The 44744-nt window shown below is 73.4% G+C and carries 40 protein-coding genes (1 of these 40 cut by a window edge); 30 read left to right on the forward strand and 10 right to left on the reverse strand.

What is annotated here, in order from left to right; all coding sequences use genetic code 11:
* On the reverse strand, positions 1 to 29 hold the 5' end (the start) of the coding sequence (locus ACFXGN_RS06005) for a sugar transferase (protein WP_384854008.1). Its footprint begins 460 nt before the window's first position; the window shows 29 of its 489 coding nt (coding positions 1-29); the start codon lies at positions 27 to 29; the stop codon falls past the left edge of the window.
* A gap of 455 nt (positions 30 to 484) precedes the next feature.
* Here ACFXGN_RS06005 and dnaK point away from each other — a divergent pair, with 455 nt between their 5' ends.
* The 4 genes from dnaK to ACFXGN_RS06025 all read left to right on the forward strand — a co-directional run bounded on the left by dnaK (position 485) and on the right by ACFXGN_RS06025 (position 4684).
* On the forward strand, positions 485 to 2323 hold the full coding sequence (gene dnaK, locus ACFXGN_RS06010; protein ID WP_384854010.1) for a molecular chaperone DnaK: 1839 nt from the start codon (positions 485 to 487) through the stop codon (positions 2321 to 2323).
* Positions 2323 to 2967 (forward strand): nucleotide exchange factor GrpE, encoded by a 645-nt coding sequence (grpE, locus tag ACFXGN_RS06015; RefSeq protein WP_384854011.1) that lies wholly within the window; start codon positions 2323 to 2325, stop codon positions 2965 to 2967. Before dnaK ends, grpE begins: the two co-directional genes overlap by 1 nt.
* Positions 2968 to 3057: 90 nt before the next feature.
* Positions 3058 to 4236, forward strand: a complete 1179-nt coding sequence (gene dnaJ, locus ACFXGN_RS06020) for a molecular chaperone DnaJ (RefSeq protein ID WP_384854014.1) — start codon at positions 3058 to 3060, stop codon at positions 4234 to 4236.
* 4 nt (positions 4237 to 4240) lie between these two features.
* On the forward strand, positions 4241 to 4684 hold the full coding sequence (locus ACFXGN_RS06025) for a heat shock protein transcriptional repressor HspR (protein WP_384854017.1): 444 nt from the start codon (positions 4241 to 4243) through the stop codon (positions 4682 to 4684).
* Positions 4685 to 4853: 169 nt separating this feature from the next.
* Here ACFXGN_RS06025 and ACFXGN_RS06030 read toward each other — a convergent pair whose 3' ends face one another.
* Complete coding sequence (locus ACFXGN_RS06030) at positions 4854 to 5324, reverse strand: hypothetical protein (protein ID WP_384854021.1); 471 nt, start codon at positions 5322 to 5324, stop codon at positions 4854 to 4856.
* Between the two features lie 120 nt (positions 5325 to 5444).
* Positions 5445 to 6428, reverse strand: coding sequence for a helix-turn-helix transcriptional regulator (locus tag ACFXGN_RS06035; RefSeq protein WP_384854023.1), 984 nt, complete (start codon positions 6426 to 6428; stop codon positions 5445 to 5447).
* Positions 6429 to 6556: 128 nt separating this feature from the next.
* On the opposite strand from ACFXGN_RS06035, the gene ACFXGN_RS06040 reads away from it, so the two are divergent.
* Both ACFXGN_RS06040 and ACFXGN_RS06045 read left to right on the forward strand, forming a co-directional pair.
* Entirely contained in the window at positions 6557 to 6829 is a 273-nt protein-coding gene (locus tag ACFXGN_RS06040; RefSeq protein WP_384854024.1) for a hypothetical protein, read from the forward strand.
* Positions 6826 to 7146, forward strand: coding sequence for a (2Fe-2S)-binding protein (locus tag ACFXGN_RS06045; protein ID WP_384854026.1), 321 nt, complete (start codon positions 6826 to 6828; stop codon positions 7144 to 7146). Before ACFXGN_RS06040 ends, ACFXGN_RS06045 begins: the two co-directional genes overlap by 4 nt.
* Before the next feature lie 255 nt (positions 7147 to 7401).
* Here the strand turns inward: ACFXGN_RS06045 and ACFXGN_RS06050 are convergent, their stop codons facing one another.
* A complete protein-coding gene (locus ACFXGN_RS06050; RefSeq protein WP_384854029.1) occupies positions 7402 to 7806 on the reverse strand; it encodes a pyridoxamine 5'-phosphate oxidase family protein in 405 nt (134 codons plus the stop codon).
* 120 nt (positions 7807 to 7926) lie between these two features.
* Between ACFXGN_RS06050 and clpB the strand changes: the two genes are divergently transcribed.
* Positions 7927 to 10518 carry an ATP-dependent chaperone ClpB gene (clpB, locus tag ACFXGN_RS06055; RefSeq protein WP_384854032.1) on the forward strand — a complete coding sequence of 864 codons (2592 nt, stop codon included), beginning with the start codon at positions 7927 to 7929 and terminating at the stop codon, positions 10516 to 10518.
* A gap of 165 nt (positions 10519 to 10683) precedes the next feature.
* The gene (locus tag ACFXGN_RS06060) at positions 10684 to 11214 is read left to right on the forward strand and encodes a YbjN domain-containing protein (protein WP_384854034.1); all 531 of its coding nucleotides are present in this window, start codon (positions 10684 to 10686) and stop codon (positions 11212 to 11214) included.
* Positions 11215 to 11436: 222 nt separating this feature from the next.
* Here ACFXGN_RS06060 and ACFXGN_RS06065 read toward each other — a convergent pair whose 3' ends face one another.
* Positions 11437 to 12618: a pyridoxal phosphate-dependent aminotransferase gene (locus tag ACFXGN_RS06065; RefSeq protein ID WP_384854037.1), complete on the reverse strand. Its 1182-nt coding sequence runs from the start codon at positions 12616 to 12618 to the stop codon at positions 11437 to 11439.
* A gap of 410 nt (positions 12619 to 13028) precedes the next feature.
* Here ACFXGN_RS06065 and ACFXGN_RS06070 point away from each other — a divergent pair, with 410 nt between their 5' ends.
* From ACFXGN_RS06070 to ACFXGN_RS06150, 17 genes are all read left to right on the forward strand, one after another.
* Positions 13029 to 13283 carry a hypothetical protein gene (locus ACFXGN_RS06070; RefSeq protein WP_384854039.1) on the forward strand — a complete coding sequence of 85 codons (255 nt, stop codon included), beginning with the start codon at positions 13029 to 13031 and terminating at the stop codon, positions 13281 to 13283.
* A gap of 265 nt (positions 13284 to 13548) precedes the next feature.
* Complete coding sequence (locus tag ACFXGN_RS06075; RefSeq protein ID WP_384854042.1) at positions 13549 to 14067, forward strand: DUF2617 family protein; 519 nt, start codon at positions 13549 to 13551, stop codon at positions 14065 to 14067.
* A 96-nt stretch (positions 14068 to 14163) separates the two neighbouring features.
* On the forward strand, positions 14164 to 15873 hold the full coding sequence (locus tag ACFXGN_RS06080) for a spermidine synthase (RefSeq protein ID WP_384854540.1): 1710 nt from the start codon (positions 14164 to 14166) through the stop codon (positions 15871 to 15873).
* Positions 15874 to 15963: 90 nt separating this feature from the next.
* On the forward strand, positions 15964 to 17229 hold the full coding sequence (locus tag ACFXGN_RS06085; protein WP_384854045.1) for an SRPBCC family protein: 1266 nt from the start codon (positions 15964 to 15966) through the stop codon (positions 17227 to 17229).
* A gap of 61 nt (positions 17230 to 17290) precedes the next feature.
* Positions 17291 to 18076, forward strand: coding sequence for an aldose 1-epimerase (locus ACFXGN_RS06090; RefSeq protein WP_384854543.1), 786 nt, complete (start codon positions 17291 to 17293; stop codon positions 18074 to 18076).
* A gap of 23 nt (positions 18077 to 18099) precedes the next feature.
* A complete protein-coding gene (gene pyrE / locus ACFXGN_RS06095; RefSeq protein ID WP_366441951.1) occupies positions 18100 to 18639 on the forward strand; it encodes an orotate phosphoribosyltransferase in 540 nt (179 codons plus the stop codon).
* 223 nt (positions 18640 to 18862) lie between these two features.
* Complete coding sequence (gene fbaA, locus ACFXGN_RS06100) at positions 18863 to 19885, forward strand: class II fructose-bisphosphate aldolase (protein WP_366441952.1); 1023 nt, start codon at positions 18863 to 18865, stop codon at positions 19883 to 19885.
* A 79-nt stretch (positions 19886 to 19964) separates the two neighbouring features.
* Positions 19965 to 21125 (forward strand): MalY/PatB family protein, encoded by a 1161-nt coding sequence (locus ACFXGN_RS06105; RefSeq protein ID WP_384854048.1) that lies wholly within the window; start codon positions 19965 to 19967, stop codon positions 21123 to 21125.
* A gap of 142 nt (positions 21126 to 21267) precedes the next feature.
* Positions 21268 to 22725, forward strand: a complete 1458-nt coding sequence (locus ACFXGN_RS06110) for an MFS transporter (protein ID WP_384854050.1) — start codon at positions 21268 to 21270, stop codon at positions 22723 to 22725.
* A gap of 504 nt (positions 22726 to 23229) precedes the next feature.
* The gene (locus ACFXGN_RS06115; protein WP_366441955.1) at positions 23230 to 23643 is read left to right on the forward strand and encodes a DUF3151 domain-containing protein; all 414 of its coding nucleotides are present in this window, start codon (positions 23230 to 23232) and stop codon (positions 23641 to 23643) included.
* 215 nt (positions 23644 to 23858) lie between these two features.
* Entirely contained in the window at positions 23859 to 24779 is a 921-nt protein-coding gene (locus tag ACFXGN_RS06120; RefSeq protein WP_384854052.1) for a DUF3152 domain-containing protein, read from the forward strand.
* A 125-nt stretch (positions 24780 to 24904) separates the two neighbouring features.
* The gene (locus tag ACFXGN_RS06125) at positions 24905 to 25753 is read left to right on the forward strand and encodes a tryptophan 2,3-dioxygenase family protein (protein WP_384854055.1); all 849 of its coding nucleotides are present in this window, start codon (positions 24905 to 24907) and stop codon (positions 25751 to 25753) included.
* The gene (kynU, locus tag ACFXGN_RS06130) at positions 25746 to 26948 is read left to right on the forward strand and encodes a kynureninase (protein WP_384854058.1); all 1203 of its coding nucleotides are present in this window, start codon (positions 25746 to 25748) and stop codon (positions 26946 to 26948) included. Before ACFXGN_RS06125 ends, kynU begins: the two co-directional genes overlap by 8 nt.
* Positions 26949 to 27293: 345 nt before the next feature.
* The gene (locus ACFXGN_RS06135) at positions 27294 to 28163 is read left to right on the forward strand and encodes an alpha/beta hydrolase (protein WP_384854061.1); all 870 of its coding nucleotides are present in this window, start codon (positions 27294 to 27296) and stop codon (positions 28161 to 28163) included.
* Positions 28164 to 28292: 129 nt separating this feature from the next.
* Entirely contained in the window at positions 28293 to 29615 is a 1323-nt protein-coding gene (locus tag ACFXGN_RS06140; RefSeq protein ID WP_384854063.1) for a sensor histidine kinase, read from the forward strand.
* Positions 29612 to 30274 (forward strand): response regulator, encoded by a 663-nt coding sequence (locus tag ACFXGN_RS06145; RefSeq protein ID WP_384854066.1) that lies wholly within the window; start codon positions 29612 to 29614, stop codon positions 30272 to 30274. The genes ACFXGN_RS06140 and ACFXGN_RS06145 overlap by 4 nt, the downstream gene beginning before the upstream one ends.
* Positions 30275 to 30411: 137 nt before the next feature.
* A complete protein-coding gene (locus ACFXGN_RS06150) occupies positions 30412 to 31638 on the forward strand; it encodes a cytochrome P450 (RefSeq protein ID WP_384854068.1) in 1227 nt (408 codons plus the stop codon).
* A gap of 193 nt (positions 31639 to 31831) precedes the next feature.
* Here the strand turns inward: ACFXGN_RS06150 and ACFXGN_RS06155 are convergent, their stop codons facing one another.
* Together ACFXGN_RS06155 and ACFXGN_RS06160 are read right to left on the reverse strand one after the other, a co-directional pair.
* Complete coding sequence (locus tag ACFXGN_RS06155) at positions 31832 to 33403, reverse strand: ABC transporter permease (protein WP_384854071.1); 1572 nt, start codon at positions 33401 to 33403, stop codon at positions 31832 to 31834.
* Positions 33400 to 34368: an ATP-binding cassette domain-containing protein gene (locus tag ACFXGN_RS06160; protein ID WP_384854074.1), complete on the reverse strand. Its 969-nt coding sequence runs from the start codon at positions 34366 to 34368 to the stop codon at positions 33400 to 33402. Before ACFXGN_RS06160 ends, ACFXGN_RS06155 begins: the two co-directional genes overlap by 4 nt.
* 84 nt (positions 34369 to 34452) lie before the next feature.
* On the opposite strand from ACFXGN_RS06160, the gene ACFXGN_RS06165 reads away from it, so the two are divergent.
* Entirely contained in the window at positions 34453 to 34998 is a 546-nt protein-coding gene (locus ACFXGN_RS06165) for a GbsR/MarR family transcriptional regulator (RefSeq protein ID WP_384854078.1), read from the forward strand.
* Positions 34999 to 35189: 191 nt separating this feature from the next.
* Here ACFXGN_RS06165 and ACFXGN_RS06170 read toward each other — a convergent pair whose 3' ends face one another.
* Complete coding sequence (locus tag ACFXGN_RS06170; protein ID WP_384854079.1) at positions 35190 to 35990, reverse strand: diacylglycerol kinase; 801 nt, start codon at positions 35988 to 35990, stop codon at positions 35190 to 35192.
* 143 nt (positions 35991 to 36133) lie between these two features.
* On the opposite strand from ACFXGN_RS06170, the gene ACFXGN_RS06175 reads away from it, so the two are divergent.
* Complete coding sequence (locus ACFXGN_RS06175) at positions 36134 to 37417, forward strand: adenylosuccinate synthase (RefSeq protein ID WP_351785676.1); 1284 nt, start codon at positions 36134 to 36136, stop codon at positions 37415 to 37417.
* Between the two features lie 93 nt (positions 37418 to 37510).
* Here the strand turns inward: ACFXGN_RS06175 and ACFXGN_RS06180 are convergent, their stop codons facing one another.
* Entirely contained in the window at positions 37511 to 39544 is a 2034-nt protein-coding gene (locus tag ACFXGN_RS06180; RefSeq protein ID WP_384854082.1) for a serine/threonine-protein kinase, read from the reverse strand.
* 26 nt (positions 39545 to 39570) lie between these two features.
* The gene (locus ACFXGN_RS06185; protein ID WP_384854085.1) at positions 39571 to 41106 is read right to left on the reverse strand and encodes a PstS family phosphate ABC transporter substrate-binding protein; all 1536 of its coding nucleotides are present in this window, start codon (positions 41104 to 41106) and stop codon (positions 39571 to 39573) included.
* A gap of 259 nt (positions 41107 to 41365) precedes the next feature.
* On the opposite strand from ACFXGN_RS06185, the gene ACFXGN_RS06190 reads away from it, so the two are divergent.
* From ACFXGN_RS06190 to ACFXGN_RS06200, 3 genes are all read left to right on the forward strand, one after another.
* Positions 41366 to 42307: an NADP-dependent oxidoreductase gene (locus ACFXGN_RS06190; protein WP_384854087.1), complete on the forward strand. Its 942-nt coding sequence runs from the start codon at positions 41366 to 41368 to the stop codon at positions 42305 to 42307.
* Between the two features lie 298 nt (positions 42308 to 42605).
* Positions 42606 to 43556 carry an FG-GAP repeat domain-containing protein gene (locus ACFXGN_RS06195; RefSeq protein WP_384854090.1) on the forward strand — a complete coding sequence of 317 codons (951 nt, stop codon included), beginning with the start codon at positions 42606 to 42608 and terminating at the stop codon, positions 43554 to 43556.
* A 182-nt stretch (positions 43557 to 43738) separates the two neighbouring features.
* Positions 43739 to 44599, forward strand: a complete 861-nt coding sequence (locus ACFXGN_RS06200) for a glycoside hydrolase family 19 protein (protein ID WP_384854545.1) — start codon at positions 43739 to 43741, stop codon at positions 44597 to 44599.
* Positions 44600 to 44744: the final 145 nt, after the last annotated feature.

Here is a 44744-nt window from a genome sequence, read left to right on the forward strand (position 1 = left end):
AGGACGTCGAACACGCGCTTGGCCGTCATTTCCCGCACCCTTCCGAGCGTCCGGCGAGCCCCGTCATTTCCCGCACCCCTCCGAGCGTCGAGCGAGCCCCGTCGTCCCCCGTGCCCGGACGGGCGCCGGTCCCGCGCCCGTCCGGGCGGCGGGCGGGGCGCGTCGTCCACCGCCCCCTTGCGGGCGGCGGGCGGAATCCCCGGGACGCGAGATCATGGGTTATTCGTGGGATATTCGTGGTATATGGCAGCTTTGCCCGTCATGGGGCAACCGGACTCTCTCATGCGCCACCCCGCCGGGTCCCGGAGCGACGCGCGCCGCTCCGGCGGGTCGGAATGGTGTGTTCCGTGCCCGCCCGGGGCCGCTGTGAGCGGATGGGCGGGCGAAGAGTTGAGTCGCCTGCGCTCAGGTCTGTTGACTCTGATCCGGGTCTCATGCATCCTTGAGTCAGTTCCACTCAAGTCAGTCAGCTGGAGGAATCGAAATGGCACGTGCGGTCGGCATCGACCTGGGCACGACTAACTCCGTCGTCAGCGTTCTCGAAGGCGGCGAGCCCACCGTCATCACCAACGCCGAGGGCGCCAGGACCACGCCGTCCGTCGTCGCCTTCGCGAAGAACGGCGAAGTGCTCGTCGGCGAGGTGGCCAAGCGTCAGGCCGTCACCAACGTCGACAGGACCATCCGGTCGGTCAAGCGCCACATGGGCACCGACTGGAAGATCGAGATCGACGGCAAGAACTTCAACCCGCAGCAGATGAGCGCCTTCATCCTGCAGAAGCTCAAGCGTGACGCCGAGGCGTACCTGGGCGAGAAGGTCGTCGACGCGGTCATCACCGTCCCGGCGTACTTCAACGACTCCGAGCGTCAGGCGACCAAGGAGGCCGGTGAGATCGCGGGCCTCAACGTCCTGCGCATCGTCAACGAGCCGACCGCCGCCGCCCTGGCGTACGGCCTCGACAAGGACGACCAGACGATCCTCGTCTTCGACCTCGGTGGCGGCACCTTCGACGTGTCCCTCCTGGAGATCGGCGACGGCGTCGTCGAGGTGAAGGCCACCAACGGTGACAACCACCTCGGTGGTGACGACTGGGACCAGCGCGTCGTCGACTACCTGGTGACGCAGTTCCAGAACGGCCACGGCGTGGACCTGGCCAAGGACAAGATGGCTCTCCAGCGTCTCCGCGAGGCCGCGGAGAAGGCGAAGATCGAGCTGTCGTCCTCGACCGAGACCTCGATCAACCTGCCCTACATCACGGCCTCCGCCGAGGGCCCGCTGCACCTGGACGAGAAGCTCACGCGCGCCCAGTTCCAGCAGCTCACGTCCGACCTGCTGGACCGGTGCAAGGTGCCGTTCCGCAACGTCATCAAGGACGCGGGCATCAACCTCTCCGAGATCGACCACGTCGTCCTCGTCGGCGGTTCGACCCGGATGCCGGCCGTCGCCGAGCTCGTCAGGGAACTGACCGGCGGCCAGGACGCCAACAAGGGCGTCAACCCGGACGAGGTCGTCGCCATCGGCGCCGCGCTCCAGGCCGGTGTCCTCAAGGGTGAGGTCAAGGACGTCCTGCTCCTCGACGTGACCCCGCTGTCCCTCGGCATCGAGACCAAGGGCGGCATCATGACCAAGCTCATCGAGCGCAACACCACGATCCCGACCAAGCGGTCCGAGATCTTCACGACGGCCGAGGACAACCAGCCGTCCGTGCAGATCCAGGTCTACCAGGGCGAGCGCGAGATCGCGGCGTACAACAAGAAGCTCGGCATGTTCGAGCTGACCGGCCTCCCGCCGGCCCCGCGCGGCGTCCCGCAGATCGAGGTCGCCTTCGACATCGACGCCAACGGCATCATGCACGTGACCGCGAAGGACCTGGGCACGGGCAAGGAGCAGAAGATGACCGTCACCGGCGGCTCCTCGCTGCCGAAGGACGAGGTCGACCGGATGCGCCAGGAGGCCGAGCAGTACGCGGACGAGGACCACCGTCGCCGCGAGGCCGCCGAGTCCCGCAACCAGGGCGAGCAGCTCGTCTACCAGACGGAGAAGTTCCTCAAGGACAACGAGGACAAGGTCCCCGGCGACGTCAAGACCGAGGTCGAGGCGTCCCTCGTCGAGCTGAAGGAGAAGCTCAAGGGCGAGGACAGCGCGGAGATCCGCACCGCCACCGAGAAGGTCGCGGCCGTCTCCCAGAAGCTCGGCCAGGCGCTGTACGCCGACGCCCAGGCCGCGCAGGCCGCGGGCGGCGACGCCGGTCAGGCCAAGGCCGACGACGACGTCGTCGACGCCGAGATCGTGGACGAGGACAAGCCGAAGGGCGGCGCTGCCTGATGTCGGAGGAGACCCCGGGCTTCGAGGAGAAGCCCGAAGTCCCCGCCGACGGCACGCCCGAGGAGACCGAGGCCGCCGCTCCCGCCGACAAGGCGGACGGGGCGGCCCCGGCCGGGGACGCTACGGACGTAGCCCTGCTGGCGCAGCTGGACCAGACCCGTACCGCGCTCGACGAGCGCACCGCGGACCTCCAGCGGCTCCAGGCCGAATACCAGAACTACCGCCGCCGCGTGGAGCGGGACCGGATCACGGTCAAGGAGATCGCCGTCGCGAACCTCCTGTCCGAGCTCCTTCCCGTGCTCGACGACGTCGGCCGGGCCCGGGACCACGGCGAGCTCGTGGGCGGGTTCAAGTCGGTCGCCGAATCGATGGAGACCGTCGTCGCCAAGATGGGTCTGCAGCAGTTCGGCAAGGAGGGCGAGCCCTTCGACCCGACGATCCACGAGGCCCTGATGCACTCGTACGCGCCGGACGTCACGGAGACGACGTGCGTGGCGATCCTGCAGCCGGGGTACCGGATCGGCGAGCGGACCATCCGGCCCGCCCGCGTGGCCGTCGCCGAGCCCCAGCCGGGCGCGGCACCGGCCAAGGACGACGCGAAGCCGTCCGCCGACGAGGAGAGCGGTGCCCCCGACGAGGGGTGACGCACCGCTCTCCACCACGGTGGTCACCGGAACCCCGGTGACCACCGGAGCAGGGACGAACACCGGAGCAGTCCGGAAGGAGGGACGTCGATGAGCACGAAGGACTTCGTCGAGAAGGACTACTACAAGGTCCTCGGCGTCCCCAAGGACGCCACCGAGGCCGAGATCAAGAAGGCGTACCGGAAGCTCGCCCGCGAGAACCACCCGGACGCCAACAAGGGCGACGCCAGGGCCGAGGAGCGCTTCAAGGAGATCTCCGAGGCGAACGACGTCATCGGCGACCCCAAGAAGCGCAAGGAGTACGACGAGGCCCGCGCCCTCTTCGGGAACGGCGGCCTGCGGGCCGGTGGCCCCGGGGGCGGCGGCTCGTTCAACTTCGACCTGGGCGACCTCTTCGGGGGCGCCCAGGGCGGGGCCGGTGGCTTCGGCGGCGGCGGTGGCGGGATCGGGGACGTCTTCGGCGGACTGTTCAACCGGGGCGGCGGAGCGGGTCCCCGCACCCAGCCCCGGCGGGGCCAGGACATCGAGTCCGAGGTGACGCTCAGCTTCACCGAGGCCATCGAGGGCGCCACCGTGCCGCTGCGGATGTCCAGCCAGCAGCCGTGCACCGCGTGCTCCGGCACCGGCGACAAGAACGGCACCCCCCGGGTCTGCCCGACCTGTGTCGGCACCGGGCAGGTCTCGCGCGGCAGCGGCGGCGGTTTCTCGCTGACCGACCCGTGCGTGGACTGCAAGGGCCGCGGTCTGATCGCGGAGAACCCCTGCGAGGTCTGCAAGGGCAGCGGGCGCGCCAAGTCCTCGCGGACCATGCAGGTCCGCATCCCGGCGGGCGTGAGCGACAACCAGAAGATCCGGTTGCGGGGCAAGGGAGCGCCGGGCGAGCGCGGCGGGCAGAACGGCGACCTGTACGTCGTCGTGCACGTCGACGCCCACCCGGTCTTCGGCCGCAAGGACGACAACCTCACCGTGACCGTGCCGGTCTCCTTCGCGGAGGCGGCGCTCGGCGGCGAGGTCAAGGTGCCGACGCTCGGCGGACCCCCGGTCACCCTCAAGCTGCCCGCGGGCACCCCGAACGGCCGGACCATGCGCGCCCGTGGCAAGGGCGCGGTCCGCAAGGACGGCACCCGGGGCGACCTCCTCGTGACGGTCGAGGTCGCGGTGCCGAGGGAACTGGACGACAAGGCACGTGAGGCCCTGGAGACCTACCGCGAGGCGACCGCCTCGGAGGACCCCCGGGCAGAGCTGTTCCAGGCCGCGAAGGGAGCGTGACCCGGTGGACGGACGCCGACGCAATCCGTACGAACTGACCGACGAGTCGCCGGTGTACGTCATCTCGGTGGCGGCCCAGCTCTCGGGTCTGCATCCGCAGACCCTGCGGCAGTACGACCGGCTCGGTCTGGTCTCCCCGGACCGTACGGCCGGCCGGGGCAGGCGCTACTCGGCCCGTGACATCGAGCTGCTCCGTCAGGTGCAGCAGCTGTCGCAGGACGAGGGCATCAACCTGGCCGGGATCAAGCGGATCATCGAACTGGAGCACCAGGTCGCGGCGTTGCAGAGCCGGATCGCGGAGCTGTCGGCGGCCGTCGACGGGGCCGCGGCGGCGATGCGGCAGCGCGAGGCCCAGGTGCACGCCTCGTACCGGCGCGACCTGGTGCCGTACCAGGACGTGCAGCAGACGAGCGCGCTGGTGGTCTGGCGTCCCAAGCGGAGCGAGTAGGACCGGGGGCGCGAGCCCCTTTCCGGATGCCGCGAGGCCCCTTCCCCACCCGGGGAGGGGCCTCGCGGCGTCTCCGGGCCCGGCGGGGCGGGGCGGGACCCCCACGTTGGCCCCTCCGGCGGCTCTGCGACGGCCCGACAAAGGCCCTGCGGCGACCCTGCGACGGCCCCTACGGGAGGAGGAGTTCGGCCGCGATGCCGCCGACCGTCTCCCACCACGGGGCCGCCCCCGTGCCGAACGCGACGGCCAGCGCGGTGCCGACGGCGCGGTCGCGGGGGGTGGGGGCGCCCTCCCAGCGGTCGATGACCAGGCCGCCGCCGGAGCGGATCAGGGTGCCCAGCCGCCGTCCGTCCCTGAGCAGCCGACTGGTGTCGCGCCCGCAGGGCACCAGCCGGTAGTGGACGCCGTCGGTGCGCGCGTCCACCCGGTAGGAGTGCCGGAGCAGCCGCCCGCGCGCGGGCCTGATCCCGGCCGGTTCCCCGTCGACGGTGAGCGTGAGCAGCGCGGGCCTGCGGGCGCCGATGGGGGTGTGGGCGTCGGGGCGGGTCCCGGGGGCCCGTACGAGCTCCACGGTGGGCAGCCCGTACCCGGAGACCCTCAGGGTCCCGGCGGGCCCGTCGAGGTCGATCTGTACGTACACGGTGGTCGGTGGTTCCGTTCGGCGCGGAGTGCGGAGTGCGGAGTGCGGGGTGAGGGGTACGGGCGGGGCCGGGCGGCCGGGGTTGGCGGGGTGCGCGGCCCCGGGGGACGGGCCGGTCCGTCAGGCGTCCTGGTCGAGGATGCCGGACTGGGCGATGAGGTAGCCGAGCTGGGCCCGGCTGCCGCTGCCGAGGGTGGCGGCGAGCTTGGCGATGTGGGCGCGGCAGGTGCGCACGTTCATGCCGAGGCGACGGGCGATGGCCTCGTCGACATGGCCCTCGACGAGGAGTTTGGCGATGGAGCGCTGGACCCCGCCGATGCCGTCCACGGAGGGGCTGTAGGGGATCACTTCCTCCCAGGGGACGCCGTGCAGCCAGAACTGGTCGAAGACGCCGACGAGGTACTGGACGAGGCCCTCGTGGCGCAGTTCGAGGGCGACCTGTCGGTCGCTGCGCGCGGGCACGAAGGCGACCTTGCGGTCGACGATGATCAGCCGGTCGACGATCTCTTCCAGGGTGCGCAGTTCGAGCCCGTAGGGGGCGACCCGCTCGACGTAGGCGAGGGTGGCCGGATGGTGGCGGGCCGTGTGCTGGTAGAGGGTCCGCATCCGGACACCCCGGTCGAGGAGGGGGGCGAGTCTGCGGAGGGCGGCTTCGAGGGTCTCGGGGCGGCGACCGCTGCCGGGCTGGATGGTGAGGAGCTCGGTGGTGCACTCGTCGATGACGCGGTCCAGCGTGGCGTTGATGACGCTGAGGCCTTCGAGGACGGTGATGGCCTGGGTGCCTGAGGGGTCCTGGGTGTGGATGGCCATGAACGGCTCGAAAGCGTCGGCCAGGGCTATCGCGTGCTGCCGCCGGACCTGTATCTCCCGTTCGATGGGGTGGACCAACTGGTTGAGGGCGATCGAGGGCGGCACCGGGTGCAGCCATTCGCCGTCGTCCGGGTCCGGGTGCAGGAGGGACAGTTCCTTCAGGCAGGGGGCCGCTTCGGCGTCGGCACGGGCTATCCGGCCGGTGCGCAGGGCGCTCGCGTAGAGCTCCTTGCCCAGGTCGCATAGTTCACCGTGACTGTGCTTATGGCCGGACTCGTTGCCTTCTCGCCTCATTTGCACCCCCCTCAGGGTCATGAATTACAGGAACATGATGCCCGGGTTGGCTGGTGAAAAGGGTCGTGAGTGAGCCATCGTCTTAGTCGCGGGGGGGAGGTAGTGATCAAAAGAGGTGGAGATCGGCCATGACCAGGATGGTTCGTGCACTTAGCGCCATAGCCGTTGCGGCGGCTGCTCTCGGCGCACTCGCCGTCGGCGAGCCCTCGTGGGAGAGCACCCCGGCGCATCACGTGGCGGGGCCGGACGAGCCCTCGTGGGAGAGCACCCCGGCACACGAGGTGTGGGCAGGGCCGGACGAGCCTTCGTGGGAGTCCGCCCCCCGGGAGCACGTCGTCGCCGGTGTTCCCGAGCCGTCCTGGGAGTTCGCGCCGAAGGCCCCCAAGGGTGCGGGCGCGTGAGCCTCCCGCAGGACGACCCCAGGTTCCGCCGGGAGATGGCCACGGCCTACCGGTCCGGTTGGCACTTCGTCGACCTCGCCACGGCCATCCCCCACCGTGGTGACGCGCTGAAGGTCACCCTGTTCGGAGAACCCGTCGTCGTGGCGCGGGGGCAGGACGAGGACGTCCGCGCCTACCGCTGTCTGCGCCGCCCCCGGGGCGCCCCACAGCCCATCCGCTGTGCCATCCGGTACGGCATGATCTTCGTCAACCTCGACCAGCGGGACCACCAGCTGATCGAACCCGAGACCATCACCGCCACCCCCCGCAGTGCCTGAGCGATTCCCCCGTCGTTGTAGATCGCTCAGGCACTTCCCCCACACAGCGGCGCCATCGCGGACCTGAAACGCGATGGCGCCGCTGTGCTGCGCCCGTACGGCTCCGGAGCCCGCACGGAGCGGCCTCCCGTACGGCTCCCGCCCCTGCGCGGGGCCGCCGGACAATCCCGTACAGCTCCCGCCCCTGCAGGCCGCCGGGCCTCCCGTACGGCTCCGGCGCCGGTGCCGTATCGAAGGGCCCCGTGGCCCCCGGTGTCAGGCGCGGCCCATCGCCCGGGTGAGGGCGATCTCGACGACGACCCGGTCCGGGTTGGGCGTCGGCACGCGCCCGTACCGCTCCGTGTAGCGGGCGACCGCGTCCGCGACCACCGCCGGGTCCGTCCGGAGGTGCGCGACGCCCTCCAGGGTGGCCCAGCGCGCCCGGTCCACCTGGCAGACCGCGACCCGTGCGCCGTCCGGGCCCGCCGCCAGGACGTTCGCCGCCTTCCGGCTCTTCCTGTTGGTGATGATCCGCGCGTACCCGTTCTCCGGGTCGTACGTGGCACCGACCGCCACGACGTGCGGGGTGCCGTCCGGGCGGGGGGTCGTCAGGGTGCAGATGTGGTTCTCGCGCCAGAAGCTGAGGTACGAGGCGGAGGGGTTCCTCGGGTCTGTGGACATGTCCGGAAAATACCGGGTGCGGAGCCCCCCTCTCCGCCTTGAGCGGACTTCACTCAACTTTGTGTACTCTGGAAGAGTCATCAAGGGAGGACCGCCGCACACCCAGGAGGAGCACCGCACGTGGACGCCGAACTGACCAACCGGAGCCGGGACGCGATCAACGCGGCCAGCAGCCGCGCCGTGTCCGAGGGGCACGCCGACCTGACCCCCGCCCACCTGCTGCTCGCGCTGCTGACGGGTCAGGACAACGAGAACGTCATCGACCTGCTCGCGGCGGTCGACGCCGACCAGGCGGCCGTCCGCTCCGGCGCCGAGCGGCTCATCGCCGCCCTGCCGAGCGTCACCGGCTCCACGGTGGCGCCCCCGCAGCCCAGCCGCGACTTCCTCGCCGTCCTCGCCGACGCCGACCGGCGGGCGAAGGAGCTCGGCGACGACTACCTGTCCACCGAGCACCTCCTCGTCGGGGTCGCCGCCAAGGGCGGCCGTGCCGGTGAGATCCTCGACGGCCAGGGCGCGAGCGCATCGAAGCTGCTCGACGCGTTCGAGAAGAGCAGGGGAGGACGCCGGGTGACCACACCCGACCCGGAGGGGCAGTACAAGGCGCTGGAGAAGTTCGGCACGGACTTCACGGCCGCCGCGCGCGAGGGCAAGCTCGACCCGGTCATCGGCCGCGACCACGAGATCCGGCGCGTCGTCCAGGTGCTGTCCCGCCGCACCAAGAACAACCCGGTCCTCATCGGTGAGCCCGGCGTCGGCAAGACCGCCGTCGTCGAGGGCCTCGCCCAGCGGATCGTGAAGGGCGACGTGCCCGAGTCGCTGCGGAACAAGCGGCTGGTCTCGCTCGACCTCGGCGCGATGGTCGCCGGAGCGAAGTACCGGGGCGAGTTCGAGGAGCGCCTCAAGACCGTCCTCTCCGAGATCAAGGCGAGCGACGGCCAGATCATCACCTTCATCGACGAGCTGCACACGGTCGTCGGCGCGGGCGCGGGCGGCGACTCCGCCATGGACGCGGGCAACATGCTCAAGCCCATGCTGGCCCGGGGCGAGCTGCGCATGGTCGGCGCGACCACCCTCGACGAGTACCGCGAGCGGATCGAGAAGGACCCCGCCCTGGAGCGCCGCTTCCAGCAGGTCCTGGTCGCCGAGCCGACCGTCGAGGACACCGTCGCCATCCTGCGCGGGCTCAAGGGCCGGTACGAGGCCCACCACAAGGTGCAGATCAACGACTCCGCCCTGGTGGCCGCCGCGACCCTGTCCGACCGGTACATCACCTCCCGCTTCCTCCCCGACAAGGCCATCGACCTCGTCGACGAGGCCGCCTCCCGGCTCCGCATGGAGATCGACTCGTCCCCGGTCGAGATCGACGAGCTCCAGCGCTCCGTGGACCGCCTCCGCATGGAGGAGCTGGCCCTCAAGAACGAGACCGACGCGGCGAGCAAGCAGCGCCTGGACAAGCTCCGGCGCGACCTCGCCGACCGAGAGGAGGAACTGCGGGGCCTCACCGCCCGCTGGGAGAAGGAGAAGCAGTCCCTCAACCGGGTCGGCGAGCTGAAGGAACGCCTCGACGAACTCCGGGGCCGCGCCGAACGCGCCCAGCGCGACGGCGACTTCGACACCGCCTCCCAGCTCCTCTACGGCGAGATCCCGACCCTGGAACGGGAGCTGGAGGAGGCCACCGAGGCCGAGGCACGTCAGGAATCGGCCAAGGACACCATGGTCAAGGAGGAGGTCGGCCCCGACGACATCGCGGACGTCGTCGGCGCCTGGACCGGCATCCCCGCCGGGCGCCTCCTGGAGGGCGAGACGCAGAAGCTGCTCCGGATGGAGGACGAGCTGGGCAGGCGGCTGATCGGCCAGTCCGAGGCCGTCCGGGCCGTCTCCGACGCCGTGCGCAGGACCCGCGCGGGCATCGCCGACCCCGACCGGCCGACCGGCTCGTTCCTCTTCCTCGGCCCCACCGGCGTCGGCAAGACCGAGCTGGCGAAGGCGCTCGCCGACTTCCTCTTCGACGACGAGCGGGCCATGGTCCGCGTCGACATGTCGGAGTACGGCGAGAAGCACAGCGTCGCCCGGCTGGTCGGCGCGCCCCCCGGCTACGTCGGCTACGAGGAGGGCGGCCAGCTCACGGAGGCGGTCCGCCGCCGCCCGTACAGCGTCGTCCTGCTCGACGAGGTGGAGAAGGCGCACCCGGAGGTCTTCGACGTCCTGCTCCAGGTCCTCGACGACGGCCGCCTCACCGACGGCCAGGGCCGTACGGTCGACTTCCGCAACACGATCCTGATCCTCACGTCCAACCTGGGCAGCCAGTTCCTGGTGGACCGGGCCACCCCGGAGGACGTGAAGAAGCAGCAGGTCCTGGACGTCGTCCGGGCGAGCTTCAAGCCCGAGTTCCTCAACCGGCTCGACGACCTGGTGGTCTTCTCCGCGCTCGACCGGGCCGAGCTGGGCCGGATCGCCCGGCTCCAGATCGACCGGCTCGCCCAGCGGCTGGCCGACCGGCACCTCGCCCTGGAGGTCACCCCGGAGGCCCTGGAGTGGCTCGCCGACGAGGGCAACGACCCGGCGTACGGGGCCCGGCCGCTGCGCCGCCTCATCCAGACGGCGATCGGCGACCGGCTCGCCCGGGAGATCCTCGCGGGCGAGGTGCGGGACGGCGACACGGTCCTGGTGGACCGCTCGGGGGACGGCCTGGTCGTGGGCCCGGCGCGGTAGCGGTCCGGGCCCGGGGACGGGTGCGGTGAACCGGTCGCGCGGGTGCGGGCGACCGGTTCACGTCGGCTTCTTGTCAGCCCGCAGCGGATCGCGGGGGGTGGGGCTTGCCACGGACCGCCCGGCATGGGGGAGGATGGCGAGCATCCGTACGAAGGGAAATACACGGTGAGCATCGACCCGTCCTCGATTCCGAATTTCGGGGGCCCCCAGCCTCAGGCCGCAGGACCGGCGGGCCCCGTCGTCCCCGACCAGGACCTCGTCAAGCAGCTCCTCGAGCAGATGGAGCTGAAGTACGTCATCGACGACGAGGGTGACCTCGCGGCGCCGTGGGAGGAATTCCGCACGTACTTCATGTTCCGCGGTGAGGACGAGCAGCAGGTCTTCTCGGTGCGGACGTTCTACGACCGTCCCCACTCGGCCGACGACCGCGTCAAGATCCTCGACGCGATCGACGACTGGAACCGCCGCACCCTGTGGCCGAAGGTCTACACCCACCTGCACGAGGAGGAGGACGGCTCCGCCACCCTCCGCCTGATCGGTGAGGCGCAGATGCTGATCGGCACCGGCGTCGCCCTGGAGCACTTCGTGTCCTCCACGGTCAGCTGGGTCCGCGCCTCCATCGAGTTCGACAAGTGGGTCGTCGAGCAGTTCGGTCTGGAGACCCCGGAGGAGAAGTCCTCCGACGACGAGGCCTGATCCCCCTCGCCCTCGGGCCCGCCGTCCGCGCGGTCCCGAGGACGCCGTCCGCCCCCGGGCGGACACCGAGCCCGGCCGGAGCCGCGCCCACCAGGGCACGACTCCGACCGGGCTTCCGTCGTACGAAGGGCAGCCCGCCCGCCCGGAGCGCCCCGCCCGGTCCAGCGCGCCCGCCCGGCCCGGGATGCCTGTCCGGCCGGGACCCCGGCCCCGGCGCGCCGCTCAGCCGGAGAGCCGCTTGAGCCGTGCGACGGCCTCCTCCAGGACCTCGGTCTTCTTGCAGAAGGCGAAGCGGACGAAGGGGGCGCCCGCCTCGCGGTCGTCGTAGAAGACGGCGTTGGGGATGGCGACGACCCCGGCGCGTTCGGGCAGTGCCCGGCAGAAGGCGAAGCCGTCGTCGGTGCCGAGCGGGCGGATGTCGGTGGTGACGAAGTAGGTGCCCTCCGGGCGGTAGACCTCGAAACCGGCGGCGGCCAGGCCCTCGCTCAGCAGGTCCCGCTTGGCGGCGAGGTCCGCGCGGAGCCCGTCGAAGTAGGCGGCCGGCAGCCGCAGGGCCTCGGCGATCGCGTACTGGAAGGGCCCGGAGGAGACGTACGTCAGGAACTGCTTGGCGGAGCGCACGGCGGCCACGAGTTCCCGGCCGCCGGTGGCCCAGCCGACCTTCCAGCCGGTGAACGAGAACGTCTTGCCCGCCGAGCCGATGGTGAGGGTCCGCTCCCGCATCCCCGGCAGGGTGGCGACCGGGATGTGGGTGGCGCCCTCGAAGACCAGGTGCTCGTAGACCTCGTCGGCGACGACGAGCAGGTCCCGCTCCACCGCGAGTTCGGCGAGGGCGGTCAGTTCGGCCCGGCCGAGGACGGTACCGGTCGGATTGTGCGGGGTGTTGAGCAGGATCAGCCGGGTCCGGTCGGTGACGGCGGCCCGCAGTTCGTCGAGGTCGAGGACGTAGGCGCCCTCGTGGGGGCGGAGGGTCACCGGGACCCTGGTCCCGCCCGCCATGGCGATGCAGGCGGCGTACGAGTCGTAGTACGGCTCCAGGGCGATCACTTCGTCGCCCGGCTCGACCAGGGCGAGGAGCGCCGCCGCGATGGCCTCGGTGGCGCCCGCCGTGACGAGCACCTCGGTGTCCGGGTCGTACGCGAGGCCGTACCGGTCCCGCTGGTGGTCGGCGACGGCCGCGCGCAGCTCGGGGACGCCGGGGCCGGGCGGGTACTGGTTGCCCCGGCCGTCCCGCAGCGCGCGGACCGCGGCCTCCCGGACCTCCTCCGGGCCGTCGGTGTCGGGAAAGCCCTGACCGAGGTTGATCGACCCGGTCCTGACGGCGAGCGCGGACATCTCGGCGAAGATCGTCGTCCCGAACTCGGCGAGGCGGCGGTTGAGCAGCGGTCGTGTCATGACGGACATCCTGGGGCCAGGCTCCGGGATCGCTCAAGTACGGCTCCGGCGGGGCGCCGGGGCGCGCCGGGACGGACCGCCCCGAGCCGGGCCGGGAGGGACCGCTCCGGCGCGGGCGTCCGGGCGGGTGCCTCCCCGGGTGCGGCGCGGGTGTCCGGGCGGTCCCTCCCCGCGCGCGCCGGTCCGTCCCTCCCCGGGTCCGGTGTGCCGGGTGCCGGGTGCCGGGTGCCGGGTGCCGGGTGCTGGGTGTCGGGTGTCGGCTCCGTGCCGGTTCCGTCCCGGTCCGTCCCTTCCCGGGTGTCGGGTCCGTCCCGTTCCGTCCCTCCCTGCGCTGCCGAAGCTCTGGACTCGCTCAAGTCGGCTTTGGCGCCGGGCCGTACGGGGCATCCCCCTCGCACAGAAGAACGGGGGTAGTACCGATGGGAATATTCATCGTCCTCATGGGGGTCCTGGTCCTCGCCGGTGTGGTCTCCACCGTCCGGGAGCGGCGGCGCAAGAGCGCCCTGCGGCGGTCGAAGCGGTACCGCGGGCGGTCGGGCCGCTCCAACTGGGCCGACGGCGGGGGCGGGAGCGGCAGCTCCTGCGGCGGCACGAGTTCGTGCGGCGGGGGCGGGAGCTCGTGCGGTTCCAGCGGTTCCAGCTGCGGCGGAGGGGGCTGCGGCGGCGGCAGTTGAGCGGTGCGCCGGGGAGCGGCTCCCGGGTCGGCCGCCGGTCCCTCCGGGTTGAACAATTGAACTGTGGGGTCCCCGAAGGGGTTGGAAAACACGGCAAGTTGGGTAAAAACGCTGCGAGTCGCCCGGCGTCCGTGGTTCTCTCGCTCCTGACAGAGACAGCCCTCGGACCGTGTGTGGACCCGAGCCGGCGATTCCCCACTCCCGTTGAATCCCTCACCGGGGCGCCCCCGGCCCACCCGTCAAACCGTGTTTGCGGAGCCGACCCATGCTCACCACCCTGAAGACCTCCTACACCGACACCCGCGCGGCCGACCTGGCCTGGGCCCTCGGGCGCGAGCCGCTGCCCGCCCTCGCCATGCTCGACCTCGAACTCACGGGCGCCAAACTCCAGTTGAGGCTGCTCGGCGCCTCCCATCAGGTCCTCCTGGAGGAGGACGGGCGCGACTGCTCGGAGACCGTCGCCTGTATGCCGGGCAGCAGCACCCCGCTGCCGCTCGGCGTCTCCAAGCGCGTCGGCGAATGGGAATACGAATTCGCCGCACGGGTGGAGACCCTCTCGCACGGCTCCTTCGCGGGCCGCGCGCAGGAGTTGCTCGCCCTCGTCGCCGACCATCCCCATGGACTCGCGGGGACCTTCCCCGGCTCCCCGCACGCCTTCACGGCGATGCTGGCGCAGCGTCACGAGGGACAGGTCCGCTGGCGGACCTGGCACGCCTACCCGCAGGAAGGGCAGTTGGTGGTGACCAGGACCCGGATCGGCGCACGTATGCCCGCCACGCTCTGATACGCCCTCCGGGAGCCCCAGATGCACTCGTGTGGGTGACAAGGGGTACCCGGGTCGTGACGTAGCGTTACGGTCATGATCGAGCCGACCGTGACCATGCCACCCGAGGGGGTGCGGCGGGCGCCCGCGCGGCGGCCCGAGCCGCCGCGCGGAGCGGTGCGGTTCCCGGTCCTCGCGGTCGTCTTCGTCTGCGCCGCCTGCGGTCTGGTCTACGAGCTGGAACTGGTCGCGCTCGCCTCCTACTTGATCGGCGACTCGGTCACGCAGGCGTCCGTCGTGCTCTCCGTGATGGTCTTCGCCATGGGCGTGGGCTCCCTGCTGGCCAAGCGCCTGCGCTGCCGTGCCGCCGTCGGCTTCGGGCTGGTCGAGGCCGCGCTCGCGCTGGTCGGCGGCTGCTCCGCGATGGTGCTGTACGCGGCCTTCGCCTGGCTCGGCGAATCGCGGTACGTGCTGGTCGCGTTCTCGCTGACCATCGGGGTGCTCATCGGTGCCGAGATCCCGCTCCTGATGTCGCTGATACAGCGGGCCGGGCACTCCGAGGAGCGGCCGGGCCGCGCCGGGCGGGCGGGCCGTACCGGGCGGGCGGGCCGTACCGGGCGCAAGGCCTCCGTGGGCGAGCAGGACGACGCCGCGGGGACGGTCGCCGACCTCTTCGCCGCCGACTACGTCGGCGCGCTGGTCGGCGGCCTCGCCTTCCCCTTCCTGCTGCTGCCCTGGCTCGGGCAGCTCACCGCCGCCCTCGTCACCGGCGCGGTCAACGCGGTCGCGGGCGGCGGTCTCGTCCTCTGGGTCTTCCGCCGGGACCTGACCAACCGTTCCCGGGCCCTCCTCGTCGTCGTGAACCTGTCCGTCCTCGCCGTCCTCGCCACCGCGACCGTCCTCGTCGACGACTTCGAGCAGGCCGCCCGCCGGGCCGTCTACGGCGAGCGGGTGCGGGTCGCCGTCCACACCGACCTCCAGGAAGTGGTGGTGACCGGCCCGCCCGACGGCCCGCCCGACCTCTTCCTCGACGGCCGGCTGCGGGTCGCGGGACAGGACGAGTACCGCTACCACGAGGCCCTCGTCCACCCCGCGATGAACGGCCCGCACGCCCAGGTGCTGATCGTCGGCGGCGGCGACGGGATGGCCGCCCGCGAAGTCCTGCGCTACCCCGACGTCCGGGCCGTCACCGTCGTCGAGCTCGACCCGGGGGTCGTCCGGCTCGCCCGTACGGACCCGGCGCTGTCCGCGCTCAACGCGCGGGCGTTCCGCGACCCTCGGGTCCGGGTGGTCTACGCGGACGCCTTCCACTGGCTCCGGTCCTCCGGGGGCCGGGTGCGAGAGCGGTACGACGTGGTGGTCTCCGACCTGCCGGACCCCGGCATCACCCCCAGCACCAAGCTGTACTCGGAGGAGTTCTACGGCCTGGTGGCCCAGCGGCTCACCCCGTCCGGGCGCTTCGTCGTGCACGCCGGGTCCGCCACCGACCGGCCCCGCACCTACTGGACCGTCGAGGCCACCCTGCGCGCCGCGGGCTTCGCCACCCGCCCCTACAGCGCCTCCGGCCGCACCCCCGGCTTCGCGGCGGGCCCCGACCGCGCCGAGCGGGTCAGCGGCACCGGCCGGGGGCCCGGCGACTGGGGCTTCCTGCTCGCCGTGCCCGCGCCCCCCGGCGCCCCACCGCCCCCGCTCGGGCTCGCCCTCGACGCGCCCCGGCTGCGTTCGCTCGGCCCCGGCGGTCTGGCCGCCGCCGCGCGCCGCGCCGAACGGGCCCGGGGCACCCCGCCGCCGCCCTCCACCCTGATCCACCCCCGGTACGGCGGCTGAGGCCCGGCGGACCACCCGTACGGGTCCCGGTGCCGTCCCGGACGGACGAACAGGCGACGCCGCGCCCCCGCCTGAGTAGGCTCGGCTCCCATGGAGCATGAGGTGTTCGTTCCGGTCCCGGCCGAGGTCCTGCGCGCGACGCTCACCGACCCGGACCGGGTGGTGCGCTGCGTCCCCGGTCTCCAGAGGGACGCCGACGCGGCGGCGGGCCCCCTCACGGGCCGTCTCAAGGTGCGGGTCGGCGGCAACACCATCACCTACCGGGGCGTCCTGCGGATCGTCGAACGCGACGGCGCCATCACCTACGAGGGCCGGGGCACCGAGGTCCGGGGCAAGGGCTCCGCGGAACTCTCGCTCACCGTCGTCCTCACCCCGGCGGCCGAGGGCACCGGGCTGAGCTTCACCGGGGCGCTGACGGCGACCGGACGCCTCGCCGACGCGGCGGCGGAGACCCGGTCCACGGCGGGCGCCCGGCTGCTCGACCGGTTCGTGCGAGCGGTCACGGACCTGGCGGGATCCGCCGCGACGGCGGGAACGGCGGGGACGCCCCTGGAACCGGGAGCACTCGCGGAGACCGGGGGCGCGGGCGATCCCGCCGCCGGGTCCGGCGACGCCGGTCGTCCGTCCGCCGCCGACGGGGAGGCCGCCCGAGGGGGCCGGGCCCGCGACGGCGGCGAGTCCGCCGGTGCGGAAGGTCGCGGGGCCGCCGGTCGTGACGGCGGGGACCGCGAGGGCGTCGGCCACGAGGGCGCCGACCGCGAGGGCGCCAGGTCCGACCGCGCCGACCGTGCGGGCGCCGATCGCCGGGACGCGGGTCGCGGGCGCGCCGGGGCCGACGGCTCGGACGGCGCGGCGACCGACGGCGAGGGCCCGGGCGACGACGGCGAGGCTCCCGGAGGCGAGGGCACCGACGACGAGGGCTTCGATGGCGGCACCGGCGAAGGCTTCGGCCGCGGCGAGGGCTTCGGTCGCGACGGCGGCGAGGCGGACATCGTCGACGGCGGCGGCGAGGCCGACATCGTCGACGACGGTGCCGAGGAGTCCGGACAGGACTCCGTCTTCGACGTGTCCGTCCCGCCCTCCTCCCTCGACCCCCTCCTCGGCGAGGACTTCGGCGGGGCGCCGCTGGACCTCCCCGCCCCGCAGCCCGCCGCCGAGGCGGCCCACGCCCGCCGCACGATGATCGGACGGAGCGCCGAGGAGGTCGACCACGCCCCGCCGCGCGGCCGGTACGCCCCCGTGCCCGCGCCGGAGGCGAACAGCGCCGGGGCCACCCTGCGCTGGATCGCACCCGCCGCCGTCCTCGCCCTGGCCTCCGCCGTCGTCGTCGGCCGGGCCCTGCGCCGACGCCGCTGAACGGCGCCCACGGCGAGTGGCCCCGCCCGGTGCCCGGCACGATTAGGGTCGTCGCGTGAGTATGCAGACGCGACTGACGGCGGGCGACGCCGAGCTGACCATCAACCCCGGGCACGGCGGCCGGATCGAGAGCCTGCGCATCGGCGGCACCGAAGTGCTGCGCCAGGGCGAGCGGTTCGGCAGCTTCCCGATGGCACCCTGGTGCGGGCGGACCGAGAACGGGCGCTTCCGCAACGGGGCGACCGTCCATCAGCTGCCGGTCGACGCGGCCCCGCACGCCATCCACGGCACCGTCCGCCACCTGCCCTGGAAGACCGTACGGAGCTCAGCGGACGAAGCCGTCCTCACCTGTGAACTCGGCGACCCCTGGCCGTACCGGGGCCGGGTCACCCAGATCTTCGAGCTGGCCGAGGACTCCCTCACCCTCACCTTCGGGATCGAGACCTACGAGGACTCCTTCCCGGCCCAGGCCGGCTGGCACCCCTGGTTCCTGCGCAACCTCGGGCAGGGCGGCCAGGACGTGCGCCTCGACTTCGCCCCCGCCTGGCAGGAGGAGCGCGGCGAGGACCACCTCCCCACCGGGCGCCGGATCGACCCCCGCCCCGGCCCCTGGGACGACTGCTTCGGGATGCCCGACGGCGTCGACGCCACCCTCACCTGGCCGGACGAACTGGAACTGAGGATCACCAGCCGCGCCCCCTGGGCCGTCGTCTACGACGAGCCCGAGGAGGCCGTCTGCGTCGAGCCGCAGTCCGGCCCCCCGAACGGCCTCAACACCCACCCGCGTCTGGTCACCCCGATCGACCCGCTGGAGGTCGGCAGCACCTGGCGCTGGCGCCGCCCCTGAACAGCGCCCTCTAAGCTCGGGGCATGACTGACGTACGCGCTGAGCTGCTCCAGCAGATCAAGGACAAGGCCGTGGTGCACGGCAAGGTGACCCTCTCCTCGGGTCTGGAAGCCGACTACTACATCGACCTGCGCCGGATCACGCTGGACGGCGAGGCCGCGCCGATGGTGGGTCAGGTCATGCTCGACCTCACCGCCGGTCTGGACTTCGACTGCGTCGGCGGTCTCACCCTGGGCGCCGACCCGGTCGCCACCTCGATGCTGCACGCCTCCGCCGCGCGCGGACAGCGCCTCGACGCCTTCGTCGTCCGCAAGGCGCAGAAGGCCCACGGGATGCAGCGCCGGATCGAGGGGACCGACGTCAAGGGGCGCCGCTGCCTGGTGGTCGAGGACACCTCGACCACCGGTGGTTCGCCGCTGACCGCCGTCGAGGCGGTCCGTGAGGCCGGGGGCGAGGTCGTGGCGGTGGCGACGATCGTGGACCGGGGCGCCGCCGGGGCCATCTCGGGCGCGGGCCTCACGTACCTCACGGGTTACCAGCTGGGCGACCTCGGACTGGGCTAACCGCCGAGAACTCGTGACTTAGGTCCCGGGCCCCCGTACAGAACGGCCCTGACCTGCATTTTTGTCCAAGGGTGGGGTGTTTCACGTGAAACACCCCACCCTTCGGTGTGCCGTGCCCGTGGGACCCCGTACAAGAGTCTGGAAAGATGGGGGTGACGATGACGTCGCCCCCAGGTCAGGGACAGCAGTAGCACACACCCCGCACATCACAAGGAGCGGACGAATGCCCATCGCAACCCCCGAGGTCTACAACGAGATGCTCGACCGGGCGAAGGCAGGCAAGTTCGCCTACCCGGCCATCAACGTGACCTCGTCCCAGACCCTGCACGCTGCTCTGCGCGGCTTCGCGGAGGCCGAGAGCGACGGCATCATCCAGATCTCGACCGGTGGAGCCGAGTTCCTGGGCGGTCAGTACAGCAAGGACATGGTCACGGGCGCCGTAGCCCTGGCCGAGTTCGCGCACATCGTCGCCGCGAAGTACGACATCACGGTCGCGCTGCACACCGACCACTGCCCCAAGGACAAGCTGGACACGTACGTCCGTCCGCTGATCGAGGTCTCCGCCGCGCGCGTCGCCCGTGGCGAGAACCCCCTGTTCCAGTCCCACATGTGGGACGGCTCCGCCGAGACCCTCGCGGACAACCTGGCCATCGGCCAGGAGCTGCTCGCGAAGGCCGCCGCCGCCAGGATCATCCTGGAGGTCGAGATCACCCCGACCGGCGGCGAGGAGGACGGCGTCAGCCACGAGATCAACGACGAGCTGTACACCACCGTCGACGACGCGCTGCGCACCGCCGAGGCCCTCGGCCTGGGCGAGAAGGGCCGCTACCTGCTGGCCGCGTCCTTCGGCAACGTCCACGGCGTCTACAAGCCGGGCAACGTCGTGCTCCGCCCCGAGCTCCTCAAGGACCTCCAGGCCGGTGTCGGCGAGAAGTACGGCAAGGCGTCCCCGTTCGACTTCGTCTTCCACGGCGGCTCGGGCTCCACGGCCGAGGAGATCGCCACCGCGCTGGAGAACGGCGTCGTGAAGATGAACCTGGACACCGACACCCAGTACGCCTTCACGCGTCCGGTGGTCAACCACATGTTCAAGAACTACGACGGCGTGCTGAAGGTCGACGGCGAGGTCGGCGTCAAGTCGACCTACGACCCGCGCACCTGGGGCAAGCTGGCCGAGGCGGGCATGGCCGCCCGGGTGACCGAGGCGTGCGGCGCGCTCCGCTCGACCGGCACCAAGATGAAGTGATGAAGTAAGAGCCTTGAGCGAAGGGCCCGGTACCTCCCCGAGGTGCCGGGCCCTTCGTGCGTCGACAGGGAGGGCCCGTATGTACGACTTCGACCGAATAGTGGACCGGCGCGGCACCTGGTCGGTCCAGTGGGACGGGATCGCGGACCGCTTCGGCGTCCCCGACCTGCTCCCCTTCACCATCTCCGACATGGACTTCGCCTCCCCGCCGGAGGTGCTCGCCGCCCTGCGCGAGCGGGTCGACCACGGGGTCTTCGGTTACACGGACTGGCGGCTCGGGGAGTTCCGGGAGGCGATACGCGACTGGTACGCGAACCGGTTCGACACCGTGATCGACACCGAGTCCCTGGTGTACGCGCCGTCCGTGCTCAACCAGCTCTCCCAGCTGCTCCAGATGTGGACGGAGCCCGGCCAGGGCGTGGTCGTGCACAGACCCACCTACGACGGCTTCCGCAAGGCCGTCACCGGGCTCGGACGGGAGCTGCGGGGCGTCCCGCTCGGTGACGAGGAGGCCCTGGAACGCGAACTGGCCCGCCCCGACAGCCGGATGCTGCTGCTCTGCTCCCCGCACAACCCGACCGGACGGGTGTGGACGGAGGAGGAACTCACCGGATTCGCCCGGCTGGCCGAACGGCACGGCGTCGCCGTCGTCAGCGACGAGATCCACGCGGACCTGACCACCGAGGGCCACCGGCACGTCCCCTGGGCCCGGATCGCCGAGCCCGGCAGGGGCCGCCGCTGGGCGCTGCTCACCTCGGGCACCAAGGCGTTCAACTTCCCCGCGCTCTCGGGCTCGTACGGGATCCTCGGCGACCCCGACGAGCGCACGGAGTTCGTCCGGCGGATGGAGACCGGACAGGGCCTCGCCTCGCCCGCGGTGCTCTCGCTGACCGCGCACATCGCCGCCTACCGGCACGGCGTGCCCTGGCTGGACGCCCTGCGCGGCTATGTGGCGGGCACGATGGACGGGCTCCGCAAGAGCCTGGCCGAGGGGCTTCCCGGGGTGGTCTGGGAGCCGCCGCAGGCCGGATACCTGGCCTGGATCGACCTGCGCCCGCTCGGCATCGAGGAGGCCCGGCTCCAGGAGGAGCTGGTGGCCGTGGAGAAGGTCGCGATCATGCCGGGCGGGGTCTACGGCACACCGGGCTTCGTCCGGCTGAACGTGGGCTGCCCCCGTGAGAAGGCCGAGCGGGGCACGGAGGCGCTGATCCGCGCGGCGAACCGGCTGCGGACGGGCTGACGGCCCTGCGGCCGGGCGGGTGGGCCGCCGGGGCGTCGGGACCGCCGGGCGCCCCACGGGGCTCCGCCCGGCAACCGGCCGGGTCGCGCCGGCGGTGTCGCGCCGATGGGCGAACGCGGGTGCTTCGCGGGACCATGCAGGCATGGGTGAGCGGGATGTGCGGATGGCCTCGGCGAAGGGGCGGTGGATCGTCTTCACCACCGTCCTCGGCTCCGGGATGGCCCTGCTCGACTCCACCGTCGTCAACGTGGCCCTGCCGCACATCGGGGACGACCTCGGCGCCGACCTCGCCGTCCTCCAGTGGACGGTCAACGCCTACATGCTCACCCTGGCCGGGCTGATCCTGCTCGGCGGCTCGCTCGGGGACCGCTTCGGACGGCGGCGGGTCTTCGTGATCGGCGTGGTGTGGTTCGCGCTGGCGTCGCTGCTGTGCGGGCTCGCCCCGAACGCCGGGATCCTCATCGGTGCCCGCGCCCTCCAGGGCATCGGCGGCGCGCTGCTCACCCCCGGCTCGCTCGCGCTGATCCAGGCGAGCTTCCACGAGGACGACCGGGCCAGGGCGGTCGGCCTGTGGTCCGGCTTCGGCGGCGTGGGGGCGGCGATCGGGCCGTTCGTGGGCGGCTGGCTGGTGGACGGGCCGGGCTGGCGCTGGGTGTTCCTGCTGAACGTGCCGCTCGCCGCCGTGTGCGTCCCGGTGGCGCTGCGGCACGTGCCGGAGTCGCGGGACAGGGTCGCGCACGGCCGGTTCGACGTGCTCGGCGCGTTCCTCGGCGCGATGGCGCTCGCCCTCGTGACGTACGCGCTGATCGGCGCCACCTGGTGGGCGGGGGCCGCCGGGGTGCTGGCCGGGGCCGGGTTCGTGGCGGTGGAGCGGCGGCGCGGCGAGGCGGCGATGGTGCCGCCGTCGATCTTCGCGTCCCGGACGTTCACGGCGGTGAACCTGGTGACGCTGTGCGTGTACGCGGCGTTCGGCGGGTTCTTCTTCCTGGCCGCGCTCCAGCTCCAGGTGGTCTCGGGCTATTCGGCGCTCGGAGCCGGTACGGCCCTGCTGCCGACGACCGTCCTGATGCTGCTGTTCTCCGCGCGGGCGGGGGAGCTGGGGGAGCGGATCGGGCCCCGCGTCCCGCTCACGGTCGGGCCGCTGCTGTGCGCGGCGGGGATGCTGCTGATGCTGCGGGTCGGTGAGCACGCCTCGTACGTACGGGACGTGCTGCCCGCGCTGCTGGTGCTCGGGCTCGGGATGACCGCGCTGGTGGCGCCGCTGACCGCGACCGTCCTGGCCTCGGTGGACGTGTCCCGGGCGGGGCTCGCGAGCGGCATCAACAACGCGGCGGCGCGGGCGGCGGGACTGCTCGCGGTGGCCGCGCTGCCGCTGCTGGCCGGGATGGGGCCGGAGGCGTACCGCTCGGCGGAGGAGTTCGGGTCGACGTTCCGGCGGGCGATGCCGATGTGCGCGGGCGTCCTGGTGGTGGGCGCGGTGCTGGCCTGGACGACCCTGCGGACCCGCCCCGCGCGGGCGGACTGCCACCCCGACTGCAAGGTCCACTGCGGGGTGACGTCCCCGCCCCTCGACCCGGGCGAGCGGGACGCCCCGGCCTGAGGCCCCCGCAGACCCCTCCGGGCCTCCACGGGGGTGGGGAGGCCAGGTCCCCTCCCCGGGGTGGGGAAGGCAGGCCCTGGGGCCCAGGAGGGCCCGCGTCCCGGCGCAGAGGCGGTCCTTGCCCGGCCTTGCCCGCCTGCCCGCCTGTCCTGCCCTGTCCGCCTGCCCGGCCCGGACTTGCCCTGCCTGCCTGCCTGGCCCGGCCCGCCTGTCCTGCCCGGACTTGCCCTGTCCTGCCCGCACGCCTGCCCGCCTGCCTTGCCTTGCCCGGTCCGCCCGGCCTTGCCGCCCTGCCTGCCCGCCCAGTCCTCACGGCCCGGCTGAGGCCCCGCTCCGGTCCCACTCGGGTCCCGCTTCCCGGTCCCGCTCCGGTCCCGTGGGTCCCGGCTCCGGCCCTCGTGGTCCGTGTCCGTGGGGCCGTCGCCGGTCCGATCCGCCGGGTGGGCGGAGCCCTCGGGGGACGTCCGGGTCCGGGTGGGCGGGGGTCTGGGGCAGACTGGGCCCATGGCCATCCACGAGAACCTTCTGGGGGGACCGGCCCCCACCCACCTGCCCGACGACCCGGGGCCGCGCGAGCTGCTCGCGAACGGTACGGCCCCGGCGGACGTCGCCGCGAAGTACCCGACGTCCTCGCTCGCCTGGGCCCGGCTCGCGGACGACGCGTACGAGCGCGGCTCGGTCGTCGAGTCGTACGCCTACGCCCGCACCGGCTACCACCGGGGCCTCGACGCGCTCCGCCGCAGCGGCTGGAAGGGCCACGGCCCGGTGCCGTGGGAGCACGAGCCGAACCGAGGCTTCCTGCGCGCCCTGCACGCCCTCGCCCGAGCGGCCGGGGACATCGGCGAGAAGGACGAGTACGAGCGCTGCTCGACCTTCCTGCGGGACTCCTCGGAGACCGCCGCGGAGACGCTCGGCTGAGTCCGCGTCCGGCCCGGCACCCTCCGTCCCGCCCGTCCTGACCCGATCTCCCCCTGTCCCGGAGGACAGGGGGAGATCAGGACACGCCACCTCGGCCCGTTCGAGACATGTTCGATACGGCCGGTACGATCCCCGGGACCGCAGGACCGAACCAGCCGGTACCGAGGCCCCTTTCCTCTCCCCCACTGCCGGCCGACGCAGGGGAGAAGTCTGCCGTGGGCAAGCGCGTGGTACCCGCAGGACGACGGCGACGAACGGGGACCCGGCGCGGAAGCGGGAACGGACGCGGTCCCGCGCCCCGGCTCGTCCTGCCGGCCCTGGCCCTGATCACCGTGGCGCTCGGCGCGGGCGCCGCCCTCGTCCACTACGACGGCCCGGCGAAGGACACCGCCGCCCCCGCACCGGGAGCGACGACGGCGACCCCCGCCCCGGCCCCCACCCCCCGGCCCACCACGGCGAAGCCGAAGCCGAAACCCGAGCCGAAACCGAAACCGAAGCCCAAGCCGACCTCGTCGAAGAAGGCGGAGAAGGCAGAGAAGGCGGAGAACGGCCAGGAACGGGTGGCCGTCCCGCGGTCCGGCACCGGCAGGTTCCTCACCGCGCGGGCGTCCGGCCCGCCCGTCGGCCACGGCGGGACGCTCCGCCGCTACCGGGTGCAGGTCGAGGAGGGCGTCGCGCTGTCGGCGACGGAGACCGCCGCCGAGATCCAGCGCGTCCTGGCCCATCCGCGCGGCTGGGCGGCGCACGGCAGGGGCCGGTTCCAGCTCGTCTCGGAGAACGCCGACTTCGTCATCAGGATCGCCACCCCGGACACCGCGGACGCGCTCTGCCGCGAGCAGGGCCTGGACACCCGGGGCGAGCTGAACTGCGAGACCACCGACGGGGTGGTGGTCAACCTGAAGCGCTGGATGCTGGGCTCGCCGACCTTCGCGGGGGCGCCCGCCGCATACCGGCACCTGATCATCAACCACGAGGTCGGACACGAGATAGGCATCCGGCAGCACCTCGGCTGCCCGGGTCCGGGCAGGCCCGCGCCCGCGATGATGCAGCAGATCAAGGGCCTGAACGGCTGCCATTCGAACGCGTTTCCGTACGCCGAAGACGGGAGCTACATCACGGGCCCGATCGTGTCATGATGCGCTTGGGACGCCGTGCGACGAGGCATCCGTCCCGAGGGGACCGGGGCTCCCGTGCCGCAGCGTGAGAGCGCGGGCGCGGTGGAGCGGACCGCTACCCGGTAATACGTATCGAGGAGACAGAAATGTCCACCTTCCCCGATGCCGGAGCCGGTTCGGTCGCCGATGACCCGAACCTCGACTTCGCGGGTACCACGCCGTACGAGGACTACGTCCAGGCGGACGTCCTCACCCACCTCCAGCACCTCCGCTCGGACGACCCCGGCGAGATGGTCTTCCTGGTCACCACCCAGGTCATGGAACTGTGGTTCACGGTGATCGTCCACGAGTGGGAGACCGCGGGCCGCGCCCTGCGCGAGGACCGGGTCCCCGACGCGAGGGACGCCCTCAAGCGCTCGGTGCGCGAGCTGGAGGCCCTCAACCACTCCTGGCGGCCCCTCGCCCAGCTCACCCCGGCCCAGTTCAACTCCTACCGGGGCGCGCTCGGCGAGGGCTCCGGGTTCCAGTCCGCGATGTACCGGCGGATGGAGTTCCTCCTCGGCGAGAAGTCGGCGTCCATGCTCGTCCCGCACCGGGGCGCGCCCCGCGTCCACGCCGAGCTGGAGAAGGCGCTGCACGAGCCGAGCCTGTACGACGAGGCCCTCGGCCTGCTCGCCCGGCGCGGTCTGCCCGTACCGCCCGAGGTGCTCTCCCGCGACCTCGCGCGGCGGTACGAGCCCTCGGCCGGGGTCGAGGCGGTCTGGGCCGGGATCTACGCGGACCCGGAGGGGAACGCGGAGCTGATCGGGCTCGGCGAGGCCCTGAGCGACGTCGCCGAACTGGTCTGGCGCTGGCGCAACGACCATCTGGTGGCGACCCGGCGCGCGATGGGCTCGAAGACCGGCACCGGCGGTTCGGCGGGCGTGGCCTGGCTGGAGAAGCGGGCCCAGAAGAACGTGTTCCCCGAGCTGTGGACGGCGCGCAGCCATGTCTGAGGCGCTGAGGGGCCGGGCCCTGGAGCTCGACGCCGCCGACCCGCTCGCCGGGCACCGGAAGAAGTTCGCCCTCGACGAGGGGACCGTCTACCTGGACGGCAACTCGCTGGGCGCGCTGCCCGTCCATGTCCCGGAGCGGATGGCCGACGTCCTCACCCGTGAGTGGGGCGAGCTGCGCATCCGCTCCTGGGACGAGTCGGGCTGGTGGACCGCGCCGGAGCGGGTCGGCGACCGGATCGCGCCGATCGTGGGCGCCGCCGCCGGGCAGATCGTGGTCGGCGACTCGACCAGCGTGAACGTCTTCAAGGCGGTCGTCGCCGCCGTCCGGCTCGCCGGTGCGGGGCGCGACGAGATCCTCGTCGACGCGACGACCTTTCCCACGGACGGGTACATCGCGGAGTCGGCCGCGCGGATGACGGGGCACCGGATCGTGCCCGTCGAGCCCGCCGCGATGGCGGGCGCGGCCGGTCCCCGGACCGCCGCCGCGCTCGTCAACCACGTCGACTACCGCTCCGGGCGGCTCCACGACCTGCCGGGCGTCACGGCGGCGCTGCACGCGGCGGGCGCGCTCGCGGTGTGGGACCTGTGCCACAGCGCGGGCGCCCTGCCGGTCGGCCTGGACACCCACGGGGTCGATCTGGCGGTCGGCTGCACGTACAAGTATCTGAACGGCGGGCCGGGCGCGCCCGCCTACCTGTACGTCGCCGAGCGGCACCAGACGGCCTTCGACTCGCCGCTGCCGGGCTGGAACTCGCACGCCGATCCGTTCGCCATGACCCCCGGGTACGAGGCGGCGGCCGGTGCCGTGCGGGGCCGGGTGGGCACGCCGGACATCCTGTCGCTGCTGGCCCTGGAGTCGGCGCTCGACGTCTGGGACGGGGTCGCGGTCGAGGACGTGCGGGTCAAGTCCCTCGCCCTGACGGACTTCTTCCTGGAGTGCGTGCGGGCGTACGCGCCGGTGGGCCGGGTCGTCCCGGTGACGCCCGGGGCCCACGGGGAGCGGGGCAGTCAGATCGCGCTCGGCTGCCCGGACGCGCCCGCCGTCATGGCGGAGCTGATCCGGCGCGGTGTCGTCGGCGACCTGCGCCGCCCGGACGTGCTGCGGTTCGGCTTCACCCCGCTGTACGTCGGTTTCGCGGACGCGGAGCGGGCGGCGCGGACCCTCGCGGAGGTCCTGGCGGACCGCCCCGCCTGAGCCCGGCCGGGGAATCCCGCCCGGGGTACGGCGCGACCGTCCGGCGGCGCCGCACCCCGGCAGGTCGGCGCCGGGCCCCGGCAGGTCGGCGCCGCGCTCCGGCCCGGCGGCGCGGTGCCGCGTCTGGCGGCTCCGCGCCACGGGCGGGCGGCTCCGCGCCCCCTGCGGTCGGCGCCGCCCCCGGGTCCGGCGCCGTCGCGCCACCCGGTGGGCGCCGCCGTGGCCCTCGACCCTCCCGGCCGTACGTACCGTCCGATGATCGACTGATCCGCCAGGGCTTCCGGTGCTGGTACCGTCCCCGCAGGTCAGGCCAAGTCGGCCCCGTACCGGAGAGGTTGGAACAGCATGTCGGACCCCGCCGCGCGCGGTGCCGCCGAAGAGGCGTCCGCCTTCTCGCACCCGGCCGTCGCCCCGGACGCCTCCGCGGCCTACGGCGACCACCCGGACCAGGTGATCGACTTCTACGCGCCCCGGGACGGCGCGACCCGCGCCCCGCTCGTGGTCGCCCTGCACGGGGGCGCCTGGCGGGCGCCGTACGACCGGGCGCACCTGACGCCGTTCGTGGACTTCCTGGCCCGGCGGGGCTTCGCCGTCGCCAGCGTCGAGTACCGGCGCGGCGGCGGCCTCCCCCGGCAGGGCGGTGCCGCCCCGGTCGCCGGACGCTGGCCGGAGACCTTCGACGACGTGGCCGCCGCGCTCGACGCCGTACCGGAACTCGCCGCCGCGCACCTGCCGCAGGCCGACACCGGGCGGACCGTGCTCACCGGCCACTCGGCGGGCGGCCAGCTCGCCCTGTGGGCCGCCGCCCGGCACGTGCTGCCCGCCGGATCGCCGTGGCGGCTGTCCGGCCCGCCGCCGCTGCGCGGGGTCGTCGCGCTCGCCCCGATCGCCCACTTCGGCCGCGCCGTCGAGCTGGGGGTGTGCGGCGGGGCGGTCACCGAACTGCTCGGGGGACCGGACGCGGCCGGGGACCGGGCGGCCTCCGTCGATCCCTCGCTGCTGCTGCCGACCGGGATCGCGACCATCGTCGTCCAGGGCCGCGAGGACCTGGAGGTGCCCCCCGCCGTCGCCGACGCGTACGCCGACGCCGCCGCGGCGGCCGGGGAGGCGGTCGGCCTGACGCTCCTGGAGGGCGTCGGGCACTTCCCGCTGATCGACCCGGCGGCCGACGCCTGCGCGGTGGTCGCGGAGGAGATCGCCCAGCTCGCCTGGTGACGGCGGCGCGGGGAACGGGGGACGCGGGAGGTCCCGCCTCCGGGCGGAACACTGGGTTCCGTAGTACTCAGGAGGGACCCCGGAGGATCCGCATCCAGCCGGACGACCCGCCGCCGCGACCCCCGTACCGTGTTCGACGTGACCCAGACACAGACCCCCGAAACGAGCCGCAGCCCCGAGATCCGCCTGGCGCAGGCGGCTCTCGGCGGGCTGCGCCAGGAACTCTTCCACGACGTGGCCGTCTTCCGGCCGCTGCCCCGCGCGAACGTGGAGACCGGCCCCGCCCGCTTCCTGCCCCGGCGGATACGGCCCTACGCGGGGCTGCTCCCGCACGCCTTCGTCGGCTTCTGCGCGCTGATCGTCTTCGCCCTGGGATACCAGCGGATCTACTACGGCTTCGGCGTGCCGGCGCTCGTGCTGGCCTGCGTCCCCGCCGCCGTCGTGCTGCTCACCCTGATCCGGCCGACGCTCGCCTTCTGGGTCTCGCTGGGCACCGCGCCCTTCCTCGGCTACCTCGGCGGCACGGAAGGCAACTGGCCCTGGTCGCACGGCTCGTTCGTCACCCATCTGATCGTCCTCGGCGTGGTCGCCGCCCGCACCCGGCCCCGGACCGCCGCGTGGATGTGGATCGTGACGGCCGCCTACTGCGTGTTCCTCCAGCTCTTCTTCGGCTTCGGCGGCACCACCGAAGCCGCCCCGATGCTGTTCTTCTCCGCCCTCGTGCTGCTCACCGTGACCGTCTTCCAGGTCCGCCGCCAGGCCGATCTGGAGGTCACCGCGCAGCAGACCGTCACCGCCGAGGAGCGCTCCAAGCGGACCCTCCTGGAGGAGCGCACCACCATCGCCCGCGAGCTCCACGACGTCGTCGCCCACCACATGTCGGTGGTCGCCATCCAGGCGGAGGCCGCCCCCTACCGGGTCGAGAACCCGCCGCCGGAGCTGGAGCAGGCCTTCCGCACCATCCGCGAGAACGCCGTCTCCGCCCTCACCGAACTGCGCCGCATCCTCGGTGTCGTCCGCGCCGAGGACTACGAGGCCCCCGACGCCCCGCAGCCGACCCTCGCCGACCTCGACGGGCTCGTCGCCAATGTGCGGGAGGCCGGGCTCACCGTCGACAAGACGGTCACCGGCGCCGTGCGGGAGCTGCCGCCGGGCGTGGAGCTCTCCGCGTACCGGATCGTCCAGGAGGCCCTGTCGAACGTGCTGCGGCACGCGCCGGGCGCCGGGGCGAAGGTCGAGATCGGCTACGTCCTCGGCGGGATCGGCCTGCGCGTCGTCAACGGCCCCGCCCGGGGCCTGGTGAAGCCCTCGCCGGGCGCCGGGCACGGCATCACCGGTATGCGGGAGCGTGTCACGATGCTCGGCGGGGAGATGACGGCCGAGTCCACCGAGGACGGCGGCTACGAGGTGACCGCCTACATCCCCGTGAGCCGTGAGGAGACCGACCGATGATCCGTGTCCTGATCGTCGACGACCAGATGATGGTCCGCGAGGGCTTCTCGGTGCTGCTGGGCGCCATGCCGGACATCGAGGTCGTCGGAGAGGCGGTCAACGGCCGGGAGGCCGTCACCCAGGTCGCCGCCCTCCGCCCGGACGTGGTCCTGATGGACATCCGGATGCCCGAGCTGAACGGCCTCGACGCCACCCGGGAGATCGTCGCCGCCGACGCGGACGCGAAGGTGCTCGTCCTGACCACCTTCGACCTGGACGAGTACGTGTACCAGGCGCTGCGCGCGGGAGCCTCCGGCTTCCTCCTCAAGGACGCCTCGGCCCGGCAGCTCGCGGACGGCGTGCGGGTGGTCGCGGCGGGGGAGGCGCTCCTCGCGCCGAGCGTGACGAAGCGGCTGATCAACGAGTTCGCGAAGGCCCCGGCCAGCGGCCCGCGACCGCCCGCGATGGCGCAGATCGGGGAGCTGACGGAGCGCGAGACGGAGGTCCTGGTGCTGATCGCGCAAGGACTGTCGAACGCCGAGATCGCCGATCACCTGGTGGTCGCCGAGTCCACCATCAAGACGCACGTGAGCCGCATCCTGGTGAAGCTGGCCCTGCGCGACCGCACCCAGGCGGCGGTCTTCGCCTACGAGGCGGGGCTCGTACGCGCCGGAGGCTAGGCCTCCCGGACTCCGGCTCCCCGCTCCCGGCTCCCCACTTCCGGCTCCCCGCTTCCGGCTCCCGTGGACCTACGGCAGCCGGAAGACCCGGCGGAGGGAACAGCCCCCCGGGGGCCGGGTGGCGGTAGCGTCCGGCCATGGACGCTTCCGCTTCCCCGGACCCCCGTACGGACGACGTCTCCGCCGTGTACGACCCCTGGTCGCCCGCGTTCGTCGCCGATCCCTACCCCGCCTACGCCACCCTGCGGGCGGCGGGCCGCGCCCACTGGCACGGTCCGGCCCGGCAGTGGCTGATCCCGCACCACGCGGACGTGTCGGCCCTGCTCAGGGACCGGCGGCTGGGGCGCACGTACACCCACCGCTTCAGTCACGAGGAGTTCGGGCGGGAGGCGCCGCCCGCCGCGTACGAGCCCTTCCACACGCTCAACGACCACGGGCTGCTCGACCTGGAGGGCGCGGACCACGCCCGCATCCGGCGGCTCGTGTCCACGGCGTTCACCCCGAGGACCGTGGAGGAACTGGCCCCGACGGTACGGCGGCTCGCCGCCGAACTGGTCGGGCGGCTGGTCGCGGAGGGCGGCGGCGACCTCCAGGCACTGGTCGCGGAACCGCTGCCGGTCGCGGTGATCGCCGAGATGCTGGGCATCCCGGCGGAGGACGAGGAACGGGGGATGCTGCGCCCCTGGTCGGCCGCGATCTGCGGGATGTTCGAGCTGAACCCCTCGGAGGACACGGCCCGGCGGGCGGTACGGGCGTCGGTGGAGTTCTCGGCCTATCTGCGGGAGCTGATCGCCCGGCGGCGGCGGGAACCGGGCGACGACCTGATCTCGTCCCTGGTCGCGGTGGAGGGCCTGACCGAACAGGAGACGGTCTCCACCTGCGTCCTCCTGCTCAACGCGGGCCACGAGGCCACCGTGAACACCACGGTCAACGGCTGGTGGACGCTCCTGAGGGAGGGCGTCCGGCCCGATCCGGAAAAGTTGTCCACAGCTGTGGAGGAACTGCTGCGGTACGACACCCCGCTCCAGATGTTCGAGCGCTGGGTCCTCGACGACATCGAAGTCGGCGGCACCGTCGTCCCGCGCGGCTCCGAGGTCGCGCTGCTCCTCGGCTCCGCCAACCGGGACCCGGCCCGCTTCGGCCCCACCGCCGACCGGCTCGACCTGACCCGCGCCGACAACCCGCACCTCACCTTCGGCGCGGGCATCCACTACTGCCTCGGCGCCCCGCTCGCCCGGCTGGAACTCACCGCGGTCTTCGCCGAACTGCTCCGCCGGGCCCCCGGTCTGCGCCTGACCGCCGAACCCGTCCGCAGACCGGGCTACGTCATCCGGGGCTTCGAACAACTGCTGGTGGAGGTCTGACCCGGCGCCTCCGGCCCGGGTCCCGGGCCTGTTCCTGGGCCTTGGGCCTGTTCCTGGGCCTTGGGCCCGCCCGGCCTCCCCGACCGGGTCCCGGTCCGGCCCGGCCTCCCCGACCGGGTCCCGGTCCGGCCCGGCGGCTCCGGCCCGGTCCCGGTCCGGCCGGAGGCCCGTACCCCGGCCGGGTGCCCCCCGCTCAGACCTCCAGGTCCCGCCGGCGCAGCCGGGCGAGTCCGGCGGCCACCAGGACGGCGGCCAGGGCCGTCAGGACCAGGACCGGGGTCCAGGCCGTCGCCTGCCCCGGCAGCCTCGGCAGCCACCCGTACGGGGAGAGGTCCAGAACCGCCCGGGGCAGCCCCAGCGCCGGGCCCACCCAGCCGAGGGCCAGACAGAGCCCGGCCGCGCCCCACGCGGCCCCGGCGACCCGGGGGACCGCGCCCCACAGCAGGACCGCGAGCCCCGCGAGCGTCCACACGGCCGGGAGCTGGACGAGCGAGGCGCCGAGGAGGGACCCGGAATCCCGCCCGTACGAGAGGGCGAGGCCGAGGCCCCCGAGGGCGAGGAGCACGGCGGAGCCGCCGAAGGCGACCACCAGGTGTCCGGCCGCCCAGCGGAGCCGTCCGAGGGGCCCCGCGAGGAGCGGTTCGGCCCGCCCCGAGGTCTCCTCGCCGTGCGCCCGCAGCACCGCGCCGACCGCGAACAGGGCCGCGACCATCCCGAGCAGGGAGACGAAAGTCGCCAGGAAGGCACTGGTCAGCGCGGTCTGGCCGCCCATGCGGGCGATGATCTCCCGGGTCCGCGCGTTGTCGCCGACGAGGCCCGCCGCGCCCTCCGCCATCCCGCCGAAGAGCAGCCCGCAGAGCAGGAAGCCCAGCGACCAGCCGGCCAGGGCGCCGCGCTGGAGGCGCAGGGCGAGCGCGCCCGCCGAGCCGAGCCGCCCCGAGGCGGGCCCCGGCCGGGTCGGCAGGAAGCTCGCGCCGACGTCCCGGCGGCCGGTCAGCGCGTACGCCGCCGCCGTCTGGAGCAGTACGGCCGCGAGCGGCAGGAGCAGCACCCACCAGCGCTCCCCGGCGAAGGCGCGGACGTGCCCGGCCCAGCCGAACGGCGAGAGCCAGGCCGAGGCGGAGGACCCGTCGGCGGTCCGGGCGTCGCCCGCCGCCCGCAGCGCGAACGCCAGGCCGACCACGGCGCCGGTGAGGCCCTTGGCCAGCCGGGCGCTCCCGGTCAGCTGGGCGGCGAGCGCGGCGGTGGCCGCGAAGACCATGCCGGTGCCGCCGACCGCCAGACCGAGGGCGAGCGCCCCGGCGAGGCCCTGCCCCGCGAGGCCCGCGGTGACGAGGAGGGCGACGGCCGCGTTCAGGACGAGGGCGGCGAGGAGGGCGGCGGTGAGCGGTGCCCGGCGGCCGACCGCCCCGGCGGAGAGCGTCTCCTGCCGTCCGGTCTCCTCCTCCTCGCGGGTGTGCCGGACGACGACGAGCAGGCTCGCGACGGCGGCGAGGACGGCGGCGAAGACGCCGAACCGCCAGGCGACGAGCCCGCCGAGGGAGTCGTCGAGGACGGGCCCGTAGAGCGCCCGCAGCGAGCCCTGGGCGTTCATGGCGGCGGCGACCGAGGCCCGGTCGGCGGCGGTGGGGTAGACGTCCGCGAGGGTGCCGGGACCACTGGCGACCAGACCGCCGGTGACGAGGACCCAGAGGGGGATCAGCAGCCGGTCGCGGCGCAGCGCGAGCCGGGTGAGGGCGCCGGTGCCGGTGAGGGCGGTGCTCATCGCGGGCCCCCGCCCTCGGAGGTCCTGGTGGCGTCGGGGGCCGTGGCGGACTCCGAGGCCCCGGTGGCGTCCGGGTCCCCGGCCCCGGTGGCGTAGTGGCGGAGGAACAGCTCCTCCAGGGTGGGCGGGGCGCTGGTGAGGCTCCGTACGCCCGAGGCGGTGAGCGCGCGCAGGACGCCGTCGAGGTGCTCGGTGTCGACGTGGAGCCGCACCCGGGTGCCGGTGACGTCGAGGTCGTGGACGCCGGGGAGGCGGTCGAGACCGGTCGGCGGGGCGGCGAGTTCGGCGGTGACGGCGGTCCGGGTGAGGTGCCGCAGACCGGCGAGCGAGCCGGACTCCACGGTGCGGCCCGCGCGGACGATGCTCACCCGGTCGCAGAGGGCCTCGACCTCGCTGAGCAGATGGCTCGACAGCAGGACGGTCCGGCCCCGGTCGCGGGCCTCCCGGACGCAGTCGCGGAAGACCTCCTCCATCAGCGGGTCGAGGCCGCTGGTGGGTTCGTCGAGGACGAAGAGCTCGGCGTCGGAGGCGAAGGCGGCGACGAGGGCGACCTTCTGCCGGTTGCCCTTGGAGTAGGTGCGGCCCTTCTTGGTGGGGTCGAGTGCGAAGCGTTCGACCAGGGCGGCGCGGCGCGCCGGGTCGAGGCCGCCCCGGAGGCGTCCGTGCAGGTCGATGACCTCGCCGCCGGAGAGGTTGCGCCAGAGGGTGACGTCGCCGGGGACGTACGCGATCCGGCGGTGCAGTTCCACGGCGTCGTGCCAGGGGTCCCCGCCGAGCAGCCGGGCGGTGCCGGAGTCGGGGCGCAGGAGGCCGAGGAGGACCCGGATGGTGGTGGACTTCCCGGCGCCGTTGGGGCCGAGGAAGCCGTGGACCTCGCCGGTGGGGACGGTGAGGTCGAGGCCGTCCAGCGCGTGGGTGCGCCCGAAGGACTTGTGGAGTCCGGCGACGCTGATTGCCTTCGTCATGTTTCGGAACGTACGCTACTTTCACAAACTTGTGAAGTTAAGGAAGCGTATAAAGTCGGGGGTCGGCGGCGGACGAGGGAGACGATGAGCGGTATGGGCAGCACAGGGACCGGCGGCACGGTTCCCGCCGACGAGCGGGCGGTCTCCCGCTTCGTCGAGCGGTTCGCCGCCGAACTCACCGAGGCGGGTATGCAGCGGATGGCCGCCCGGGTCTTCGCGGCCCTCCTGGCCTCCGAGACCGGCTCGCTGACCTCGGCCGAACTCGCCGAGCGGCTCATGATCAGCCCTGCCGCCGTCTCCGGCGCGGTCCGCTACCTCGGCCAGGTCGACATGGTCAGCCGGGAGCGCGACCCCGGCACCCGGCGCGACCGGTACGTCCTCCACAACGAGCTCTGGTACGAGACGTTCACCCGTCGCGACCAGGTCCTCACCCGCTGGGAGAAGGTCCTGCGGGAGGGCGCGGAGACCCTCGGCCCGGACACGGCGGCGGGGGTGCGCACCGCCGAGACCGCCGAGTTCTTCGCCTTCCTCCAGCGGGAGATGCTGGGCATCCTGGACCGCTGGGCGGTCCACCGGAGCACCCGCCCGGCGCCGGACGCGCCGACGCCGACGCCGCCGCCGGGCGACTGAGCCCGGGGCCCGGGGGCGTACGGGGGCCGCGCCCCGGCCCCTCAGGGGCTCACGGGCCTGAGCAGGGCCTCCGGCCCCGTAGGGGTTCGCGGGGACGGACGGCTCGCCCCTCGTCCCGTACGGGCTCCAGGGGGCGGATGCCCGGCCCCCGTACGGGCCTCAGGGGACAGACGCCCCCGTCCCGTAAGGGCTCACCCTTCCCGTGGCAGGGTCAGGCCCCACGCGCCCGGTCCTGCCGTCCAGGTGCGGCGGCGGACCGGGCCGGTGAGACGGCCGTCGGCGCGGTAGCGGAAGTCCGGGCCCGAGACCGTGAGGACCCGGGCGGTCGCGTACCGGGGCGGGGCCGCCACCGGGTGCACGGTCACCTCGGCCGCGCCGCCCGCCGAGCGGACCGTCAGGCCCTCCACCGGGGTGTCGACGTCCGCGAGCAGCACCCCGTCCGCCTCCACCCGCAGCCGGTGGGTGCGGACCGCCAGCTCCGCCGGGACCGGCCGCACCAGGGTGCGGACCAGGGACCGGCAGGTGCCCCAGACCGACGCGGCGGCCGGACCGGGCACGGGCCCTGCGGGCACCAGGAGGTCGCCGACGACGATCCCGTCGCTGTCGTCGACCAGCAGGTCGAGCCGCCGTACCGACCCCTCCAGGACCGCCCGCGCGGCGGCGGGAACCGCGCGCGGCACGCCGAGCGCGCGGGCCGTCTCCAGGGCCTCGGGCGGGCCGATCGGGACGAGGGAGAGGACCACTCCGGCCAGCTCGCGCTCGCGGTGCAGCAGCGCCACCGTCCGCAGCAGCGCCCGGTCGTCGCCGAGCACCACGGGACGCCGGGAACCGCGCCTGGCCAGGGCCCGGGAGAACTCCTCCGGCCCGTCCGGCAGGCAGATCCGCACCTCCGCCCCGGCCGACAGGACATCCTTCGCGATCCGCACGGACTCGCCGTCCGACCGCCGGGCGACCGGGTCGACGATGACCAGTAGCTGGTCGTGATCCGACACCTCGGTCCTTCCTCGGGTAGCATCTTTGTGCAAGAGCCCCTTGCGCTATTGCGCCAGGGGCTTCGTCTATTCCGGGGCACACCGGTGAGGCGGGCCTCGGCCCCTGACCTTGGACATGCCCCACCCGGAAGGGGTGTACGCCTGTGCCCGCACTTGTGCTGCTCGGTGCTCAGTGGGGTGACGAGGGCAAGGGAAAGGCCACCGACCTGCTCGGTGGATCCGTTGACTATGTAGTGCGCTACCAGGGCGGCAACAACGCCGGCCACACGGTCGTCGTCGGCGACCAGAAGTACGCGCTGCACCTTCTCCCTTCCGGCATCCTCTCACCGGGGTGCACCCCGGTGATCGGAAACGGTGTCGTCGTCGACCCGGCGGTCCTGCTCTCCGAGCTGAGCGGACTGAACGAGCGTGGAATCGACACGTCCAAGCTCCTGATCAGCGGCAACGCCCACCTGATCACCCCGTACAACGTCACGCTCGACAAGGTGACGGAACGGTTCCTCGGCAAGCGGAAGATCGGCACCACGGGCCGGGGCATCGGCCCGACCTACGCCGACAAGATCAACCGCGTGGGCATCCGGGTCCAGGACCTGTACGACGAGTCGATCCTGACCCAGAAGGTCGAGGCGGCGCTGGAGGGCAAGAACCAGCTGCTCGCCAAGCTCTACAACCGCCGCGCGATCGACGCCGCCCAGATCGTCGAGGAGATGCTCCAGTACGCGGAGCAGATCAAGCCCTTCGTCGCGGACACCACCCTGATCCTCAACAACGCGCTCGACGAGGACAAGGTCGTGCTCTTCGAGGGCGGCCAGGGCACCCTGCTCGACGTCGACCACGGCACGTACCCCTTCGTCACCTCCTCGAACCCGACGGCGGGCGGCGCCTGCACGGGCGCGGGCGTGGGCCCGACGAAGATCAGCCGGGTCATCGGCATCCTCAAGGCGTACACGACCCGTGTCGGCGCCGGTCCGTTCCCGACCGAGCTGTTCGACGCGGACGGCGAGGCGCTGCGCCGGATCGGCGGCGAGCGCGGTGTCACCACCGGCCGTGACCGCCGCTGCGGCTGGTTCGACGCCCCGATCGCGCGCTACGCGACCCGCGTCAACGGACTGACGGACTTCTTCCTCACCAAGCTGGACGTGCTGACCGGCTGGGAGCAGATCCCCGTCTGCGTCGCGTACGAGATCGACGGCAAGCGCGTCGAGGAGCTCCCGTACTCGCAGACCGACTTCCACCACGCGAAGCCGATCTACGAGATGCTGCCGGGCTGGTCCGAGGACATCACCAAGGCCAAGACCTTCGCCGACCTGCCGAAGAACGCGCAGGCGTACGTGAAGGCCCTGGAGGAGATGTCGGGCGCCCCGATCTCCGCCATCGGCGTCGGCCCCGGCCGCACCGAGACCATCGAGATCAACTCCTTCCTGTAGGAGCACGCGCGCGTACGAAGGGCCCGCGCCCCGGTCCGACCGGGGCGCGGGCCCTTCGCGTGCCCGCCGGGGCCCCGGCTCCGGCGGTGCTCGTCAGCTCCGGTAGTACTCGTTCGGTTCGCCGTCGAGCATCGGGTGGACGAGGAGCCGGTCCTTGCCCTTCCACTTGTCGACGAGCAGGTACCCGGCGGGGCCCGACTGGCACTCGCGGTCCCCGGTGTTCGCGTCCGGCGTGGTCGGGCCGAGGACCAGCAGGCCGCCGACGCCCGCCAGGACGGCCCTGGCGTCGCAGTACCGGTCCTCCGAGGTGAGCACGCCGTCGACCATGCGCGGGGAGCCGGTGAGGACCCGGAACACGGAGGAGCCGACCGGGCCCTGGGTGATCGTCACCTCCGAGGTGTAGCGGCTGTCGTTCGCGCCGTACATCTCCGGCGCGGGGACGCGCGACCAGCGGCCGAGGTAGCGGGCGGGGACGGCCTCGGTGCCGGTGGGGGCCTTGCGGAAGGTGGCCCTCATGGAGCCCGAGCTCCATTCGAGGACGTCGGGGGAGCGCAGGGTGAGGGTCTGGTGGGCGGCCGGGACGCAGCGCTGGGCGGGCACACTGGCCGTCACGTCGGACTCGCCGAGGACGACCTTGTCCTCGTCGGCCGAGACGAGCCGGGAGCGGCCCATGCACATGCGGTACTCGGAGACCTGGACGTAGACGGCGTTCTTGGCACCCGCCGCGCCCTGCGAGATCTCGATCCGGGTGGTCTCCCGGGGGTGGTCGGGGGAGCCCTGGAGGACGCCCTCCCAGGCGCCGAGGAAGACGGCCGGGACGATGCCCGGAGCGCGGGCGTCCGTGGCCCCGTTCTTCCGCCCCTCGTCACCGGTGCCGGGACCGGACCAGGAGAAGTACGCGAGACCCGCCGCCGTCACGGCGAGGGCCACGGCTCCGGCGACCAGGGCGGTACGGGCCCGGCGCCGGGCGGGCGGCCGGGGCGCGGGGGAGCCGGTGGGCCCGCCGACCGGGACCGGGAGGTCCGTGACCGGCCGGTGGGGACCGGCGGACGGCGGCGGGGTGCGCTCACCGGAGCCGGAGCCGGAGCCGGAGCGGGAGCGGGAGCCGGAACCGGCGGTCGTCCGGGCGTCCGGGGCTCCCGTAGGGGTGTCCCTGACACCGGCCGTGGCGTCCGGGCCGGGGCCATCGGCTCCCGGACCGGGGGGCCCGGCTCCGGCGGCGGGGCCCTCCGGGGCCGTCTCCGCCTCCAGGAGGCGGGCCGCGTGGCGGCCGAGGCGGGCCAGGACGCCCGCCGGGAGCCAGGGGTCGGGGACGGGGAGGGTCCCGGCGATCTCGGCGGCGGACGGGCGGCCCGCCGGGTCCTTGGCGAGGCAGGCGCGGATCAGCCCGGACAGTTCGGCCGGGAGATCCGTCAGGTCGGGCTCGTCGTGGGCGATGCGGAACATCGTGGCGTGGACGCCGCTGTCCGCCGTACCGAAGGGGGCCCGTCCGGTCGCCGCGTACCCGAGGACCGAGCCGAGGCAGAAGACGTCCGACGCCGGGGTCAGCCGGTCCCCGCGCACCTGCTCCGGCGACATGAAGCCGGGGGAGCCGACGACCGCCCCGGTGGTGGTCAGGTTGCCGCCCTCGGCGACGGTGTCCACGGCGCGCGCGATGCCGAAGTCGATGAGCCGGGGGCCGTCGACCGTCAGCAGGACGTTCGAGGGCTTGAGGTCGCGGTGGACGAGCCCGGCGGCGTGGATGTGGACGAGGGCGCGGGCGAGCCCTCCGGCCAGCGCCTTCACGGTCGCGGGCGGCAGCGGCCCGGACTCGTCGCCGACCACGGTCCGCAGCGAGGGCCCCGGCACGTAGCCGATCGCCACCCACGGCGCCTCGGCGTCCGTGTCCGAACCGAGGACGGGCGCGGTGCCGGTGCCGCCGACCCGTTCCAGGGCGGCGACCTCGCGGGCGAACCGGCGCCGGAACTCGTCCTGGGCGGCCAGTTCGGCGTGCACCACCTTCACCGCGACCGTGCGTCCCCCGGCCGAACGCGCCAGGAAGACCCGGCCCATGCCGCCGACCCCGAGACGGCCGAGCAGCCGGAACGGGCCGATGACGAGCGGGTCCTGCGCGTTCAATGGCTCCACGTCATCAGAGGATGCCAGACGGGGCGTCAGCCGTCCCCGCAGATCCGCATCCCCTCGGGGGTGGCGCAGGGCAGGTGACCATGGGCGCGGACGACGTCCTGCCCGCCGCCCCGGCTCAGATAGGTGAGGAAGCTGGAGGTCAGGGAGTCGGCGGACGGCCGGTCCCAGGTGTAGGCGTACTCGATCTCCCGGTACGGGTAGCTCGACGCCCCGATCTCGTCGAGGACCGGCCGTCTGCCGTCGAGGGCCACCCGGTGCAGCCCCTTCAGACCGCTCCCGGACCGCAGTTCGGTGTAGCCGAGGGCGCCGGGGAGCCGGGCGACGGCGGCCAGGACCTGTTCGGTGGAGTCGAGTTCGCAGCGGATCACCTTCGCCTCGGGATCGTCGAGGTGCTCGCAGTCGCGGGACGAGACGGCGGGCTCGTTGCGGCCGAGGACCCGGCGCTGGAAGACCTCCCTGGTGCCGGAACCGGCGTCCCGGCTGACCAGCAGGACCGGCCGGTCGAGACCGGGGACGAGCTGGTTCCAGTTGTCGGTCTCGCCCCGGTAGAGCCGCCGGACCTGCTCCAGGGTCAGGTCGTCGACGGGCACGTCGTCATGGACGACGAGGGTGAAGAGGGAGACGGCGACCATGCTCCCGCGCAGTCGCGGGTAGCCGTCCGGTCTCCGCCCGTCGGAGAGGGCGATGACGGCGGGGGAGCCCTCGGCGGACTTCGCGCCCGCGTCGGCGAGTTCCCGTATCCCGGTGGTCGAGCCGCGCGCGTCGACGACGACGGTCGAGCCCTCGCAGTCGGCCTCGTACCTCTTCGCCAGCTCCCGGACGACGGGCGCGAAGGCGGTGGAGCCGGTGACGGTGAGGGTGCCCCGGGCGCAGCCGATCGGCGGCGGGTCCTGTTCCCGGACGATGATCGCGGCGAGGGCGACCACGCAGACGGTGAGGACGACGGTGACGGTCCGGGCGACCCGGCTGAAGACGGGCGGGGTGTCGTCGGGGGTGGTGCTGTGGTTGAGGTGGACGTGGCCCTCGTCGATGTTGCCCTCGACGGTGACGGGGCCGCCGATCGGGCCGCCGGTGAGCAGGACGAGCAGTTTGTAGTGGGCGCCCCGGTTGAGCGGGACCTTGGGGAGGTGGACGGCGGTGTCGCCCTCGGCGGGGCCGGACCAGGTGGCCGGAAAGTGACTGAGGAGCCGGGGGTGGCCGGGGGCGGTGACGACGACCGCCTTGACCCGGCGGCCGGTGAACCGCACGGTGAGCCCGTTCGGGCCGCCGTCCGTGTAGTGGTCGGAGGTGAGGGCGAGGGCGCCGTCGTTCTCGATCCGGAGCAGCACGAGGGTGGCGTCGGCGAGGTCGGGGCTCGCGTCGAAGAAGCCGCGCCGCACGGCGGTGCCCGCGCCGGACAGGGAGCCGTCGGCGTCGCCGATGGCGGTGTCCAGCTGGACGCGGTAGCCGATCCGGCGCCGGTGCGGCACCCGCCGCTCGTACCAGACGGCACCGGCGGAGACGAGGACGCCGAGGAGCGCGGTGCCCACGGCGATGAGGTTCTCAGCGGTCAGCCATTCCACCCGTGCGACGGTACGGACGCGTGTGCGACGGCGGGGGCGGTGCGGCCGACCGCCACCTGGAGTTCTTCCTTCCGTCAGCGGGTCCCGGCGCTTCCGCCGGGAGATTCCCGGGGCGGGTCCGGGGCCGGTCCCCGACGGCTCCCCCGAGGGGTCCCCGGGCCGGGGACCGAGGGGTCCCCGGGCGGGGGATCAGGGGTTGCCCGGGGGTGGGGAGCGTGGGTGTAATGGCCACCAGGGGGCCTTCCGTGAGGAGTACCCCATGCGTGTCGTCGAAGTGACCGCCTACGGCGGACCCGAGGTCCTCAGGATGGCCCGCCGACCGGACCCGGAGGCGGGTGCCGTCCCGGGCCGGGTGCGCGTACGGATCAAGGCCACCGCCGTGAACCAGGCGGACCTGAAGATCCGCTCCGGGCGCTTCGCGGCCTTCCTCGGGGAGCTCGCGCCGCCCTTCGTCCTCGGCTTCGACTTCGCGGGCCGCCTCCTGGACGCGGCGCCCGGTCTGCCCGAGGGCACCCGGGTGGCCGGATTCGTTCCCTGGCTGCTGGAGGGGACGGGCGCGGGGACGTACGCGGAGATGCTCCTGGCCGATCCGGCCTGGCTGGCCCCGGTCCCCGACGAGCTGGACTTCCCCACGGCCGCCTCGGTGCCGGTGTCCTCGCTGACCGCCGCGCAGGGCCTCGACCTGCCGGCCCTGCCCACGGGCTCCACGGTGCTGATCACCGGGGCGAGCGGGGTGGTGGGCCGGTTCGCCGTCCAGCACGCGGCGGCGGCCGGGCTCCGGGTGGCGGCCCTGGCCAACAGTGGCGACGAGGCCGAACTGCGGGCCCTCGGAGCGGAGGCGGTGGTGCCCCGGGGGGCGCCGGAGGACGTCATCACGGGGGTGCTGGGCTTCGCCCCGGAGCGCCTCGACGGCATCTTCGACGCGGCCCTGATCGGCGATCCGCTGCTGCCCGCGCTCAAGGACGGCGGGGTCTTCGTCACGGCGTCCGGCGACCGGGCGCCGGTCGCCGAGCGGGACATCACGGTGAAGGCCGTACAGGTGGCTCCGGACGGCGCCCGGCTGAAGGAGATGCTGGAGAGGGTCGCCGCGCGGGAGCTGGCCACCCGGATGGCGGACGTCCTCCCGCTGGAGGAGGCCGCCGAGGCCCACCGGCGCGCGGAGGCGGGCCACCGGCCTGGGCGGATCGTGCTGCTGGTCTGAGCGAGACGGGTGGTCTGAGGGAGACGGGGCCCGGGGCCCGGGGCCCGGGTCGGGCGCGGGCGGGACCGGACCGGGCGGCGCCGGGGACGGTCGCGCCGGGCGGGGTAGGGCCGGTCCCGGGTGCGCGGACGGGTTCCGGACGGATGTCCGTCCGGCCGGGGAGGCCCTGGCGGGGGCCGGTCCCTCGGTGGGCGGACGGAGCGGATCCGAAGGGGACCGGACCTGGCCGGGAGGTTGTCACACCCCTGTGAGAGGCTTTTTGACTCATGGGGTTACCCACATTTTCCCGGGGGGAAACTTGACGATCAACCGACGCGGCGCCGTGCTCCGGAGCGCGTTCGCCGTCACCGCCGCCGCGGTCGCGCTCGCCGCCACCGCCGGTACCGCCCTCGCCTCCGGCGACCCGGCCGCCGCCGCCCGCGCGCGGGCCGCCGCCGTGGCCGAGCACCGGGCGCAGGACGCCCCGCGCGCCTCCGCCCTGGCGCGGGCGGACGAGGCCCCGGTCGAGACGCCGACCTTCGCGATGCCGGCCGTCCTCAAGCGGAACAGCAATCTCTACCTGTACTTCCCGAACGGCGAGGGCGGCTTCGACGCCCGGTACGACGTGGGGGTCAGCTTCGACGGGATCGCCGACACGGTCGACGTCGACAACGACAAGGACGGCTGGGAGGACGGCAGCTACACGCTCTTCAAGGACGGTCGGCTGAGCTACAGCTGGATCACCGACGACCTGGACTACCACGACAAGCAGGTCGGTACGGGCTGGCACATCTACCGCACCATCCTGTCGCCCGGCAGCCTCGGCGGGGCCAAGGAGGCCGACCTCATCGGCGTCGACAAGGCCGGTGTCCTCTGGTCCTACCTCGCCTACCCGGGCGGCTCGCTGACCCCGCGCACCCGGGTCGGCAGCGGCTGGGACCAGTACACCCAGATCGCCGGACAGGGCGACCTGACCGGTGACGGCAAGGCCGACATCGTCGCCCGCGACAAGTCGGGCGTCCTGTGGCTCTACAAGGGCACCGGCAACTACAAGACCCCCTTCGCGGGCCGCGCGAAGATCGGTGGTGGCTGGAACGCGTTCGACCGGCTGCTCTCCGTCGGCGACCTGAACATGGACGGCCGGACGGACCTGATCGCCCGGAAGACCAACGGTGACCTGCTGCGTTACTCGGGAACGGGCAACGCGGCCGCCCCGTTCCAGAAGCCGGTGAAGATCGGCCACGGCTACCAGATCTACAACCTGCTCTAGTAGCGAGGGAGTTGGCGTAGCTCCGGTCGGGGCTACGCCAACCCCACCCCCAAGTCCATCCCGATCGTCACAAGTTCTGGTCTAGACCTTGACGGGTCCAGACCAATCACGCTTCGCTGTGGCTTCCCCCACCCGGCCCCACCCGGAAGGAAGCGCACATGCTGCGTAAGTTGCTCGCCGTGATGGCAGCACTCTGTACGGCCCTAGGAATCGCCGTACTCGTCCCCTCCGCCACCGCGGGCGCCGCACCCGCCTGCGCCGGCGCCTGGAACTCGGGCAGCGTCTACACCGGCGGGATGACCGCCTCGCTCAACGGCCGCAACTGGTACGCGAAGTGGTGGACCCTCAACGAGCGTCCCGGCACCTCGGACGTCTGGCGCGACCAGGGCGCCTGCGGCGACGGCGGCGGAAACCCGGACCCCTCCGGATTCGTGGTCTCCGAGGCGCAGTTCAACCAGATGTTCCCGAACCGGAACCCCTTCTACACGTACGCGGGCCTCGTCTCCGCCACCAAGTCCTACCCGGCCTTCGCCAAGACCGGCAGCGACACCGTGAAGAAGCAGGAGGCCGCGGCCTTCCTCGCCAACGTCTCCCACGAGACCGGCGGGCTCTTCTACATCGTCGAGCAGAACCAGGCGAACTACCCCCACTACTGCGACGCGGGCAAGCCCTACGGCTGCCCCGCGGGCCAGGCCGCCTACTACGGCCGCGGCCCCATCCAGCTCTCCTGGAACTTCAACTACAAGGCCGCCGGTGACGCCCTCGGCATCGACCTCCTCAACAACCCCTGGAAGGTCGAGCAGGACCCGGCCGTCGCCATGCAGACCGGTCTCTGGTACTGGAACACCCAGAACGGCCCCGGCACCATGACCCCGCACAACGCCATCGTCAACGGCGTGGGCTTCGGCGAGACCATCCGTTCCATCAACGGCATCCTGGAGTGCAACGGCGGCAACCCCGCCCAGGTCCAGAGCCGCATCAACAAGTACACGCAGTTCACCCAGATCCTGGGTGTCCCCACCGGGGCGAACCTGTCCTGCTGATCCCTCCCGACGGGCCGCCCCCACCGGGGCGCGGTCTCGGCGGGGGGGGGGGCGCGGCCCGGGCGCCGCCCCCCCCGCCCGGCCCCGGGGCCGGGGGAAGACACCAAACCGGCGAGGGGCAGAGTGTTGTTGGAGGGTTGAGGGT

The organism is Streptomyces sp. NPDC059247, assembly GCF_042754005.1.
In the GTDB taxonomy this organism is placed as follows: domain Bacteria; phylum Actinomycetota; class Actinomycetes; order Streptomycetales; family Streptomycetaceae; genus Streptomyces.

Coding starts and splice junctions, on each gene's coding strand:
- dnaK (WP_384854010.1), top strand. CDS start 485: ATGGCACGTGCGGTCGGCATCGACCTGGGCACGACTAACTCCGTCGTC.
- grpE (WP_384854011.1), top strand. CDS start 2,323: ATGTCGGAGGAGACCCCGGGCTTCGAGGAGAAGCCCGAAGTCCCCGCC.
- dnaJ (WP_384854014.1), top strand. CDS start 3,058: ATGAGCACGAAGGACTTCGTCGAGAAGGACTACTACAAGGTCCTCGGC.
- ACFXGN_RS06035 (WP_384854023.1), bottom strand. CDS start 6,428: ATGAGGCGAGAAGGCAACGAGTCCGGCCATAAGCACAGTCACGGTGAA.
- ACFXGN_RS06040 (WP_384854024.1), top strand. CDS start 6,557: ATGACCAGGATGGTTCGTGCACTTAGCGCCATAGCCGTTGCGGCGGCT.
- ACFXGN_RS06050 (WP_384854029.1), bottom strand. CDS start 7,806: ATGTCCACAGACCCGAGGAACCCCTCCGCCTCGTACCTCAGCTTCTGG.
- ACFXGN_RS06065 (WP_384854037.1), bottom strand. CDS start 12,618: ATGTCCGTCATGACACGACCGCTGCTCAACCGCCGCCTCGCCGAGTTC.
- ACFXGN_RS06070 (WP_384854039.1), top strand. CDS start 13,029: ATGGGAATATTCATCGTCCTCATGGGGGTCCTGGTCCTCGCCGGTGTG.
- ACFXGN_RS06075 (WP_384854042.1), top strand. CDS start 13,549: ATGCTCACCACCCTGAAGACCTCCTACACCGACACCCGCGCGGCCGAC.
- ACFXGN_RS06080 (WP_384854540.1), top strand. CDS start 14,164: ATGCCACCCGAGGGGGTGCGGCGGGCGCCCGCGCGGCGGCCCGAGCCG.
- ACFXGN_RS06085 (WP_384854045.1), top strand. CDS start 15,964: ATGGAGCATGAGGTGTTCGTTCCGGTCCCGGCCGAGGTCCTGCGCGCG.
- ACFXGN_RS06090 (WP_384854543.1), top strand. CDS start 17,291: ATGCAGACGCGACTGACGGCGGGCGACGCCGAGCTGACCATCAACCCC.
- pyrE (WP_366441951.1), top strand. CDS start 18,100: ATGACTGACGTACGCGCTGAGCTGCTCCAGCAGATCAAGGACAAGGCC.
- fbaA (WP_366441952.1), top strand. CDS start 18,863: ATGCCCATCGCAACCCCCGAGGTCTACAACGAGATGCTCGACCGGGCG.
- ACFXGN_RS06105 (WP_384854048.1), top strand. CDS start 19,965: ATGTACGACTTCGACCGAATAGTGGACCGGCGCGGCACCTGGTCGGTC.
- ACFXGN_RS06110 (WP_384854050.1), top strand. CDS start 21,268: ATGGGTGAGCGGGATGTGCGGATGGCCTCGGCGAAGGGGCGGTGGATC.
- ACFXGN_RS06115 (WP_366441955.1), top strand. CDS start 23,230: ATGGCCATCCACGAGAACCTTCTGGGGGGACCGGCCCCCACCCACCTG.
- ACFXGN_RS06125 (WP_384854055.1), top strand. CDS start 24,905: ATGTCCACCTTCCCCGATGCCGGAGCCGGTTCGGTCGCCGATGACCCG.
- kynU (WP_384854058.1), top strand. CDS start 25,746: ATGTCTGAGGCGCTGAGGGGCCGGGCCCTGGAGCTCGACGCCGCCGAC.
- ACFXGN_RS06135 (WP_384854061.1), top strand. CDS start 27,294: ATGTCGGACCCCGCCGCGCGCGGTGCCGCCGAAGAGGCGTCCGCCTTC.
- ACFXGN_RS06145 (WP_384854066.1), top strand. CDS start 29,612: ATGATCCGTGTCCTGATCGTCGACGACCAGATGATGGTCCGCGAGGGC.
- ACFXGN_RS06150 (WP_384854068.1), top strand. CDS start 30,412: ATGGACGCTTCCGCTTCCCCGGACCCCCGTACGGACGACGTCTCCGCC.
- ACFXGN_RS06155 (WP_384854071.1), bottom strand. CDS start 33,403: ATGAGCACCGCCCTCACCGGCACCGGCGCCCTCACCCGGCTCGCGCTG.
- ACFXGN_RS06160 (WP_384854074.1), bottom strand. CDS start 34,368: ATGACGAAGGCAATCAGCGTCGCCGGACTCCACAAGTCCTTCGGGCGC.
- ACFXGN_RS06165 (WP_384854078.1), top strand. CDS start 34,453: ATGAGCGGTATGGGCAGCACAGGGACCGGCGGCACGGTTCCCGCCGAC.
- ACFXGN_RS06190 (WP_384854087.1), top strand. CDS start 41,366: ATGCGTGTCGTCGAAGTGACCGCCTACGGCGGACCCGAGGTCCTCAGG.
- ACFXGN_RS06200 (WP_384854545.1), top strand. CDS start 43,739: ATGGCAGCACTCTGTACGGCCCTAGGAATCGCCGTACTCGTCCCCTCC.